This window comes from Chitinophaga lutea (genome assembly GCF_003813775.1).
Lineage (GTDB): Bacteria > Bacteroidota > Bacteroidia > Chitinophagales > Chitinophagaceae > Chitinophaga > Chitinophaga lutea.
In genome coordinates this window covers 865,072-922,742 of the sequence record NZ_RPDH01000001.1, presented here as the reverse complement: position 1 = coordinate 922,742, position 57,671 = coordinate 865,072, and the positions used below count along the sequence as shown (strand labels likewise).

The following is a 57,671-nucleotide window of genomic DNA, read 5'->3' as shown; positions in this document are numbered from 1 at the left end:
CTGGGAAGCGCAGTTCGGCGACTTCATGAACGGCGCGCAAACGCTGATCGACCAGTTCATCACGTCCGCCGAAACCAAGTGGCAGAAACAAAGCGGCCTCGTGATGCTGCTGCCGCACGGTTACGAAGGGCAGGGGCCGGAGCATTCCAGCGCCCGCCTCGAGCGTTTCCTGCAGCAATGCGCGGAATACAACATCATGGTGACCAACTGCACCACCGCATCCAGCTTCTTCCACGCGCTGCGCCGCCAGCTGGCACAGCCGTTCCGCAAGCCGATGATCAACTTCTCGCCCAAAGCCAACCTGCGCCACGTACGCAGTTACAGCCCGGTAACGGAGTTCACGCAGGGCGGGTTCAAGGAAGTGCTCGATGATCCGTTCATCACCGATCCTTCCCGCGTGAAGAAAGTGCTGCTCTGCAGCGGCAAGATGTATTTCGACCTGAGCGAAAAACAAATGAAAGAAGACCGGAAAGACGTGGCCATCGTGCGGCTGGAGCAACTCTACCCGCTGCCCATCGCCCAACTGGAAGGCATTCAGCAGCAATACAAAGGCGCCACCTGGTTCTGGGTTCAGGAAGAACCGCTGAACATGGGCGCCGCCAGCTTCCTGCAAATGAACCTGAAGCAGTTCAACTACGGCGTGATCAGCCGTAACCCCAGTGCGGCCACTGCTACAGGCTATGCCAAAGTGCATGCGCAGGAGCAGCAGGAAATAATCGATACCGCTTTTAATATCTAATTTTTTACTTTATCTCTGGAGGGTATAACACATGATAATCGAAATTAAAGTTCCTACGGTAGGAGAATCAATCAGCGAAGTAACCATTGCGAAATGGCTGAAAAAAGACGGCGATTTTGTGCAGCAGGATGAAGTATTGTGCGAAATGGAATCAGAGAAAGCCACTTTTGAGCTGAATGCTGAAAAGCCCGGCGTATTAAAAATAATGGCGGAAGAAGGCGCCACCCTGAAAATCGGGGATGTGGCCTGCACCATCGATACAGACGCGCAGGGCGCAGCCCCGGCATCCGCAGCGGCTCCGGCCAGCGCGCCCGAAGCAAAAGCGGAAGCGGCGCCCGCAGCAGCCCCGGCCGCAGCACCCGCCGCTCCTGCCGTGAACAAAGGCACGATAGATATCAAGGTACCCACCATCGGAGAATCCATCAGCGAGGTTACCCTCGTGAAATGGCTTAAACAGACCGGCGAATACGTAGAGCGCGATGAGATCCTCTGCGAAATGGAATCGGAAAAAGCCACTTTCGAACTGAACGCGGAAGAAGCCGGCGTGCTCAAAACCATCGCCAAAGAAGGGGATACCCTCCACATCGGCGACGTAGCCTGCCAGATCGATACCGCCGCCGCACGCCCCGCCGGGAAAGCGCAACCCGCTCCCCAGCAGCCGCAGGCCGCCCCGCAGCCGCAACAGCAGGCGCAGCAGGCCCCGGTTACATCCATCCCGAACGACATCAAGGCAACGCCGGTAGCGGCCGCCGTGATCGCCGATAAAAAAGTAGACCCGGCCTCCATCAAAGGTACCGGCGCACAGGGCAAAATCATGAAAGACGATGTGTTCGCCGCCCTGCAGAACCCGGGCGTGGCCATCGGTCATGAACTGTTCTCCCGCGTAGACCGCCGCGAGAAAATGAGCAACCTCCGCAAAGTGGTATCCCGCAGGCTCGTGGAAGCGAAAAACACCACGGCCATGCTCACCACCTTCAACGAGGTAGACATGACCAACATCATGGCCATCCGCAGCAAATACAAAGAAACCTTCAAAACAGCGCACGGCGTGAACCTCGGTTTCATGAGCTTCTTCGCCAAAGCCTGCTGCTTCGCCCTGCAGGAATTCCCGGCCGTGAACGCCTACATCGACGGGGAAGAACTGGTGTACCACGACTATTGCGACATCTCCATCGCCGTATCGGCCCCCAAAGGCCTCGTAGTGCCGGTTATCCGCAACGCGGAAAGCCTCGGCATGGCGGACATCGAGAAAAAAGTAGTGGAACTGGCCACCAAAGCAAGGGACAATAAACTGTCGATGGAGGAAATGACCGGCGGTACCTTCACCATCACCAACGGTGGCGTGTTCGGCTCGCTCATGAGCACCCCGATCATCAACATCCCGCAGTCCGCCATCCTCGGCATGCACAAAATCCAGGAGCGCCCCATGGCCGTGAACGGCCAGGTGGTGATACGCCCCATGATGTACGTGGCCCTCAGCTACGACCACCGCATCATCGACGGCCGCGAATCCGTGAGCTTCCTGGTGCGTGTGAAAGACATGCTGGAAAACCCCGAACAGCTGCTGTTCGGTAAAGATCCCGTGAAGGCGCTGCTGAAAGTTTAAAGTATCTGTAACGTATATCGTATATCAACCGTCTCAGGATCATCCGGGGACGGTTTTTTTGTACCGGGAATATTTTTCCCCGGCACGTAAGGGTGAAGCGGGGGATGGGTGTTATAGGGTAAATTGAGTCATACCAGCAACGATCGTCAGTTTTGGGTAACAGGGAACAGCAGAAGTTTGAACAGGCCTTCAGGGAACTTTTCGTGCAGCATTACGAAAGGCTGCATCGTTATGCCCATACCCTGCTGCGGGATGAAGACGTTGCGAACGACATGGTGCAGGCCGTGTTTACCCGCCTCTGGGAGAAAAAAGACCCGGTTGTGCACGACAGCGGTATCAAAAGCTATCTTTACAGGAGCATCCACAATCTCAGCCTGAACGAACTGCGCCGGGAAAAGAGCAAAAGCAGGTATGCGCTGTACCGCGCCGGCAACGCGGACAACCGGCACCTGCCGGCCGATGCGCTGCAGGAACGGGAACTGGGCGCGCGGATAGAAGCGGCCATCGCAGGGCTGCCGGAACAATGCCGGGCGGTGTTCCTGAAGAGCCGGCGGGAAGGGAAAAAATACGCGGAGATAGCGGAGGAGATGAATATTTCGGTGAAAACGGTGGAAGCCCAGATGAGCAAAGCGCTGCGGGTGCTGCGGGAGAAACTGCAGGACTACCTTGTTTTCCTGGTGATCACCTGGCTGATTTGAAACTGTCATTTTGAGCGATAAAGAATACATACCGGTTGATGAAACATTGCTGATCAGGTACCTGGCGGGCGAAGCCGGTCCGGGTGAAGCCATGGCCATAGACGATTGGCTGGATGCCGACGCGGCCAACCGGGAAACCTTCCGGCAACTGCAGCAGGCCTGGGAACAGGGCGCTCCCGCCTACCGTGCGCCGGACGCCCGGGCGGAATGGGAACGTTTTGCCGCGAAACATCAGCGCCCGGTGCGGCGCATGCCCGTCAAATGGTGGATGGCCGCCGCCGCTGCAGTACTCTGCATCGCGCTGGCGTACCTGCTCTGGGCGCCGCACGGCAGCAACCAGGCGCAACTGCTGTCTCACCAGGCAATATTGCGCGATACCCTGCCCGACCGTTCGGTAGTGGTGATGCCCCCCGGCAGCGAACTGTTGTTCGATAAACGTTTCCGCGTACGCACCGCGCAACTCAAAGGAGAAGGTTATTTCGACGTGCGGCCCGATGAAAACAACCCCTTTGTGCTGCAGGTGGAAGAACTGCACATCCGCGTGCTGGGCACCGCATTCAACATCCGTACGGCGCCGGACGACATCCTGGTGCAGGTGAACAACGGCGCGGTGGCGGTGCAACATGGCACAGAGGAAACGGTCGTGAAGGCCGGCCGGCAGCTCCGCTACGACCGGATACGTCATACCATTACCGTGACGGAGGTAACGGCGCCGGATAAAAATGTGTTCGCGTATGCCACGCAGCAACTGCATTTTCAGGGCGCGCCGCTGCGCGATGTGGTGCGTGAAGTGGCTAAAACATATAATGTCAATATCGTGCTTTCAAATGAAAAGACCGGCGACTGCCGGCTGAGCACGGATTTCAACGGGCAGCCGCTGGCGTATGTGCTGGACGTGATCACTGCTTCCCTGGGGCTCCAATACACCATCAACGGGAACGATATAAATATCAGCGGGAATGAGTGCCGGTAAACGACTGATGATCATCCTGCCCCTTTTGTTGCTGACTGCCGGTTTGCGGGCGCAGCACAATACCCTCGTCAAAAAAATAAAAGTCCCCGCTACTTCGCTTTCAATGGAAGAGATCAGCCACCTGGTGTACAGGCAGGCCGGGTATCAGTTTTCGTTCAATGCGGCCACGCTGGGCGCTGCGTTACCGGTGCCGTTCACAAAAAAGGAATATGCGCTGGGAGAGTTGCTGGAACTGATCAGACAGCATACCGGCGCGGGGTATACGGTGTACAAAGAACATATCATTTTCAGGAAAGCGGCTGTGGTGAAGGGGGATAAAACGGTTGAAGGTGTTCGGCCGGGCGTATCGTTAAAGGACAAAACGGCCGCGAAAGGGGGACAGCCTGCGCCGGAAAAAGAGAAGATAGCTGCAAAAAGGGAAGAATCAGCCATTTCGGATAAGAAGGCGCAATTGAAAGACAAAACAGTTGCTGATAAAAATGCACGGCCTGCGCCCATCAGAGGCGTACAAACAAGGTCTCCATTAAAAGATAAAACAGCTGCGAATAAGGACGAACAACCTGTTGTAAACAAAGGAGAAGAGCAACTGAAAGACAAAACAGCCGCCAACAAGGATGGAGCGCCTATTGCAGGCAAAGATGCACGGCAGCCAAAAGATAAAACAGCTGTCAATAAAGATGCACGTCTTGCTTCAGGCAAAGGGGCTCAACCCGGTGCGTCACTGAAAAACAATACAGTCGCAAATAAAAACGCACAGCCGGCGTCAGCCGCAAAAGATAAAGGTGCAGGCAACACCACAATACCATCATCTTCGCTGAAAGACAGAACAGTAGCCAACAAAGGAGTACAACCTGCTCCGGATAAAAATACACCTGCCACACCAACAACTGAAGATAAGGCCGGCAATCCTTCCGGTTCCGGAAAGGCCGGCCTGTCGCTGCAAAGCATTCCCGTTATCGGGCGAAGCGAGCCCTTCCTGCAACCCGGGTTGATCGTTGACGGCATCGCCCGTTTCATCGCCCCGGGAAATACGCCGGAAGCGTACAACGACGATTCCCGCTGGCTTCTGCAGACCGGTGTGCAGGCTGACGACGCGGTGTATTTTCAGCCGACCGTGATGGCGGGCCTGCAATATGTTTACCTGGTGGCGGGATGGGGCACCAATTTCCACAGCAGCGGATTCCGCTACGGGCTCGGTGGTATGCTGCCGTTGCGGAGCGGCTGGCGGATCAACGCGCAGGCGACTACGGGAAAGCTGACCAGTCCGGGTGTGGCGATCGACTCCATCCGCACCTTCGAAGCCAGAAGCAGCCTGCACCGCCTGAGCCTGCAGCTGGAGCAACGGCTGGGCCGCCGTTGGAAGGTGTCCGCCGGGCCCGTGTTCAACTATCTCGCCACTACTTATTATGTGAACGGTAAAGCCGCCAGTTTCAGCGAGCACGGTACGGCCGCACAGGGCCTCAACGATAAAACCCTGTACACCGTCAAACCGCTCTATACCATCTCCAATTCATACGAACGCACCGCCGCATCGAACGTTAAAACATGGGTCGGGTTGCAGGTCAGTATTTTTTACCGGATAAATTTTTGACGCGCATAAGGGTCGGCGGCAGGTTGTGTGTTGTATATCACAACCATGTAACCTAACTATGTATGTCAACATCCGGAGAAATCTGAAACAATGGTTCTATCATACCCCCCTTGTGTGGAAAATGATCGAGACCATGCAGGGACTTGCTTATGCGGCCGACTATTATTACTACTACAAACTGCCCGGCCACCGCGGCCGGTTGAGCCTGCGCGAGATCAATATCGAGTTTGCCAGCCAGTGTAACCTGCGCTGCAAATTCTGTTCCCTCGATCATTTCAAACCGAAAGAAACCATCAGCAAAGAAACGCTCGAACGTTTCCTGGATCAGCTGATCCGCGACGACCGTTTCCGCAAGACCGAAGTGATCAACCTGCACAACGGCGGGGAAATCCTGCTGCATCCCAAACGGGTGGAGATGCTGGAAGTGATCAAAAAATATAAAACGGAAGCCGCCAGGTTGGGAAAACGTTTCCCCCAGGTGCGCATGCTCACCAATGCCATGCTGCTGCGGGAAAGCCTTTCGCAACAGATCATTCATCTCGACGTGATCGATGTAGTGGGCGTGAGTTTCGACGGCGGCACGCCGGAGCTGTTCGAGGAAATGCGCACCAATGCCGTGTGGAGCAAGTTCCATGAAAACGTGCGGGCCTTTCATCAGATCGTCAAAACAACCGGGAGCAAAACGAAGATCTACGCCATTTCGTGCATTCCGCACGACAAGCCTCTCCACATCCGCTGGATGCACCCGGAGTTCCGCGAGCTGTACCGGCTGCTCGACTGGTACGAACTGCGCCGCCTGCACAACTGGGCCGGCGAGGTGGATGTGAGTGCGCGGGAAAAGAAACACAAGATAGGCTGCAGCATGCTGATGAAACAGCTGGTGCTGCTTCCCAACGGCGATATCACCGTTTGCTGCAGCGACCTGAATTCAAAAGGCGTGATCGGCAACATCTGGCAGAAAGATGTGGTCGACATCTACCAGGGCCGCGAAAGAACGCAGTACCTCGAATTGCTGCTGAAGGGCCGCAAACAGGAACTGGCGCTGTGCGCGGGATGTGAAACGTTTTGAGGGATGTTTGATTTGACCGGTGCCGCACTCCGGAAGCGGGGCTTTTCCCGCTGGACGGAAAACGTTGTTCATGGCCGGATAGCACCAGACATCCGGCCCGATGGGATAATGATGCAGTTGCGGCAAGGAACCACGGTTTTGTAAATGGAAACCTGGATTCGATCCGGATGTGGTGGCAGAAACAATTTGGCGTGATAAACGCAGCGCCATGCTGCGGCTATGTTTTCAAGCGAGCGGGTTCCCCTATTTAATTGCTGCAAACCGTTGTTCCCAGCCGCCTTGCTTCACCATAATGTCGTATCCCGTCGCTGTTTTATCGAACCGCAGATCACCGGGGACTTCCGTTAATACAAAATGGGTGGGATCGTTGAAATACAGTTGCATGGGATTGCTGCCGTTCACTGAAAGATACAGGCGTTCGTTTTGCTGTGTAACGGTCAGCACATCTTTGCCCGCACCATACTTTCCTGTAAAACGGGGAAGGCTGTCGGCCGGCTGCTGCGCCAGTTTTTTGACAGTGGGTTGCAGGATGAGATCCGTCCATCCATAAGTCGAAGCGATGCTGCGGGAGATTTCCTGGATGAGGCCGTTGGCATTACCGTTCACCATGATCACAAAACCGTTGCCCCCTTCGAGGCTGCCGATGTAGACGCAGCTGAAACCTTCATTGCTCCCGTTGTGGCTGAAATATTTCTTTTTGACAATAAATGCGCCCAGTGCGGATTCCGTGTTCAGGAACGGTGTGAGCCTTGTTTTCGTCATGGCCGGCGAAAGCACTTTTGACGATTTGCCTTCGTAGGAGAGCTGTGTTTCGATGATGTATTTCGCCAGGTCGGTGGGGTTGGTCCACAGGCCGGCCGCCGCCATTTCCGGATACACGTGATATTTACCTTTCACCGGTTTGCCGTTTTCGTAGTAGGCGGTGGCGAGGAGCGGCTTTTTATTGGCAGGCGCGGGCTGCGTGTAGGAGCTGCCGTTCATGCCCATCGGGTCGAGCACTTCTTTTTGCAGGTAACTGTCGTACGGCACGCCTGTAACGCCCGTGAGGATGAGTTGGGTGACGGTGGTGCCGCCGCCGGAATATTGCATTCTTCTGCCGGGCGCAAAGGCCGGTTTTACTTCTTTGGTATTGGCGGGGCGTTTGCCGCTGAGGATTTGCTCCACGGTGGGCAGCGTATCCGTTACTTCATATCCCGGGAACCCGTGGACGGTGAGCCCCGCCGTGTGACTCAGCAGGTGCGCCAGCGTGATTTTTCCCGAGTCGGCCGACGGGTGCCAGGTTTTGAGGTATTGATTGATATCCGCGTCGAGTTGCAGTTTGCCCTGTTCCACCAGTTTCAGGATGGCCACGCCATTGATCGATTTACTGATGGAAGCCGCCTGGAAAAGCGTTTGCGGTGTGACGGGCCGCTTTTCTTCCACGTCCGCAAAACCATAGCCGCGGGCCCAGTCGATTTTGTAATTGCGGATCACGGCGATGCTGACGCCCTGTACCGTATGGTCTTTCATCCGTTGCAGGATGTTACCGCGGGTAGGCGCCACGCTATCGAAAGTGACCCAGGCGGAAAGGCCGTTTTCCACCTGGCGTATTTTTTCTTCCGTATCCTGTGCCTGGGCCAGGAAGGGTAGCAGCAGCAGGCATATAGTTTTGAATGGGGACATGCTAAAAAGGGTTATGATATTAAGTTACGGAGAAATCCCGGAAGGGCGTAACGGAAGTGTGGGAACGATGCAGGGATGGGGCGGAATTTTCGGTCATGACAAGATGATGTGGGCCTTATCAGTCTGTCCGGTGTCGGGGAGAAGGGAAAAGGCATGCCGCAAATTGAACGGCCGTATCCGCCCCATCCCTGCATCGTTCCGACACCTGCCGGGAAGGGAAAATAGAATGGCACCATACGAATGCAGGGGCTGGATTGCCTGAAAGAATGACCGGCCCGGTGATGCACTGCCTCCCGGAAGATGCCTATCTTTGCGCCCATGACGCGCTGGGAAAACTACATCAACACGGCTGAAAAGATCATTAAAGGGTACAACGGCGCTTTGCCGCTGCACCATTCCCTGAAGGCTTTTTTCAAAGCGAACCCCCACATGGGCAGCCGCGACCGGAAAAGGATACAGCAGCTGGTGTACCAGTATTTCCGGCTGGGCCGCTGGCAGGCCGCACTGCCCCTGAAAGAGCGCATCCTGCTGGGCGTTTTCCTCTGTGAGCACGCGCCGGATGATCTGTTACAGTTTTTTCGGCCTGATTGGAATGAGCGGGCCACCGCATCGCTGGAAGAAAAGCTGTCGTTGGCAGGTTTCACCTGGGATGCGCGGGAAGCCTTCCCTTTTGCCGCGCATCTCTCCGAAGGTATCGACGCCGGAACGTTCACCCGTTCCCATTTACAGCAGCCGCACCTGTTTATCAGAACGAGGCCCGGAAAGAAGCAGGGCGTTGTGCGGTTGCTGGAGGCGGCGGGCATTCCCTTTGAAGCGGTGGGCGAATCCGCGCTCGCGCTGCCGAACGGCACCAAAACCGAAATTATTCTTCCCGAAAAAAGCTGGTATGAAATCCAGGATTTGTCTTCGCAGGAAACCGGGCTGCGTTTTCAGCCTGAAGCCGGGGAGCACTGGTGGGACTGCTGCGCCGCTTCCGGCGGTAAGTCCATCCTCCTGCACGACCTCCAACCCAAAATACATCTGCTTGCCAGTGATGTGCGCGCCAGTATTCTCGAGAACCTCAAAAAGCGTTTTGCCGAAGCGGGACTGAAAAACTATTCCTCCAAAGTGCTCGACCTCACTTCCCCGTCGCTGCGCTCCGAAATGCCGCGCACCCGTTTTTCGGGCATTATCCTCGATGCTCCCTGCAGCGGCTCCGGCACCTGGGGCCGTACCCCCGAAAGCATCAGTTTCTTCAAAGCTGGCCAGATCGCCGAATACGCCGCCCTGCAAAAGAAGATCGCCCGGAACGTCACCCCGTTCCTGGAGCCCGGCGGCAGGCTGGTGTATATCACCTGTTCCGTATTCCGCGAGGAGAACGAAGACGCCGTGGCGTTCCTGCAGCGCGAGTGCGGTGTGGAAGTGGAAGAGAGCGGTGTGATCGGCGGGTATGAGCGTGGCGCGGACACGATGTTCGTGGCGGTGGGGAGGAAGAAATGAAAGTCTCCATGCTGATTACTATCAAGGTATGCCCTGTACCGGTTTGTACCCATATGCTCTGAAGCCATAAGAACATCATTTAATCGGGAAGGCTTTCGCCCTTTAGCCGCCTTACTTTTTCTAACATCCTACCCAACCTTTCCAACCACCCACCCGGTCTATACCAGCAGCCGCAGGAAGATCCCGCCTGCCAATGATTCGATCTCAAAAATCCGAAGCATGAACCACTGTTTTCTGCTAATGACGCACTTTTCCGCGAAGAGCGCGTACGACCAGGTATTGGAATTAATGAACGAAAAACATTTCTTCGTCATTCACTTCGACCGTAAAACGAACATACCGCCCAACGATCCCTTCCTGCTGCAACTGCAAAGCCTGCCGTGTGTAAGGCTGGTAAGAGACCGGTTGAACGTACAGTGGGGCTCATACGCCACGGTAGAAGCCACCCTCCGCCTTATCCGCGAAGCGTTCCATTTCAGCAACATCTCATATTTTCACCTTATCAGCGGACAGTGCCGGCATGTAAAATCCATCGGCTATATCCATGCCTACTTCAGCACCCACGCAGGAGAAGAATTCATTCAATCTGTCGATATGGACACGATACCTGATTTCTTATCGCGGTTTGCCATTTTCCATTGGCACGACTATTACAATTTGCGTTCCACGAGGCTGAAAGACGTTACCCTGCGGCGGCTGAGCAAGATATCGCGCGTCGTACAAAAAACGATGGCGCTTGTTGGCCTGCGCCGGCGCACCCCGGAGTGGTTTCCCAACCGATACGTTGGCTCCGCATGGTGGAGCCTGACGGCAGAATGCTGCCGTTACATGCTGGCCTTCATCAAAGAAAATCCCGCGTTTGTGCAGCGCTTCAAATACACCCAGCTCGCAGACGAGATGTTTTTCCAGACGCTGATCATGCAGAGCCGTTTCCGGGAAAGGGTGGCGGGCCGCAACCTCCGGTTCATCTCGTTTAAGACCCGCCATGCGGAGGAACTGACGATGGCGCATGCGCTGGAGGTCTCCGGCCGGGATATCCTCTTTGCGCGGAAAATTACGCGGGGAAGTGAGGCGCTGATGGCGTTTGTCAGGGAGCGGGCGGTGGAGGTGGTGGGGTAAATTAAATGGCAGGAAGTTCGGAACGTAAAGTAGGATTTCCTCTTTTCAAAAAAAAGGCGAATAAATATTTGGAATACAATCAAAATATTATGTTTGAATTCCAATTATGTCTGCATGTCTCTATCGTAACGGCGGTAAGTGACTTCCGGACGGAGATATCGCTTTAACCCGAATTCCCGATACCATGAAACGAATATTGTTATGCCTGATATTGCTGAGCCCCGCATTTTTTTTTGGCGTGCAGGATCAGATCAGGAGCGCAGTGTCTGCAAAGTACTGGTACAATAAATGGTTGTACGAAACCCCTGAAGGTTGGAGTTACCAAATAAGTAAGCAATGGGGACGCGCACTAGCATACCAAATGGGCGCTGACAAGCCATCCTCCAATGCACGTTCTTCGGGATCGCGCGGAGGTGAAAGTAAAGACGATGGCCCCGGAATGAGGTTGCTGAACAAGATGACCAATGCGCTGATCCATGCGACTCCTGTACTTGGGTCCGGTGTGAGGGCGATCAATGCAATTCGTTCAGGGGATAAGAAGGGTGCCGCATTAAATGCTACCTTTGCTGTTGTAGAGAGGATTGGTGTTGTGGGGGGGCTTCGGACTTTGGGGGGGTTCCAATGCTGGAAAAGTGGCTTCGAGAGGTGCAAGTGGAGGTTCGGTATCTTTGCACAATGAATTGACGATAATAGGGAAATCCCATTCAGCCAAAGGAGGGTTTGCAGCTATGATGCAAGCGAGCGAGGCAACAAGATACGCACAATATTGGCAAAGCTACGCTCCAAAAAATATCGCACCAGGTATTAATAGAATGGACTGGTTGAGAGTGAGTGGGCGTACTGGACAAGCGGAAAATTCGAAGGTAATATATGATAATTTTGGACGTCAAATATATAGAGTTGACTTTTCAACGCATATGAGGCCTGCAAATCACAGTAATCCTCATCTCCACCAATACGATTATTCGTCGGAGTTTAAAGACGGAAAGGAAACTGTTACTAATTTTTTCAAAGATGGCAGAAATTAAAAATATCGAGAAAATTAAGGATGATCACGCGACATGGAGGCCTTCTAATCTTGCGTTTATTAAATCACTTGTTTGGTCGCCTGGAAGATTAGAAATTGTTTTTTATTCTCAACTGCCGGGGGATGCTGATGTGTGGCCAGATTTTAATAAGCCGTTTTTCGAAATTTCAATGGAGTTTATCAAAGTGAAAAATGTTAAGCTTTTAATCTCGGGTTCCGAGTTACATCAATTGACCGGCTTCGATATTATCGATGTTTCCGGTAACTATTTGGAAGAATTAAATTTCGAAGTAGAAGACTATGAGAACGGGACTATCTCATTTAGTTGTGAAGATATTACTATAAAGGCGGTATCAGCGCCTACTATACTAAACATTTGATTTATGGTTCAAGTTTTTAGAGGTTCAAACGAAGTTAATAGAGCAACAATGTAATATGTGTTATCGTGAATGTGCAAGATGATTGATTAAAAGTCGTGCCGTATAGGTATTACTTCATTGGCTTTTGGGAACTGTTTACTGCTGGCAGATGCGTCGCTTTTCATCAACGTCTCAATCAAAGCCTGCTGTTTCTCCAGTTTCTTATTCAACTCAATAATATACAGCGTCAGCTCCTCAATTTTTTTCATCTGTTGCTGCTGCATCTCCGCAACATCCACACCCTGTTGCATCACTTCCCCCGCCGCCGGGATCCCCGGTAAACGTTTGTTGGCTGTGATGTAGCGTTCCACTGACCGGAGGGAAGCCAGCTGGTAGGTGGAGTCAAACACATAGTCGGGCCAGTTGCTATAGTTTTTAACAATCACCCTTGTAAATATGGCGGAGCCGTTGACGGCGAGGGAATGCCCTTTTGTATCGGTGGTGCCGATGCCTACTTTCCCCGCACTGTTCCATATGCCGCCGCCGGGCATGAACACATTCCCGGCGAAACTGTTTTCGTAGGGGACTGCGGTGACGGCCGTAGCGCCGGAGGCGACCGATTCATCCACCACCGTCCAGCCGCTGAAGTTGGCGGGTGTTTCATCTACGCCGTTGCCGGAAAACACCCTGATCGAAAAACGCTGGTAGTAGCCGCGGTCGTCCAGCACGATCACCACATTGCCGCCTTCGTTTGCCAGGAAAATGGGCGGTGTATAAGCACCGAATGAGGGAGCCTTGTATGCGTAAAACCCATCGAACCAGGTATGGTAGGTGAGCATGATGCCGATGGGCTTGGCGGTGGAATAATTGAAACCCTCGATGATGATGGTGGGCTGCTGGTTGCCGTTCACCACCGGCAGATTGGTTTTGATCTTGACCGTGTTAACCGGCGTGACGTTGCTGTAGTGATTGTACACTTCGTTGTAGAATTGCTGGGCGGTTGCATCGGAGATCAGAAAACAGATGGCAACAGGCATAACAAAACATATTTCATGGGTATAACGGGTTTTATGCGGTAAATGTAAAATAAAAAGACCGGCTGTTCCAAGCCGGTCTCCCTGATTTTTTATTCCCTTACCGCCGGATAATCCCCCCGGCCAGCACGTCGTCACCGTCATAAAACACGGCCGACTGGCCAGGCGCGATGCCTTTCACCTGTTCGTAGAAATGTACTTTCACGGTACCGTCGGGGCTGTTGTACACGTTGGCGAGGGCGCCTTTGTCTTTGTACCTGATTTTTACGGTCGATTCGAGGCCTTCGGGCAGGTGGTCGTACTTCACGTAGTTGAGGCCGCCCACGTTCATTTCGCTGCGGTTCAGTTCATGTTCGTCGCCCAGCACCACGGTGTTGGTTTCCGGGATGATCTCGGTGACAAAAATGGGCCTGCCCAGGGCGATTTCCAGCCCTTTCCGCTGCCCGATGGTATAGAAGGGGTAACCCTTGTGTTTGCCTACGATCGTACCGTCCGCCAGCACGAAATTGCCGCCATTCACCCTTTCTTCCAGCCCGTCCACCTTCCTTTTCAGGAAACCGCGGTAGTCGTTGTCCGGCACGAAGCAGATTTCATAGCTTTCCGCCTTTTTGGCCAGTTCCGGGTACCCGAAATCCATCGCCATCTGGCGGATCTCGGTTTTACGGTAAGTGCCCAGGGGCAGGAGGGTGCGTTTCACCACATCCTGGTCAAGGCCCCAGAGCACGTAACTCTGGTCTTTCGTTTCGTCCAGCCCCTTGCTGATCACGCCCCGGCCGTTTTCCATGCGCAGGCGCGCGTAGTGGCCGGTGGCGATGAACTCGCAGTCCATGGCGTCGGCCCGTTTCATCAGCGCGCGCCATTTGATATGCGTATTGCAGAGCACGCACGGGTTGGGTGTGCGGCCGGCTATATATTCGTCCACGAAATTGTTGATCACGAAGTCCCCGAACTCGTCCCGTATGTCCAGGATAAAATGCGGAAAGCCATGGTGCACGGCAGCCGCCCGGGCATCGTTGAAAGAGTCCAGGTTACAGCAGCCGGTCTCCTTCTTGGAAGGGCCCGCGCTCGCGTAATCCCAGGTCTTCATGGTGATGCCCACCACTTCATATCCCTGCTCATGCAGCATCAGGGCGGTGACAGTACTGTCAATCCCTCCGCTCATCGCTACCAGCACTTTGCCATGCTTGCTCATTTGTCATTGAATTAAGGATGCAAAATTACTGAAATCCCGGCAAAAGGGGGTATTTCTCCTATAGATAACAGCAATAGCGTCATAGATACGCTTCTTCCCTAAAAACGATTTACATCGATTGATTCCCGTAAATGTTTAGTAAATTGTCAAAAATTTGGAATGCTAATTATATATTTATCCGTGATTAGCTATGTTATTTAATAAATTATCTATGCATGCTTCCTAGATTGAATAAGCCACACGTTATGAACAACCCCGCATGGGGCATTACACCTGACTACTTTAATTATCCGGAAAAAATTCTTCAGTTCGGTACGGGCGTGCTGCTGCGCGGCCTCGTAGATTACCTGGTTGATAAAGCCAATAAAGAAGGCGTTTTCAAAGGCAGGATAGTAGTCGTGAAGTCGACCGACGGCGATGCCGGCGCATTCGGCACGCAGGACGGTCTTTTTACCACCCACATCAAGGGCGTGGCGCAAGGCCAGCCGGTTGATCAGTACCTGGTAAACGCTTCTATTAGCCGTGTTTTGCAATCGAATGCAGAGTGGGAGGCCATATTGGCCGCCGCCACGCAACCGTCGCTGAACGTCATTATTTCCAACACCACTGAAGTGGGCATCCAGTACGTGGAAGAAAACATCGCCGCGGGGGTGCCGGCTTCCTACCCGGGCAAACTGCTGGCCATCCTGTACGAGCGTTTCCGCAAGGGGATGGACGGGTTTGTGATCATCCCCACGGAACTGGTGGTGGACAACGGCAAACTGCTGAAGGAAATCGTATTGCAGCTGGCTGCATACAACAAACTGCCGGAAGATTTTGTACAGTGGATCGCATCGGCCAACCGTTTCTGCAGTTCGCTGGTAGACCGCATCGTGCCGGGCAGGCCCAAAAATATCAGCGAATGCTGGGAACAGGCGGGGTATGAAGACGAGCTCTGGATAGACGCGGAACCGTTCCTGCTCTGGGCCATCGAAGGCGATGCCGCGGTGGCGCAGCAGCTGTCGTTCCACCAGTCGGACGACCGCATGCTCATCGCGCCCAGCATCACCCCTTACCGCGAGCAGAAATTGCGCATCCTCAACGGCAGCCATACAGCGGCCGTGTGCGTGGGGTATCTCTCCGGCCTCAACACCGTATACGAATGCATGCAGGACGCGTACATGCGCCGCTTTTTCGAGACGGTGGTGATGGAAGAGATCCTGCCCACCCTCAGCAGTCTCGGCCCGCAAACGGCCGTGTTCGCGCGGGATGTGCTCGACCGTTTCGCCAATCCTTACATCGAACATAAACTCATCAGCATCACCTTCCAGCAAAGCTCCAAGATGAACGCCCGCAACGTGCAGACGCTGCTGCGTTACCGCGAGGTGAAAGGCATCCTGCCGGAGATGATGCCGCTCGGCTTCGCCGCCACCCTGCTGTTCCTCAAACCGGTCAGGGAAAACAACGGCAAGTACCAGGGCCTGCGCGGGAAGGATACGTACTACGATATCACCGACGATAACATCGCCGTATTTGCAGAACACTGGAAATCGGTGGAGAAGAACGGCTACCCGGAAGTGTCTGCCATGGTGCGCGCGATCTGTAAAGACGCCCGCCTCTGGGAAACGGACCTGAACAACATCCCGGGTTTTGCGGACACGGTGGCCGACCACCTGCTGGGCATGCTGCAGAACGGCGTGCAGCCCTACATCACACAACACTCTAAGGTTTTATAAGATAAGCAGTGTCATGAAAACTTTTCTATCTGAGGATTTCCTGCTCCAAACGGAGACAGCCAAACGGTTATATTTTGATTTCGCGAAAGACATGCCGGTGATTGATTACCACAACCACCTGCCGCCCGACGAAATAGCCGCCAATAAACAATTTTCGACCATCACGGAAGCCTGGCTGAAAGGCGACCACTATAAATGGCGCGCCATGCGGGCCAACGGGGTGAACGAAGATCTGATCACCGGCGGCGCCGATGATTTCACCAAGTTCAAAATGTGGGCGGAAACCGTGCCCTACACCATGCGCAACCCGCTCTACCACTGGACGCACATGGAGCTGAAGAAACCCTTCGGCATTACGGAAACGCTGAACGGCAACAACGCGGCAAAAATATACGAAGCCTGTAACGCGCAGCTGCCGAAACTCAGCACGCAAACCCTGCTGCAACAGTTTAACGTGGATACGCTTTGCACCACCGACGACCCGGCCGACCCGCTGGACCATCACATCGCCATCCGCAAACAGGGCTTCAAAGTGAAGGTACTGCCTACTTTCAGGCCTGATAAAGCCATGGCGGTGGAAGACCCTGCCGCCTTCAACGCCTACATGCAAAAGCTGGGCGCTGCCGCGGGTATCGAGATCAAAAACTACCAAACCCTGCTGGACGCGTTAAAAAAGCGGCACGACTACTTCCATGAGAACGGCGGCCGTTTGTCCGATCACGGGCTGAACTATTTCGTTTATGCGGACTTTACGGAAACTGCGCTGGAAGAGGCTTTCAGAGATGTAGCGGCAGGCAAAAAAGTGACCGACGAAATCGCCACGATGTTCAAAGCGGCCACCCTGCACCACATCTGCACCTGGAACCACGAAAAAGGCTGGGTACAGCAGTTCCATGCAGGCGCCATCCGCAACAACAACTCCCGCCTCCTCAAACGGCTGGGAGCCGATGCAGGGGTGGATTCCATCGGCGACTGGCCCATGGCCGAAGCGATGAGCCGCTTCTTCGACCGCCTCGATCAGAACAACCAGCTCGCCAAAACCGTCGTGTACAACCTGAACCCCGCCCATAATGAAGTGTACGCCACCATGGTGGGTAACTTCCAGGACGGCAGCGTGGCCGGCAAAATGCAGTTCGGCTCCGGCTGGTGGTTCCTCGATCAGAAAGACGGTATGGAGAAACAGATGAACGCGCTCAGCAACATGGGCCTGCTCAGCAGGTTCGTGGGCATGCTCACGGATTCCCGCAGCTTTCTCTCTTTCCCGAGGCATGAGTATTTCAGGAGAATATTGTGTAATTTGATCGGCAACGATGTGGAGAACGGTGAACTGCCCGGAGATATTCCCTGGTTAGGAAAGATGGTACAGGATATATGTTATAACAACGCCAAAGCCTATTTTAATTTTTGATGCAACCGGTTTCAGTTATTACGTTTGGAGAAATTTTATTAAGGCTGAGCCCCGAATGGGCCCAGCAGCGCGCCGCTCTTTTCGTAGGCGGCGCGGAAGCGAATGTGGCCGCAGCCCTGGCTACCTGGGGCGACAAAGTGGCCTACATCAGCAAAACGCCGGACAACGGCCTGTCGAGGCAGGTACTGTCGCAACTGGAGGCAGTGGGTGTGCAAACCGACCGCATGCTCTGGGGCGGCGACCGCATCGGCGCTTATTATCTCGCGCAGGGCTCGGACCTGAAACATGCCGAAGTGGTGTACGACCGCAAGTATTCCAGCTTCTCCGAGATCAAACCCGGTACCGTGGATTGGGACGCATTGCTGGGCGACGCCACCTGGTTTCACTGGAGCGCCATTTCACCGGCGCTGAACAAAGACGCCGTGGCGATTTGCAAGGAAGTGCTGGAAGCGGCCACCCGCAAAGGTATGACCATTTCCACCGATCTCAACTACCGGAGCAAACTCTGGCAATACGGGCAATCGCCGCTGGAGGTGATGCCGGAACTGACGAAGTACTGCCACGTGATCATGGGCAACATCTGGGCCGCCAACATGATGCTGGGCATTCCCCTCAACCAGGAAGCCATCCGGGCGGATACGAAAGAACAATACCTAGAGGCGGCAAAAAGTGCTGCCATGGCCATTGTACAGCAATTTCCGAAGTGCGACCGCGTTGCCTTCACCTTCCGTTTTTCTTCCGCGCCCACGCATAACCTGTATTATGCCGTGTACTGGAAAGACGGGGAACTGTATGTGTCCAGGCAATTTGAAACGAATGAAGTGGTAGACAGGGTAGGGAGCGGCGACAGCTTCATGGCCGGTCTCATACACGCTAACCTGAACGGTTACACGAACCAGCAGACCATTTCATTTGCCGCAGCGGCAGCGTATTCCAAGCTGTTCCGCACCGGCGATTTTAACCTGACCGCAAAGGAATCGATCACGCAACTGATGTAGAATATGACACCACAACCTGAAACTGTATTAAGCGCATTTGAATCTACCAAGGTGGTACCTGTATTTTACCACGACGATCCGGAAGTATGTGCGGCCGTGATGAAAGCCTGTTATGAAGGCGGCATCCGTGTGTTTGAATTTACCAACCGCGGCGAAAACGCCCGGCAGAATTTCGCCCACCTCCGCGATCTGAAAGCCGCTTCCATGCCCGATATGTACCTGGGCATCGGCACCATCAAAAACGCGGCGGACGCAAAAACGTTCACCGATATGGGCGCCGATTTTATCGTGAGCCCCATCATCGATGAAGCGACGGCGACCTACTGCCGGTCGCAGAACATCTTCTGGGTGCCCGGCTGCATGACGCCTTCCGAAATTGCGGTGGCGGAAAAGAGCGGCGCGCTGCTCGTGAAACTGTTTCCCGGCAGCACCCTCGGTCCCGGTTTCGTAAAAGCCATCAAACCCCTGTTCCCCGGTCTCCGGTTCATGCCCACCGGTGGTGTGGAGCCCGAGCAGGCGAACCTGCAGGCCTGGTTCGATGCCGGGGTGGTATGCGTGGGGCTGGGCTCCAATCTTCTGCCCAAAGCGGCCATCGATAAAAAAGACTGGGCGGGACTGGCCGGAAAAGTAACGCAAACGTTTGCATATATAAAGGCATTGAAGTAATTTGTTGCCAACATGTATTTATCCTAAACAATCAACGAAATGAATTCCACCGTAGTAGGCCGGTACCGCTGGCGCATAGTTGCTTTATTGTTTTTTGCCACCACGATCAATTACATCGACCGGCAGGTGATCGGGCTGTTGAAGCCTATCCTGGAGAAAGAGTTTAGCTGGACCGAAACACAATACGGCGAAATCGTGATGATATTCTCCGCCTGCTACGCACTGGGCCTGCTCGTGTTTGGCCGGTTTGTGGACAAGGTGGGCACCAAATTAGGGTATACTGTTTCCATCGTGGTGTGGAGCATCGCGGCCATGGCGCATGCGCTGGCTAAATCCACTTTTGGTTTCGGCGCTGCACGTGCGTTGCTCGGGTTGGGTGAGGCGGGTAACTTCCCCGTGGCGGTTAAATCCGTGGCGGAATGGTTCCCGAAAAAAGAAAGGGCGTTTGCCACCGGCCTCTTTAACTCCGGCGCCAATATCGGCGCGGTAGCCGCTCCGGCCGTAGTGCCCTGGCTGGCCTCAGCGTACGGCTGGCAGGAGGCTTTCATCTGGACCGGTGTGATCGGTTTTGTATGGCTGATTTTCTGGCTGGTGATGTATGAATTGCCCGCCCGTCATAAAAAAGTAGGAAAAGCCGAACTGGCGCACATTCAAAGCGACGGCGAAGAGGATCCCGGGGCGGATCAGAAAAAGGTATCCTGGATCAAACTCTTCGGCATCCGCCAGACCTGGGCTTTCGTATTCGGCAAGCTGCTCACGGATCCCATCTGGTGGTTCTTTCTGTTCTGGCTGCCGTCTTATTTCTCCACTACGTTTAATCTGAACATGAAAAGCCTCGGCCTCCCGCTGATCATCGTATACACTGCCACCACCATCGGCAGTATCGGCGGCGGTTACCTGCCGGGCTGGCTCATCAGCAAAGGATGGCCGGTGTTCAAGGCGCGTAAAACGTCCATGTTCATTTTTGCCATCCTCGTCATCCCGATCATGACCGCGCGTTATGCGGAAAATATGTGGGTGGCCGTTGCACTGATCAGTCTGGCCGCCGCCGCGCACCAGGCCTGGTCTGCCAACATCTTCACCACGGCATCCGACATGTTCCCGAAATACACCCTCAGCTCCGTAGTGGGCATCGGCGGTATGGCGGGCTCCATCGGCGGCATGCTGTTCCCGCTGGTAGTGGGCGCGCTGCTCGACCACTACAAAGCGCTGGGCAATATCAATGCAGGATACAACATCCTGTTCCTCATCTGCGGGTCGATGTACCTGCTGGCCTGGGTAACCATGCACTTCTTTGCGCCGCGCATGGAAAAGGTGGAAGTGAAAGCATAATCCCGATTTTATCAACCGGAAATAGAAAAAGGTCTCCCGTTTGCGGAGGCCTTTTTTCATGAGGAAATGTTTATGACGCAGGTGTGGAAAACCGCTGTAATGCGACTTTGCGGAGGGCTTTTTATGCATAAAATGCAGGGTGTTTATCACGCAGGTATGAAAAACCGCAGTAATGCGACTTTGCGGAGGGCTTTTATGCATAAAATGCAGGGTGTTTATCACGTGGGTATAAAAGACCACTGTGATGCGACTTTGCGGAGGGCTTTTTTATGCATAAAATGCAGGGTGTTTATCACACCGATATAAAAGACCCTGTATACAATGGTAGTGGCGGGCAACGACAAATCATCATGGTGTTAGGTGTATGCAACGGGATGCAAGCAGCGGGCCTGATGTGGACGATGGATATCGTGTGGTGTTGGATTTATGAGATGGATGTAAACGATGGAGCTGGTGAACACGACGGATAATGCATGGTATTGGATTTACAAGATGGATGGAAATGATGGCTAGTTGCGCACAAAAAAACGGTGCAGGACATCCCCACACCGTTTTTCGCATATTGATCGGTAGTACGTTATTACAGACTAACGCCGCGCTTCCAGGGAATGAAATCGTCCTGGTGCAGCAGCTCGGCCTTGGTGAAAATCTCACCGCTGGCCACTTTCACCACGAAGTCGAGAATATCTTCGCCCATTTCCGCGATGCTTTTCTGGCCGCTGATGATGCTGCCGGTATCGACGTCGATAATATCCGGCATGCGCTGGGCGAGGCGGGTGTTGGTAGACAGTTTGACAACAGGGGCGATCGGGTTGCCGGTAGGCGTGCCGAGGCCGGTTGTGAACAACACCACGGAGGCGCCGGAACCCACTTCAGCGGAGGTGGACTCCACGTCGTTGCCCGGTGTGCACAGCAGGTTCAGGCCCGGTTTCGTAGCATATTCGGTATAATCCAGCACGTCTTTCACCGGGGAGGTACCGCCTTTTTTGGCGGCGCCGGCGGATTTGATGGCGTCCGTGATCAGCCCGTCCTTGATATTGCCGGGCGAGGGGTTCATGTAAAACCCGGAACCGACAGATTGGGCCTGGCTTTCATAGGCACGCATGATGCTGATGAATTTATCGGCCGTGTCGTCGTTTTCGCAACGGTTGATCAGTTCCTGTTCCACACCGCAGAGTTCGGGAAACTCAGACAGGATGGTGGTGCCGCCCAATGCCACCAGCAGGTCCGATGTGTGACCGATGGCTGGGTTGGCGGAAATACCTGAAAACCCGTCTGAGCCGCCGCATTCCAGTCCCACTACGATTTTGGAGAGGGGAGCCGGCTTGCGTTCCAGTTTATTGGCTTCCACCAGCGCCAGGAAAGTATCCCTGATGGCGGTAGAGAGCATATTGAATTCGGAACCGCTGGTTTGCTGTTCGTACACCAGTACCGGTTTGTTGAAGTCGGGGTTCAGTTTCTTGAGCGCCTCCTGGAGGATGGACACCTGCGCGTGCTGGCAGCCCAGACTCAAAACGGTGGCGCCGGCCACGTTGGGGTGATGGATATACCCGGCCAGCAGGGCGCAGAGGGCGTCGGAATCCTGGCGGGTACCGCCGCAGCCGCCTTCGTGGATGAGGAACTTGATACCGTCGATATTCTGGAAAACGGCATTTTTCCTGGGCTCGGCGCTTGCTTCCGGTGCCTTGTATGTTTTGATGGCATCGAGATTGCCGCTTTTGTAGAGGTTCACCAGGTCGTTCACCTGTTCGTTGTAGACCTCTGCGGGCGCGAACCCGAGGCCTTTTTCAAAGGCTGTTTTGATCACTCCCACATTCCTGTTTTCGCAGAACACCATGGGAATCACCAGCCAGTAGTTGCGGGTGCCCACCTGTCCGTCTGCCCGGTGAAACCCCCGGAAGGTCTGATTGGCCCAGCGGCTTACATCAGGCGCTTGCCACTGGAAGTTCGCGTCTTTCTCATGGAAGGCGTTGGCGTCGTGCTGCAGGTTTTTAACGGTAATGGTTTCCCCCTCCTGGATGGGTTGCACGGCCTTGCCTACGAGCACGCCGTACATCAGTACGGGATCGCCCGGCTGAAGGGGTGCCAGGGGAAATTTATGTTTGGCGGGAACGTTCTGCTTCAATTGAATTTTTGAACCATTGAACTCTATTTGCTGCCCAGCCGGTAGGTCTTGTAAAGCCACCAGCACATTGTCTTTCGGGTGAATCTGAAGATACGTGTTCATGATATGCTAAAATAGCGCATTTGGGAACGTGCTGTTAATACTAAAATCTGAATTTTTGATTGGATCTTAACCAACTGCAAAGTTAACGAAAGCCTGTAGTATTTTAGTGCTGAAGCCCCCGGCGTTACTGATATTTGACGGTTTTATAGCAATTTAATGCAAACGTTTGCATTTCTCGGGATTTTATATTACCTTTCCATGGATATTCTCAAACTTTGATATACCTTTTATCGTAACGGAATTTTTTAAATCTACCAGATGAGCACGTCTATAGAAACCAGATATGCCAGCAGCCCGGCCGAAGCCAAAGCCTGGGATACTGCGCAGGCCAGGGAAGCGCTTTTGATCACGCCGCTTTTTGAAGCCGGCAATGTACGGCTGGTGTACAGCCACTACGACCGTTTTATCACCGGCGGCGTAATGCCCGTTGATCAGCCGGTAAAGCTTGAAACCGTAGACCCGCTGAAAGCGGAGTATTTCCTTGAGCGCCGCGAGCTGGGCATCATCAATACCGGCGGCGACGGCACCGTGACGGTAGACGGTGAGGTATACGAGGTGGGCTTCAAGGAAGCGCTCTATGTCGGGAAAGGCAAGCGGGAAGTGGTATTTGCGAGCAACAACAGTGCCGCACCCGCCCGGTTCTACCTGAATTCCACCCCCGCGCATACCAACTACCCCACCCGCCGCATCACGCGCGCAGAAGCGGATGTGGTGACGCTGGGAGCACAGGAAACCTCCAACCACCGCACCATCAACAAACTGCTCGTGAACTCCGTACTGCCTACCTGCCAGCTGCAGATGGGGATGACGGAACTGAAACCGGGCAATACCTGGAACACCATGCCGGCCCACACGCACGACCGCCGCATGGAAGTGTACTTCTACTTCGAAGTGCCGCAGGGCCAGTCGGTTTGCCACTTCTGGGGCCAGCCCCAGGAAACCCGTCACATCTGGATGCAGAACAACGAAGCGGTGATTTCGCCGCCCTGGTCCATCCACTCCGGCGCAGGCACCAGCAATTATACCTTCATCTGGGGCATGGCCGGTGAAAACCTCGACTATGGCGATATGGACCATTGTGCAATCCCTGATTTACGGTAACGGATATACGACTTTTCAATGAAACGATTTATCATACACTGTATCTGCGCCGGCATATTGTCGGGCGCGGCGCTGACCGCCGCCGCCCAGCAGGTGGCGCTCCACAACCCGGCCTCCGTTGCCGGCGGCCTTGTGGAAGTGGACTATGCGGCCTTGGCGGCGCAATGGCAGCCGCTGGCCAAAGGCAACTTCAAAGTGATCAACACGGCCACCGGGAAAGAAGTGGCTTACCAGGTGTTGACGGAAGGGACCGGCGCGCCGGTGAAAATCCTGCTCGACGTAACCCTGCCCGCAGGCGCCAAAATCACCGTGAAGTTCGTGGAAGGCAAACCTGCGCCGGTTGCGGCCAAAACCTTCGGGCGGTATGTGCCGGAACGGAAAGAGGACTTCGCCTGGGAAAACAACAGGGTGGCCTTCCGGATGTACGGCAAAGCGCTCGAGGCTACGCCGAAGGAAATGGCCTATGGGGTGGACTTCTGGAATAAACGCACCGAGGACCTGGTGATCAACAAATGGTACAAACGCAGCAATTACCATAAAGACGAAGGCGAGGGGCTCGACTATTACCACGTGGGCCTGACGCTTGGTGCAGGCGGCATTGCGCCGTACCTGGAAGACAGTATCTGGTTTTCACGCAACTACACCGGCCACCGCATGCTCGACAGCGGGCCGTTGCGCACCACCTTCGAACTGAGCTACGATGCCTGGCAGGTGGGGCGCAGGTCCGTGACCGTCACCAAACGCGTATCGCTCGACGCCAATGCCCAGTTGAGCAAAATGGACATCCGCTACAGCGAGAACCTGCCCGTGGCGATCGGCATCAGCAAAAGGAAAGAGCCCGGGGCCATGCTGCTGGAAGAAACCAGCGGCGTAATGGGATACTGGGAACCACAGCACGGAGCCGACGGCACCACCGGTATCGGCTGCATCGTACTGGCGCCGGTGAAAGAAATGAAGGTCGAAAAAGGCCATCTGCTGGCGGTTTCCGCTACGGACGGCAACAATGCCATCACCTATTACACCGGTGGCGCGTGGGATAAAGCAGGGAAAATAAGGAACGCCGGGGAGTGGTTCCGCTACCTCCAGGAGCAGGCTATCCGCCTCCGTCAGCCGGTTTCCGTTAAAATTATCGAGAAAAGTAAAAAATAATCTGAGGTTATGAGTGTTTTAAACTTATTCAGCCTGAAAGGCAAAACGGCACTGGTGACCGGTTGCAAACGCGGCATAGGAAAGGCCATGGCAGTGGCTTTAGCGGAAGCGGGCGCCGATATTATCGGGGTGTCCGCATCGCTGGAGCTGTCGGGCAGCGAGGTGGAAAAAGAGGTAAACGCCACCGGCCGGAAGTTTACGGCCTACCAATGCGATTTTGGGAAGCGCGAAGCATTGTATAATTTTATCGGAACGGTACAAAAGGATTTTCCGGTAATCGATATCCTCGTGAACAATGCAGGCACCATTATGCGTAAGCCGGCTGCAGAGCATCCGGATGAGTATTGGGACGAAGTGATTGCCATCAATCAGACCGCGCAGTTCATCCTCACCCGCGAGATCGGGAAGAAGATGACGGAGCGCGGCAGCGGCAAGGTGATATTCACCGCTTCGTTGCTCACTTTCCAGGGCGGCATCAATGTTCCGGGATATGCAGCGAGCAAAGGCGCCGTAGGGCAGCTCACCAAGGCTTTCGCCAACGAATGGGCTTCCAGAGGCGTTAATGTGAACGCCATCGCACCGGGTTACATTTCCACGGATAACACAGCGGCCTTGCGGGCAGACGAAAAACGCAGCCAAAGCATCCTGGAACGTATCCCAGCCTCCCGCTGGGGAGAGCCGGAAGATTTTATGGGACCGGTCGTATTTCTGGCTTCTGCCGCATCCAACTATATGCACGGCACCGTAATGACGGTAGACGGCGGCTGGATGGGCAGGTAACATCCCCTAAACATCAAATCATATGTCGTCCCTTCGTTCTGAAAAAACAATTGTAGACATTGCTGAAGAGCTGGAACTTTCCGTGTCCACCGTATCGCGGGCACTGAACGATCATCCCAACATCAGCGCCAAAACCAAAGAGCGCGTTAAAAAGATGGCGCGGAAGCTGGGCTACCGCCCCAACGCGATGGCAGCCGGCTTGCGGAACAACAAAAGCAAGACCATCGGCCTCATCGTACCGCGCATCTCCATGTTCTTCCCGGCAACCATCAGCACGATCATCCAGAACAAACTGCAGGAGTTCGGCTATAACCTGATCATCTGCCAGAGCAACGACTCACTGGAACAGGAAATCGAACTGGCCAATACGCTGTATTCGGCCAGGGTAGACGGCCTGGCTGTATCCGCCACCCTCTACACCACCGATTTCTCCCACTTCGACATCTTCAAACAACAGAATACGCCGATCGTGTTTTTCGACCGTACGCCGAAAGACTACAACGTGAAAGTGATCAAAGGCGACGATTTCCTCGGCGGCTACAAAGCCACGGAACACCTGGTGGAAAAGGGCTGCAAAGACATTGTGCACATCTCGGGCCCGCTCACGTGTAATCTGTATACGGAGCGGCTCGCGGGCTACAAGGAGGCGCTGCAGCGCCACAAACTGCCTTACAAAAAACACCGCGTGTTTTTCCATGAGCTCACGCGCGAAAACGCCTGGCAGACGGCCGAGAAGATATTCGCGCAAAAACCTTACCCCGACGGGATTTTTGCCACCAACGACACCACGGCCATCACCATCCTGGAATATTGCCGGAAACACGGTATCAAAGTACCGGAGGAATGCAAGATAGTCGGGTATTCCAACGACCCGCGCACCGAGATCATCACGCCTTCCATCACCTCGGTAGACCAGTTCCCGGCTACCATGGGCGAACGGATTGTAGCGGCGCTGATGGACCTGATCCAGGCCCGCCACCCTGCCGCGTACCGTCATTCGCAGGAGATCGTGCCGATTCAGCTGGTGGAAAGGGAATCGAGCGGCGGCACGGGCTGGGAAATCCCCGACCCGGTAAGCAATGGCAAAACCGCCGTAGCCACGGGAGCCACGGCCAAAGCCGTCAAGAAGAAAAAATAAGTCGTGCCGGCAGGAAAGCCTGCCGGCCTCAAGTAAAATTCACACGGAATGAAAAGCAAGATTGTTCTTTTATTACTGGTTTGCTGGGGCGCCGCCGCCCAGGCGCAAACGAAACTCTCCACCAAAAAGATGAAGGCGCTGGTGGACGAAAGCCTCCGGTTTTCGGCGCGGCAGTATAAACACATGATGAAGTCGCTGCCCGACTCACTGTTCCCCCGCTCCACCAACAAAGACGGCAGCCTGATGACCGCGAAATTCAACTGGTGGACGGCCGGCTTCTACCCCGGCTCCTGCTGGTACCTCTACGAATACACGAAAGACGACGCCTTTAAAAAAGAAGCCGAAAAACGCCAGGTGTACCTGCTGCCCGACCAGTACCGCACCAACACCCACGACCTCGGTTTCCTCATGTACTGCAGCTTCGGCAACGGCCTGCGTATCACCGGCAATGCGGCATATAAGGATATCCTGATGACCAGCTCACGCTCGCTCATCACCCGTTATAAACCCACCATCGAGGCCATCCGCTCCTGGGATCATCCCGGCTGGAAGTGCCCAGTGATCATCGATAACATGATGAACCTCGAGATGCTGGCCTGGGCCACCCGCAACAGCGGCGAGCCTATCTTCCTCAACATCGCCGTGAACCACGCCAATACCACCATCAAAAATCATTTCCGCGACGATTACAGCTCGTACCACGTGATCGACTACGATACCACAACGGGCAAGGTGTTCGCCAAAAAGACCCACCAGGGCCACTCCGACGCCTCCGCCTGGAGCCGCGGACAGGCATGGGGCCTCTACGGCTACACGATGATGTACCGCGAAACCAAAGACCCGAAGTACCTCGACCAGGCCAAACACATTGCGGATTACATGCTCAATCATCCCCGCATGCCGAAAGACCTGATCCCGTACTACGACTACGATGCACCGGAAATCCCGAACGCCATCCGCGACGCATCCGCCGGCGCCGTGATGAGCTCCGCGCTGCTCGAGCTGAGCAAATACGTGGACAAACAGGACGGCAAACGCTACTGGAATGCAGGCGCAGATGCGCTGGCAAGTCTTGCCGGCCCCGCCTACCGCGCCAAAGAAGGGGAGAACAACAACTTTATCCTCATGCACAGCACCGGGTCCATGCCCGGCAAATCCGAAATAGACGTGCCGTTGTCTTACGCCGACTACTATTTCCTCGAAGCCCTGCTCCGTTACAAGAATTGGGCGCCCAGGTGATTTTAATACAATTTTAATACGCTATTGACAAGGAATGCGGCCGTTTGGCGCATTCCTTGTCTTTTATTAGCCCTGCCTCCCGCCTTTTTTTGTTATTTTGCCACCGTATCAAAAGAACGGACGGGCGGATGATTCATTTACCAAACCTTATTGCAGACCTCGCTTTGCTGCTCGGTGCAGCGGCCATCACCACATTGATCTTCAAAAAACTGAAGCAGCCGCTGGTGCTCGGTTATCTTATTGCCGGTTTTCTTGTAGGCCCTTATTTCGATTTATTCCCGACCGTCCGGGAGGAGGGCAACATCCGCGTCTGGTCCGAAATAGGGGTGATCTTTTTATTGTTCAGCCTCGGCCTTGAATTCAGCTTTAAAAAACTGATGAAGGTCGGCGGGGCGGCTTCCATCACCGCGCTCGTGGAGGTGGCTGTCATGCTCGGGTTGGGTTATGCCACCGGGCAGTTGCTGGGCTGGGGCATGATGGACAGTATTTTCCTCGGGGGCGTGCTGTCGGTTTCCTCCACGACCATTATTATCCGTGCGTTCGAAGAGCTGGGCGTGAAGGGGCATAAATTCGCCGGGCTCGTATTCGGTATCCTCGTGGTGGAAGACCTGATCGCGATCGTGCTGCTCGTATTGTTGTCCACCCTGGCCGTGAGCCAGCAGTTTGCCGGAACGGAAATGCTGATTTCCGTGGTGAAGCTGGTATTCTTCCTGATCCTCTGGTTCGTGGGCGGCATCTTTTTCATCCCCACATTATTAAAGAAAACAAAATCGCTGATGAGCGAAGAGACCATGCTGGTAACGGCTATCGCCCTTTGCCTCGGCATGGTGGTGCTGGCTACGCAGGTGGGATTTTCACCCGCGCTCGGCGCGTTCATCATGGGCTCCATTCTCGCAGAAACCACGCAGGCGGAAAAAATAGAGCACCTCGTCAAATCCGTGAAAGACCTTTTCGGCGCCATCTTCTTCGTTTCGGTGGGTATGCTGATAGATCCTAAAATGCTGCAGCTGTACCTGGGGCCCGTGCTGTTGCTGACGGTGATCACGCTGGTGGGCAAAACGCTGAGCACCACGCTGGGCGCCGTGATCTCGGGGCAGCCGTTGAAAACCTCCGTGCAGGCCGGTATGAGCCTGGCGCAGATCGGGGAGTTTTCGTTCATCATTGCCACGCTCGGGCTCACGCTCAAGGTAACGAGCGACTTTCTCTATCCCATCGCCGTGGCCGTTTCGGCGATCACGACCTTCACCACGCCTTACCTCATCAAAATGGCCGAGCCGTTTTACGGCTGGCTCGATAAAAGAATCCCGGCAGGCTGGAAATCCACACTGGCGCGGTACAGCACCGGTGCGCAGACGATTTCGCAGGCCAGCGACTGGCAGGTGGTACTGAAAGGATATGTGATCAACACCGCCGTAAGCGCGGTGATCATCATTGCCATCGGGCTGCTGTCGTCGCTCTACGTGCTCCCGAAAGTGGAAGAACTGGCCGGGGCGAGGTGGAGCAGGATCATTACGGCCATCGGTACATTCCTTGTGATGATGCCTTTTCTTTGGGCGCTCGCGGTGCGGCGGGTGGAATCCGCCGCGTTTTCGAACCTGTATGCGCAGAACAAATACAAAGGCCCGTTGTGGCTGCTTCGTATAGCCAGGATAGTGCTGGCCGTATTCCTGATCGGTATGATGCTCGACCGGATTTATTCCTTTACGGTGGCGTTTTCCGTGACGGTGGTGTTCCTGACCGTACTGATCATTTTCTCCCGCCGTTTGCAGGTGTTCTACGACCGGCTGGAAGCCCGTTTCTTCACCAACTTCAATGCCCGTGAAACCGCGCAGGCTGCCGCCGAAAAGCGCCGCAATCCGGTGCTGGCGCCCTGGGATGCGCACCTGGCCTCATTTAATGTGCGCCCCGACTGGGAGGGCGTAGGCCAGACGCTCGAAGAGCTTGGCCTGCGTGAAAAATACGGCGTTAATATAGCCGTGATCGAGAGAGGGGAGCGGCTGCTGCCCATTCCCCCGAAGTCCGAGCGGCTGTATCCCGGCGACCGGCTGCAGGTGATCGGGACCGACGATCAGATCGCCCTGTTCCGCCAATACATCGAACAGCATCTGCCCGACATCCGCCCCGTGAAAACAGAAGTGGAACTGCGCCGTTATGAAGTGCTGCCCGGCTCGCAGGTGTACGGTAAAACCATCCGCCAGTCCGGCATCCGTGAGCAGGCGCACAGCCTGGTAGTGGGCATCGAGCGCGGAACGGAGCGTATCCTCAATCCCATCTCCGATATGCTGCTCGAAGAGGGCGACGTGGTATGGGTGGTAGGCAGTCCAAAACGTACCGCAGCGTTGTTCCGCGTGAAAGGAGAAGCGCAGAAACCAGCCGTGTAGTATTTTATATCAGCCATTTATGGGGCGCCGATAACTTCGTACCTTTGTAACAGTAAACAGGAAAGGTATGAAAGTGATCTATCGCAAACTCGGACGCGAAAAAGCGTACGGAATGTCTGATTACGGTTGTAATACCATTGTGATTGACAGCCGCCTGCAGGGCCGTAAACATCTGGAAGTCAGTCTTCACGAATCACTGCACATCTACTTCCCCGAAAAGAGCGAAACTTTCGTTAAAAACACGGCCAGGAAGCTGGCCAATGTGTTATGGAAAATGAGTTACCGCAGGGTGGATAACTCATTGGGAATCTAGTGTATATGTGCCCGTTGGGGACTACCGGCCATGCCGGTACGGTATTGTCATGAGCCGTTCACTGCAGAAAAACGGCCCCTTAATCCCGATTTTTCAGCGTAATTTCCGAACCTGTTACACAAAATTTATCGATCAACCTCGCGCCGAAGACCGGCCATTAAAAGAATAAAAAGCAGTTTAGCAGTATCATGAAAGATATGAAAGGCCAGGGAATGAAGCGCTTATCTCTGAAAGATGTAGCCAGGATGGCAGGAGTGGCCCCCTCCACCGTTTCCTTCGTACTCAATGGGAAAGCCCGCCAGATGCGCATCAGCGATGAACTGGCGGAAAAGGTGCAGGCCGTCGTTAAAAAGACGGGCTACCAGCCGCATTCCGTGGCCGTCAACCTGCGCACCGGGCAGTCCAAAACACTGGGACTGATGGTGGAAAGCATCTCCGGCAGTTTTTTCGCCGCGCTGGCCAGGGTGATAGAATCCGAAGCCGACCGGTTCGGTTATAATATTGTGTATTGCAGTACCGAAAACAACGCACAAAAAGGCAGCGACCTCATCCGCATGCTGAACCGCCAGCAGGTAGACGGTTTCCTGATCACGCCCGCCGCCGGTATGGAAAAAGACATCGAGCAGCTGCTGGCGCACAAACGGCCGGTGGTCCTGATGGACAGTTATTTCCCCGGCATACAGGTGCCCTATGTACTGATCGACAACTACGGCGGGGTGCGGCAGGGCATGAAACACCTGCTGGGAAAAGGTTATAAAAAGATCGGTTTTATTACGGTGGATATGGACCTCGTACAAATCCAGCAGCGCTTGCAGGGTTATAAGGACGCGTTGAAAGAGGAAGGCATTGCCGTACGCAACAAGCAGGTGCTGAAGATTTCGTATAACAGTCCGCGTGAGGAAGCCGTACGCCTCATCCAGGAGTTTATCCATGCCAACAAAGGGCTGGACGCCATTTTCTTCGCCACCAACTATCTCGGTATCCTCGGTCTGGAAAGCATCGCCGGATTGGGCTTGCGCATGCCTGAAGACATGGCCATGATCTGTTTCGACGACCATGATATTTTCCGGCTGTACCCGCCCGGTATTACCGTGGTGCAGCAGCCGGTGGAGGAGATCGCCAAAACTGCCATTAACCTGCTGATGCAGCAGCTCGATAAAAGTCCCCGCTCCACCCGTAAAAGCCAGGTGCAGGTGCCCGGTAAATTCATTAAACGCGGCTCCGCGTGAGCCATTGCTAAACGTTTAGTTTTTCTTCCCATTCTATTGGACAACCAGCATTACTTTTGCGCTGCACAGGCAACTCATTAAGTGTAAATTCTACGCCGTACTTTTTGTAATTACTACCGGAGGTCGCGGAGGCGATAAATTCTGTTGTTGCCCGAAACGCTTTACTGCATTGCGTTCGCATCGAACTAAAAAAACCGTTCAAATAATTTTTCGTGAAAAAATTTTGAAAGCCATAAATTAATTCTACATTTATGGTACGTATTACTTCTCCGGTGATGCCGGTACAGATCCGAATGGGTCTTTTTTTTGGAAGCTATGCTAAATCGATTTTGCATTTGGCTGTTTTTGAAGGGGAGAAGGGGACATGGAAATTCCAGGTTATTTGACCTAACTGTATTCTGTAATGCTCTGCCAGAGCCCCTGCAGAAGGAATTTTTTTATAAGTGAACTTTGAAAAACCAGTCCGTAATCTAAATCGCGATGCCGGTACTGAATAGGAGTGAACAGAGAAAGTGGTGCGGGTCCGCTAACCCACCACGTGTAATATATATACGCTAACAAAACCGTAGGTAACTGAGAAAATCCATTGGGATTGTTGTGACGATTCCACAACTGGCAATCAATTTTTAATCATTCAACAAAAAATTTATCGTAACAATGAAAGGATAGCAACACGGCAGATCATTTAGTGCCGAATGAGCTCCAGCTTTCAAACCTATTGCTAAATCGATTTTGCTTGCATGGCCAGCTATGCATGCAGGGAGTGTTTTGTGCCTCCTGACGGCTTCCCCCGGAAGCTGAAAGGCTGTGTTTTGCCCTGACTTTTCCCCTTCATGCACAACTGCGGCTGTGTACAGGGATTGTTTTGCCAACTCCCCGCGGCGCCTCCGGAAGCCGGCAGAAATCGCCATGCCATAACGTTTTGAGCTGCTGCGTTACCAACTTATTCCAAATTATTAACCAAATCAATTCCAATTGCAATGAAGAAAAGATCCACGTTTTTCATGCACGTGAGCTGGCTCGGCGCTTTGCTGCTGCTGTCGGCCTCCCTGGCCTATTCCCAATCCAGAACCGTCAAAGGCACGGTGAAGGATGCCAAAGACCAGTCTCCCCTCCCCGGTGTAACCGTCAGGGTGGTGGGCACCAGTACCGGTACACAAACCGGTGGTGATGGTTCCTACAGTCTGAACATTACATCAGGCACACAACTGGAGTTTTCGTACATCGGCTACGAAACGCTCACGCTGCCCCTCGGCAGCGGCAACACCGTGAACGCATCGCTCTCGCTTTCTTCCAAAACGTTGGAAGACGTAGTGGTGGTGGGTTACGGTACATTGAAGAAAAAAGAAGTGACCTCCGCGGTGACCACCATCAAGGCGGAAAACTTCAATCCCGGCGTGGCGCGTTCCCCCATGGATCTCGTGCAGGGTAAAGTGCCGGGCCTCAGCATCACCCGTGTGAACGGCAACAACCCGAACGCAGGCGCTTCCGTACAGATGCGCGGTATTACCAGCCTTAGCGGCACCATCGGCCCGCTGATCGTAATCGATGGCGTGCCGGGCGGCAACCTCGATCTGTTGCAGCAGGAGGACATCGCCTCCATCGACGTACTGCGCGATGGTTCTGCCGCAGCGATCTATGGTACGCGTGCGAACGGCGGCGTTATTCTCGTAACCACCAAAAAAGGGAAATCCGGCGAGCCGCAATTCAACTTCGGTTCTTTTCTCCAGCGTGATGAAGTGGCTAAAAAACCTCGCTTCCTCAATGCGGAAGAATTCAAGGCCAACGCTCCCGCCGGTAACGACCGCGGCAGCAGTACGGACATTTACGACATGCTCATCAACAAAAAGAACCTGTCGCAATACTACACGCTCTCCGCTACCGGGGGCACCGAAAAATCAAACTACCGCGCCGCCGGTTATTACAACGACGGTGAGGGCATCGCCAAACGCAATTCCCGCAAACAGTACGGCGGCCGCCTGAACGTGAACCAGACCGGTTTACAGGGTAAAATGACCCTGCAGGCAAACCTGGCTGCCAACTTCAACAAAGCGGACCTGCTGGGCGGCAGCAACGGCGATTTCGAACAGGCGGTACAAAGAAACCCGACGGCACCGGTTAAGAACCCGGACGGCACCTTCCTAGAAACCACCGCTTTCAACAACTTCAACCCAGTGGCCCGCCTCGAACAGGAATTGTCCGAGCGCGATCAGCAAACCATTCAGGCAGACGGTAAGGTGACCGTGGAAGTATACAAAGGCCTGCGCGTATCGGCATTCGGCGCCATCGTACGCAATAACTGGAACGACCGCCAGTACAGGCTGCGCGCTTCCCGCTCTTCACAGGTAGACTACCAGGGCGGCGGATATGCTTCCAAAGCCAACCGCGTGGAATTCGACAAAACATTCGAATCCGTTATCGATTATAACAACACTTTCGGCGAGCACAGCATTACGGCTCTGGCCGGCTACAGCTACCAGTACAGCACTATTGAAACCTACAATGCCAATAACGCGGGCTTTCTGACGGATGCTTTCCAGGACTGGAACCTCGGTAACGGTTTGTACCGTACCCTCGGCCGCTCCGGCATGGGCAGCAATAAAGTGGACAATACCCTCGTGGCATTTTTCGGCAGGGTGAACTACACCTTCCGTCAGAAATATTTTGCACAGGCGATTCTCCGCCACGAAGGTTCTTCCCGCTTCGGTGCCAACCACAAATGGGCGGACTTCCCGGCATTCTCCGTGGGCTGGACGCTGAGCGAAGAAGACTTCCTGAAAGGCAACCGCACCATCAACCAGCTGAAACTCCGCGCCGGTTACGGTGTTACCGGTAACCAGGGTTTTGCCAACTACCAGTCGCTGATCCTGCTCGGCACCGGCGGCGCTTACCTGCAAAACGGTTCCTGGTTCGAAACATACGGCCCTTCCCGCAACCCCAACCCGGATTTGCGCTGGGAAAAGAAAAAAGAATGGAACATCGGGGTGGACTTCAGCCTGCTGAACAACCGCCTGAGCGGTTCATTCGATGTGTACCAGCGTAAAACGGAAGACCTGCTGAGCAACTACGATACGCAATTGCCGCCGTTCGTGACCAGCCAGATCTTCACCAACGTGGGCACCATCTCCAACAAGGGTTTTGAAATCGTGCTGAGCGGTACGCCGGTGCAGACGAAGAATTTCACCTACAACGTGGACGTTACCTTCAACCGCCAGCAGAACGAGATGACGAGCATCCATAACGACCAGTACCGCCTGGAGAAACTGGAGTTCGGCAGCCTGCCTTCACCCGGTGCGCTCGGTAATGCCATCCGCGTAGTGGAAGGCGGCGCCCTCGGCAACTTCTTCGGTAAACGTTTTGCCGGTTTCGACCAGAACGGCAAATGGCTGTTCTACAAAAAAGACGGCTCCAAGGTGGTGGCCGGTCAGATCACGCAGGACGACCTCGGTGTAATCGGCAACGGTGTGCCTAAAATGATGTTCTCCTGGAATAACGTGTTCCGTTACAAAAACTGGGACCTCAGCCTGTTCTTCCGCGGCAAGCTCGGATACGACATCCTGAACCTGCAGGAACTCTATTTTGGTAACAAGGCCTGGTTCCCGAACAACGTGCTGTTAAGCGCCATCACTAAACACAAGGGCCTCAACGACGTGCCCCAGTATTCCGACTACTACCTCGAAAAAGGTGATTTCATGAAACTGGACAACATCGCCCTCGGCTATAGCTTCAAACTGAAGTCCGATTACATCCGCAGCATCCGCATTTACGCGGCCGGCCGCAACGTGGCCACGTTTACCAAGTACAGCGGGCTTGATCCCGAACTGGAAGATAACGGCCTCACCACGGGTATCGACGCCCGCGGCTTCTATCCCAGAACAAGGTCTTACACCATTGGTTTGAACATCGGATTTTAGAATTTTTTAAAACTGAAGAACATGCAAAAGAAATATATCCTGCCGGGCCTGGTTTCCCTGATGTTGGGAGCAGGCGCCTGCACGAACCTGGAAGAAAAGGTATACAGCGAAATTCCCGCTGAAAACTTCTACAAAAACCGGACGGAGGTAATGGCGGCCGTACTGCGCCCGTTCACCCACGCCAATGCCTGGGCTGCGCCCACAGGGCAGGTGGGTTACTGGCGGGTGAACGAACTGTCTGCCGACCAGCTGGCCTGGCCCCAGAAAGGCCGCCACGGTTTTGACGGCGGCGACTGGATCCGTCTTCACAACCACGCCTGGATCGCCAACGACAACAACGCCTGGAACCCCTGGCGCCTGATGTTCTGGGGGATGGGTTTTTGTAACAACACCATCAAAGACCTGTCTGCCATCGACTTCAAGACGATTGGGATGACGGACGAGGATAAAGCCGCCATCATCGCGGAAACCAAGGTGCTGCGCGCCTGGCATTACCTGAAACTGATGGACCTGTATGGGAACATTCCCATCGTGACCGAGGTGGGTGTGCCCATCAGTCCCGAGAACGCCCCGCGCAAAGACGTATGGGCCTTTATCGAAAAAGAGCTGAAGGAAAACGTGGACCTGCTGCCCAAACTCGCCCCCTCGCTGGTGGGCCGTGTAACCCGGGCCGCCGGTTATGCAATGCTGGCAGAACTGTACCTGAATGCCGAAAAATGGGCCGGTACGCCGCGCTGGGACGATTGTGTGGCCGCCTGTAACAAGATTCTCGACGGTTCCTGCGGTTCCCTGTCCGGTGGGGCGCCTGCACTGGAAACAGACCTGCTCAAGCCGTTCGACAACATGAACCACCTCTCCCCGGAGAACCTTTTCCAGATCACCTACGACTACACGGTGGGCAACTTCCGTTTCGGCTGGAACGGGGATCTATGGCATTATGAGCAAAAAAAGCTGTATAATGCAAACTTTAACGGAAATAACGGTATCGTGGTGATTCCCACGGCTTTTGATGCATTTTCAGCTAAAGACCTCCGGAGAAAGAACTGGCTGCTGATCGATACCGCCAAAATTGATGTGGCTTTCCGCACCAACTTCAACGACAGTATCGTGAAAGGGACAGAGGAATACGCCGGCAAACCGCTGGTGTTCGTGAAAGAGATACGCCGCAATACCGAAGGCGAAACCGGCCCTGGTGGCATGACGAGGGGAGAAGAGAACAGCGGCGCACGCTTTAACAAGTACCGCCCCGGAGTGCAAACCTCCAATGTTTACTGGAACAACGATTTTGTGCTGTACCGCCTGGCGGAGATCTATTATAACAAGGCCGAGGCCCTCATGCGCAAGAACGGCGGGGTGGCAACAGCCGAGGTAGTGGACCTGGTGAACACGGTACGCAAAAGGGCCTTCTCTGCAACAGATTGGCCCACAGAGGCTTATACAGTTGCAAAATTAACTTTGGACGAATTCTTGGCAGAACGCGGCCGCGAGTTTATTTTTGAGGGGAAAAGAAGAACAGACATGATCAGGTTCGGGAAGTTCACAACCGCCTCCTGGTGGGATCACCCGGCTTCAGGACAGGCGAAATGGGAGCTTTTCCCCATCCCATACAATCAGATGATCCTGAACAAGAACCTGAAGCAGAATCCCGGTTACGAATAACTGTTCTTTTTATAAACAAGTGCTTATCATACAAACAATAAAGAGTAGCATCTAACGGCTGGCCCAATCCTGGGCCGGCCCCTTTTTTCCTAACAAAATCGATTTTGCAATAAAATATCACGTCAAGGCAATGAAAAAGATCGGATGGATGCTCTTCCTGGCCACCTATGCAATAGCTCCGGCCCTCCAAGCGCAAACAGTTTCAAAAATCACGGACCCGGTAGAATGGGTGAACCCCCTGATGGGTACAGACTCGAAAGGGAGTTTGTCTAACGGCAACACCTATCCCGCCATCGCCACACCATGGGGCATGAACTTCTGGATGCCCCAGACCAACACGATGGGGAACGGATGGGCCTACCAGTACAGCGCCGACAAAATCCGCGGCTTCAAACAGACCCACCAGCCCTCTCCCTGGATCAACGATTACGGCCAGTTTTCCATCATGCCCGTTACCGGCAAGCTGAAGTTTACGCAGGACGAGCGGGCCAGCTGGTATTCCCACAAAGCGGAAACCGCCAAACCGTATTATTACAGCGTGTACCTGGCAGACGCCGATGTAACCACCGAAATTACCCCTACTGAAAGAGCGGCGCAGTTCCGTTTCACCTTCCCCCGTACAGACAGTGCGTTTGTAGTGGTGGATGCTTTCGACAAAGGTTCCTATATCAAAGTCATTCCCAAAGAAAACAAGATCATCGGCTACACCACCCGCAACAGCGGCGGCGTGCCGGAGAACTTCAAAAATTATTTCGTGCTGGTGTTCGACAAACCTTTTAATGTCGCGCACACCTGGAACGGCAGCCGCCTCGCCGGCGATACCCTCGAACTGAAAGCGGGCCATGTTGGCGCGGTAGTCGGGTTTAAGACCGGCAAAGGCGAAAAGGTGCACGTAAAAGTGGCCTCTTCGTTCATCAGTTTCGAACAGGCCGCGCTCAACCTCGAACGCGAGATCGGAAAAGATCACTTCGCCGCTACGCAGCAGAAAGCCAAAGCCGCCTGGAACAAAGAACTGGGCCGCATATTGGTGGAAGGCGGCACGGCAGACCAGGTACGCACGTTTTATTCCTGCCTGTACCGGGTGCTGCTTTTCCCCCGCAAATTCTATGAGTACGATGCGCAAAACCGCATCGTGCATTACAGCCCGTACAACGGCCAGGTGCTGCCCGGTTATATGTTTACAGATAACGGTTTCTGGGACACCTTCAGGGCGGTATTTCCTTTCTTCACCCTCATGTATCCGGAGCTGGACAGCCATATCATGGAAGGTTTGGCCAATACGTATAAAGAAAGCGGCTGGCTGCCGGAGTGGGCCAGTCCGGGTCACCGCGACTGCATGATCGGCTCCAACTCCGCCGCCATCATTGCAGACGCTTACCTGAAAGGTATCCGCGGGTTCGACATCAACACCCTCTACGAAGCCATCCTCAAAAACTCCGAAAACGAAGGCCCGCTCTCGTCTGTAGGCCGCAAAGGGGTGAAATACTACAACGAGCTGGGATATGTGCCGTATGATGTAAACGTGAACGAAAACGCCGCCCGCACGCTCGAGTATGCATACGACGACTTTACGATTTACAAACTGGCCGTTGCGCTCAAACGCCCGCAGGCGGAAATAGACCGTTTCGCCAAACGCAGCCAGTACTTCCGCAACATCTTCGACCCGGAAACTAAACTGATGCGGGGTAAAAACAAAGACGGCAAATTCCAGGCGCCTTTCAATCCTTTCAAATGGGGCGATGCTTTCACGGAAGGGAACAGCTGGCACTACACCTGGTCTGTATTCCACGACGTGCAGGGCCTGGCGGGCCTGATGGGCGGGCGCGAACAATTTGCGCGCATGCTCGATTCCGTATTCGTGATGGCGCCGGTGTACGACGAAAGTTACTACGGCAGCGTGATCCACGAAATCCGGGAGATGCAGATCAGCAACATGGGCCAGTATGCGCACGGCAACCAGCCCATTCAGCATATGATTTACCTGTACAACTACGCCGGCCAGCCCTGGAAAGCCCAGTACTGGCTGCGCCAGGTGATGGATAAACTGTACCACGCTGGCCCCGACGGTTATTGCGGTGATGAAGATAACGGGCAAACGTCCGCCTGGTATGTATTTACGGCGATGGGCTTTTATCCCGTATGCCCCGGTACCGACCAGTATGTGCTGGGTGCGCCGTTATTCCCGAAAACCACCGTCACCCTCGAAAACGGGAAACGTTTTGTGATTGAAGCGCCGGGCAACAGTGCTACCAACCTTTATACGCAAAGCGTACTGCTGAACGGGAAGCCACATACGAAGAACTGGATCAGCCACGAAGCCATCCAGCAGGGTGGTGTGATGCGGGTTAACATGGGCGCGCAGCCGGAGAAAACAAGGGGCACAAAAGAGGAGGCGTTTCCGTATTCGTATTCAACAGCTAACAAATAATCAAGATCCTGGAATAGTAGCAACTTTGCTATTTCATTGTTCACTGTAGACATTACATCCCGATTCTTCGGGATGTTTTTTTTATGTTCACTTCACCGCTTTGCGGTCCATATAAAATACCAGCTTTCCGCCGTTCATGATATCGCTGTGGCTGATAAATCTTTGCTGCAGCGGTTTTCCGTTCAGCTCCACTTTTTTCACATATACATTTTCCACGCCCTGGTTCACAGCTTCCACTGTAAAGGTGTTGCCGTTTTCAAGCTGCAGGGTGGCCGTCCGGATGGCGGGGCTGCCCAGCGCGTAGGCCGTTGAACCGGGTGCTACGGGGTAAAAGCCCAGTGTGCTGAAGAGGTACCAGGCGCTCATCTGCCCGCAGTCGTCGTTGCCGCCAAGCCCGTCGGAGGTGGGTTTGTACATTTTCTGCAAAATCATCCGCACCCGTTCCTGTGTTTTCCAGGGCGCATCCGTCCAGTTGTAGAGGTAGGCCACGTGGTGGGCCGGTTCGTTGCCGTGCACGTAGTTGCCGATGATGCCGTCGCGGGTGATGTCTTCCGTTTCTGCAAAAAAAGCATCCGGGAGGTGCATGGTAAACAGTGAATCGAGGTGGCGGGTGAACTGTTTTTTGCCGCCCATCATCGCGATCATTTCCGCGGGATACTGCGGTACGTAGAGGCTGTAGTTCCAGGCGTTGCCTTCGATGAAACCCTGGCCGTGGGTGCTGAGCACGTCGAATTCCTTGCGGAACGTGCCATTGGCGAGCCTGGGCCGCATGAAGCCGGTAGCGGCGTCGAACACATTGCGGTAATTCAGCGAGCGTTTGATGAACTCGTTGTAGAGGTCCGTTCTGCCGAGTTTTTGCGCGGCTTGTGCAATCGCCCAGTCGTCGTACGCATACTCCAGCGTTTTGGACACGGCGTAGCTGTTTTTATCTTCCGGCACATAACCCTGTTCCATGTAATATTCCAGGCCGTCGTATTTTTTGTAGCGGGCCGTGGCGGCGCATGCTTCCAGCGCCTGCATGGCGTCGTACCCCTGGATGTTGCCTTTCACGATGGCGTCTGCGATCACGGAAACGCTGTGGTAGCCGATCATGCACCAGTTTTCGTTGGCGTGATGGCTCCATACGGGCAGCATCTTGTGTACGCTCTGGTTGTAGTGTTCCAGCATGGAGCGCACCATATCCGCATTGCGTTTGGGCTGCAGCACGTTGAACAGCGGGTGCAGGGCGCGGTAGGTGTCCCACAGCGAAAACGTGGTATAGTTGGTGAAGCCGGCGGCCTGGTGGGTCAGCTGGTCGAGGCCGCGGTAGCTGCCGTCCACATCCATGTAGGTGGTAGGGCTCAGGTAGGTGTGGTACAGCGCGGTGTAGAAGTTGACAAGGTCGTCGTTCGACAGCGCTTTCACCTGCACTTTGGACAGTTCCTTGTTCCATGCTTCCTGCCCCTGTTTTTTCACGGCGTCGAAGTCCCAGCCCGGTGCTTCGGCGGCGAGGTTCTTCAGCGCGCCGGCCGTGCTCACGGGGGAGAGCGCGAATTTCACCTGCAGTTTTTCGCCTGCTCTGGTGTCGAAGTCGAACCAGGCTCTGATGCGGCGGCCCGCCATTTCAGGGAAGTTGACGGCCTGGTCGAATTTGCGGTAGAACCCTTTGTACACGCTGGTGTCGTAGTTCTGGTGGCCGTATTTTTTAATGGGTTTCGAAAACGTCATCGCAAAATACAGGGTGCGGGTGCGCGCCCAGCCGCTGGTCTGGCGGTAGCCGGTGATGAGCGTATCGTTTTCCACACGTACGAACGTCCACACGTTTTTGCTGCCGTAATTGTAGATACCGGCCATCAGGTCGAGGATGACATGCGCCTCGCTTTGCTGCGGGAACGTATACTGGTGGAACCCTACACGGTTGGTGGCGGTGAGCTCTGCGAGGATGTTATGATCGTCGAGCTTCACTTTGTAATAGGCGGCCTCGGCGGTTTCGTTTTCGTGCGAGAACCGGGAGCGGTAGCCGTTTTCCGGTTTGTCTGCCGTGCCGGGGTTCAGCTGTAACGGGCCGGTGGTGGGCATCAGCAGGAAGTCGCCAAGGTCGGAGTGGCCGGTGCCGCTGAAGTGGGTGTGACTGAAACCGACGATGGTTTTGTCGGTGTACTGGTAACCCGCACAGTATTTATATACGTCCGGGTTGTACTTCCCATTCATTTCGTAGGGAATGGTGTCTGTGTCCGGGCTCAGTTGCACCATGCCGAAAGGCACGGTGGCGCCGGGATAGGTGTGCCCCATCTTTTGTGTACCGATGATGGGCCTGACATATTGCACCGGCTGTTGCGCCCGCAGCAATGGCGGCAGGATCAACAGGGGAATAAGGAAACATCTTCTCATGCTTAGGGTGATTGATTTTGTTAGGCTAAAGATAAATCGTTTTAGCGTTCATAGTTAGTGGAAATCACCATTGTGCAAAAGCTGTGAGAAGCTTTGTGGGCAGGCGTGAGGAGGGATGAAGGGTGATGGGTTGCGGGGGCTTCCGGTGGCATCACATTTCAGGCGTGGGAGATGAGGAAAATCACATTGTGCAGATGCTGTTTTACATTTCACCTATGGGTATGCTGGGCATGAAAGGTGTGGTGAATCGCATCATGCGCGGGTTGTCCCACATCCTGCCAATTGGCATATGAGGCATAACCGTGTGCGGTAGATTACCCCATACACGGATTGTCTGACATTTCGCCAATTGGCATACAGGGTATCAAAGGTGTAGTAAATCAAATCATGTGGGGGATCTCGCATTTCACCAATTGGGACATGAGGCATGAAAGGCGAGAAATCATACCATACACGGGTTGTCTCACATTCGGCCAATTGACATACAATACAAGGGTGTGGTGCAATCACCTCATGCAGGGGTTGTTTCATTTTACCAATGAGCACACAAAAAGCATGGAAAAGAACACGGCGGAGCCTGCGAAGCGTTAAGACGGTCCCGCCGTCTCAAATGTCCACATCAATCATGCGGAGGCGTGAACAGCAGCGCGGTGCACAGGCAGTTGCGGCGTTGTTTCGAACAGAGAATGCCATGATTCACACAACTGCGGCAGCCTTCCCAGAAAGCGGGATCCTGCGGCAGCGCCGCATAGGTCACCGGTTCGAATCCCAGCCGGTTGTTGAGTTTCATGACTGCCGCGCTGGTGGTGATGCTGCATATTTTCGCGGCGGGGTACAACAGCCGGGAGAGCCGGACAATTTTTTCCTTGATCAGGGCGGCAATTCCTTTTTCACGGAAAGCGGGCGATACGATGAGGCCGCTGTTGGACACGAAGGCGCCGTGTTCCCAGGTTTGCAGATAAGAGAAGCCGGCCCACAGGCCGTTTTTGCACACGGCTATAACCGCTTTGCCCTGCAGGATTTTGTCCCGGATGAGGGAAGGCGGTCGTTTTGAAATACCTGTTCCGCGGGCTTTTGCGGACGATTCCATTTCGGCGGAAATCACATCCGCATACTGTACGTCGCCGGCATGTGCGGTGCGGATGATGATGTCTCCGGCGATGTCCGGGACGGTGTCTTCGGTGTTGATTGAAGCGGTTTCCATTATTGTCTGTTGATATGCAGGTGGTGTTGCATGTACTGGTTATATAAATTGGCCGGTATCAGCGAGTAAAGTTTGAGCTGGCTGCTGTTGTCCGGCAGTTTTTCGCGGGAAAGACCTGGTACGATGATATCGAGCACCGCCTTCCGGACGAGCGGGTTGCCCCTTTCGTATAATTTCCCGGCCAGGCCGAGGCTCTTCGCCAGCAGGGGATAATTTTTGTTCCGGAGCTGCTGTAACAGGAACTGGTTCAGGCACTGCAGCGTTTCGTAGATGTGAAAAACGGCCGGGAACTGGTGCAGCGCTTTGCGGAGCTGGGGAAGCGTGTCCTCGATCAGGGCGGGCACTTCATATTGATTGATCATTGGAATATTTTTATAACGATTTGAATAAGAATGGAAAGGGTCACCGCGGCGACCATCGCGTAATACATGGTGTGTTTTTCGGGAGCCGGTTGCGGGTGGTGTTTCATGTGTTGCTGTTTGGCGGGAATATGCCAAAAGCCGTTCCATGCCTGTTCAGAAAATGGCAAGAATGCGCTGATGCTTGCTGGTAGAGGGTTTTGTTGCTGCGGTGAGGGTGCAGCGGGCGATTTTTACCCTTCCGTTTTTGCATGGTTCCGTGCAGAAACTGAAAAATCCTTACCTTCCGATACACCCTACAGGGTTTAAAAATCCATCTTAAGTATAGATCCCGAAAAAAATATGGAAGCAGATCTCGAATACATCAGGCAATTGTACCTGCAGAAGTTGACGGGTACGCTCTCCGAAAAGGAGGACAAAGAGCTGGAGGCTGCCATGCAAGACCCCCGCATCCGGAAGATGTGTAAGGAACTGGACGAACTGTACCGGTCTCCGGAAATGCTCGAGCTACTACGCGTCCGCCCCACCAGCAAGCGCTGGAACGAGCTGGCGGAAAAAGTAATGGAAAAAACGGGAGAGCCCATGCGCTATATGCGGGCATTCAGGTGGCTGGCAGCCGCCTGCGTGGCCGCCCTTGTCGGGTTTGCCGGCTACCTGTTCATGATGCCTTCCCGGCAGCAGGGCGGGGAGATGGCAGCCGTCAAGAACACCGAAACCCCGAAGATCAAAATGTACGACATCCTCCTCCGGCTTTCCAACGGGGAACGGATGGCGCTGCAGCCCGACAAGTCAATGCTGGTGGGCGATGTACAGCTCGAAACGGAAGGCAACGCCCTCCGGTTCCAGCAACGCAGCGGAGGCGTGGGCCAGTGGAGCACGCTGGAGGTCCCGGCCAAAAAAGATTACAAGGTCGTTCTGTCAGACGGTACGGAGGTATGGCTGAATTCCGCATCCACCTTACGGTTCCCCTTCGCGTTCAACGGCAATGTGCGGGAAGTGGAAATACAGGGCGAGGCTTACTTTAACGTAGCCCGCAATGCCGAAAAGCCCTTCATCGTACGGACCCCCGGCGGCGAAATCAGGGTACTGGGCACGGCCTTCAACGTGAACACCTATGAGCCCGGCCGGATTACCGCCTCCCTGGTCCGCGGCAGCATCAAAGCCGTGGGCGCCGCATCCGAAAAGATACTGCAGCCCGGCCAGGCCGCAGCCTGGGGCAAAGATACAGACATGAAGGTGGCCCGCTTCGAACAGGCCGAAGTGCTGGCCTGGATGCAGGGCGAGTACTATTACAACGGCGCCAGCCTTGCGGAGCTCTCCAAGGCTATCCACCGGATGTACGACCTGGAAGTGCTGATCGATAACCCCTCGTTAACAAAACTCCGGTTTGCCGGTAAGCTTGACAAAAATAAACCCATCGAAGACTTCCTCGAAGTATTGCGAATCACCAAAGACGTCAAACACCGGCTGGAAGGCAATACACTGCATTTATTTTAGAAAAGCATTGAACAACTAATATTAATGCATTATGAATAACAGCAATCTAACTAACCGTCTCCAGTATATTTTCCTGGCAGACAACCTGACCTGGGAAGAATTTGCTTACCGGGCGGGGGAAAACGGCAATAACCTGCGCGACGAACTGCTCGAATTGCTCGACGGCGCCAGCGAACTGCTCACCCACATTGGTTATCATATTGAAATCGTGAAGAACAACGAGCGTATCCGCTAATATTTTGTGCACCCCCAATCCCCCAACGCTGACACATCCCGCGGGCAGCTGGCCCTTGTTTAGCCTGCAAGTTTGTTAACCGAAGATTAACAACTTCAGTTTTTCCGGGCTGTCCTTTTTTCACTAACTTGGGTGAAAAGATACTTTCCACATTTCGGGTTATTTCACTATATGTATTTACAAGGTAAATGCGTATCTTGGAGCTTATCCATTCGTTTTACAATATAGTAAAAGTCATGCGTGAAGAATGCACACCCAACAATCCGAGTCACTCACCTGAGGTATTCAAGCACCTGTTTTTCAAATACAGGGAAGCGCTCGTTTTAGAAGCGCATTCCGTTCTGCACGATATCTCGGAAGCGGAGGATGTGGTACAGGAAACTTTCATTGTGATCTGGCAGAAAAATCACCTGGCGAATGTGCCGCCGGCCAATTATCGCAGCTATTTATTTTCCGCCGTCCGGAATAATTGCCTCAGCCAGCAGCGCAAGCTGCAAACCGCAGAAAAGAAAAAGGCGCATTTCCTGGAATCGGCTCCCATGTACGATACCTCCAACCAGGGAGACGCCTGGGAAGTCCGGCTCCGCATCAATCAGGCCGTTCAGGATTTGCCCGAACAACGGCGCTGGGCGTTTATTAAGGCGCACCTCGACAGAAAGTCTTACCGCGAAGTGAGCCAGGAAATGGGACTAAAAATGGAAACCGTCCGCAGCCACGTAAAAATTGCATTGCGTAATCTCCGGATGATGTTGGCCAATTTGAAATAATCGTTCCGGGTTATTATGGGAGCTTAGACAAGAGGATAATCCTATCAGGTATAGGATTTTATTTATTTCAGTGAACCGGTATCCCCAAAAAAGACATCCTTCAGCAGCAACCAAATTCGTGATACGCCGCGTTCGACAGGCAATTGTATATTTATATCCCGATAAAACAGACCCGGATGGGTGAGAGAATTAATTTAGAAAGGATATCAGGCCAAAGAGTCGCATCGCTGAGGAGATGCCTGTTTTTCATTTTGTTACTGGTTAACATACATGTTTGCAGTTATGCACAGCCCGCTGCCGGCGAACCTACACTCACCCTTTCCGGCAATTACACCATAGAAGAGATTTTCGGCGCCGTCCAGACCCAGATGGGTTTGACCGTTACGTATGAATATTCCGTGCTCAACCGGCTGCAGCGCATGCGCGTCAGTTTCAGGAACGCCCAGCTGAAGGAAGTCATGGAGCGGGTTTTGCGCGACCTGCCCGTGGGCTGGGTGCTGGTGAAAGGGCAGGTGCTGTTATATGAAAACAAGGACCTAGCCGCGGAAAAGGAACCCGAAGTGATCAACATCAACGGATCCATTACCGACCCGGACGGCAATCCCATCCCCTCCGCCAGCGTGGTGGTGAAAGGCAGTTTCAAAGGCGCGAAAACCAATGCCGAAGGGCGGTTCCGGATTGAGGGAGCGCCCGTCAAAGGCACGCTCGAAATATCGTCGATGGGGTATTTGTCGAGGCAGTTCCGGCTGGAGGGAGAAAAGTTCCTCACGTTCGTGCTGATGCCCGCCATCACGCAGATCGAGCCGGTTACCGTTGTATCAACGGGGTACCAGGACTTGCCGAAAGAACGTTCCACCGGTTCGTTCGTACTGATAGACAGCGCCCTGCTGCACCGCAGAGTGGGTATGAACATCCTCGACCGGCTCGAAGGCGTAACGAGCGGCCTGCTGAGTTATAAACCCGCCAACCTGAGCACCATCTCGAAAATGCCGACGGGCGTTCCGCTCGGGATATCGCTGAGAGGGCTCAGCACTTTGTCGCCCAATAAAGTCAACATCAACCCGCTGGTGATCCTGGATAATTTTTCCTACGAAGGCGATATCCGGAATATCAACCCGAACGACATCGAATCGGTGACCGTACTGAAAGACGCCGCATCGGCCGGCATCTGGGGCGCCCGCAGCGGTAACGGCGTGATCGTGCTCACCACCAAAAAGGGCAAATACAACCAGAAAATGAGCGTCAGCTTTAATTCCAACATGACGGTAGTGAGCAAACCCGATCTGTACAAAGACCGGAACTACATGAGCGCCGCGGATTACATCGACGCCGAAACGGAGTTGTTTAACCGGGGATACTTTAACGCCGACCTCAACAACAGGACCAGCCGCCCGCCCGTGTCTCCCGCGGTGGAGATCCTGGCCCGGCAGCGTGCCGGCGCCATCACGGACGATGAAGCCGAAAGCCAGCTGAACGCATTAAAAGGCAACGACCTGCGGCGCGACATGCTGAAGTATATGTACCAGCCCGGCATCAACCAGCAGTACCAGATGAACCTGCGGGGCGGCACCAGCAACCTGGCTTACTTTTTATCAGTGGGTTACGACAACAAGCGCGATAACCTCGTCCGCAACGGCGCTAACCGGCTGACGGTTACTTCTTCCAATACCTACCGGCCCATGAAGAAGCTGGAGGTGACGGCTTATCTGAACTATAGCCAGAATACGATATTTCAGCATAATGAGCTGGGGCATGGCGACCTGCTGATCAGCAGCTCGAAATACCGGCTGGCCTATCCCTATGCGCGGCTGGTGAACGAAAGCGGGAGTGCGGCAACACTGACGAAGGACTACCGTGCCGGTTATGTGGATAGCATGATGGGGCTGGGTTTCCTGGACTGGAAGTACCGGCCGATGGATGAGGTCAATAATACGAGGAAGTACACTACGATAAAGGATTTGGTGTTAAGGGCAGGGGTGAAGTACGAGATTGCTTCTTTTTTGAACGCGGAAGTGCAGTTTCAGCATGAGAACCAGGATATCATGTCCAAACTTTACAGGAATGGCGCGGCTTATGCCGCCCGTAACCTGGTAAACAGATTTTCGGTGTACGATCCGCAGACCCAGCAGATCACGTATAATTTTCCGAGGGGCGGGTTATTGAACCTCGGCAATTATGACTGGAAAATCAACAGCCTGAGAGCAAATTTGAGTTACAAGCAGCGGATCCGGATGCATTCCCTGTCTGCGGTGGCGGGTGCGGAAATCAGGGAATTATCGGCTTCAGGAACAGAACAAGGCGCCGTCGGTTATTCTGATGAGTTTGGTACCTCCGCATCGAACCTTAATCTGAACACCCCGTATCCCACCAACCCGGTGGGTCAATCAACGCTGAACAATGCGTTTTCAATGAATGGTAGCGTGCTGGGGTTATTAAACCGCTTTGTTTCCTATTATACCGTGGTGGGTTATTCATATAAGAACAGATATGATTTTACCGCGAGTGCGCGGAAGGATGGTGCGAATTTGTTTGGAGTTAAGACCAATCAAAGACTCGTACCATTATGGTCAGTAGGTGGTGGTTGGCATATCGATAAAGAGCCGTTTTTCCAAGTACCCTGGGTTCAGGTATTAAAGTTGCGTACCTCTTACGGGTTTAACGGGAATGTGTATAACGGTTCTGCATACCTGACCGGAACAAGATTTATTGATCCGCTAACCGGTGCACCATCCATCATTAACATTGTTCCGGCAAATGAGGAGTTGAGATGGGAAAAGATCAGAATCAGTAATGTTGGATTCGATTTTTCCGTGTTAAATTCCAGGTTATCCGGAACTGTTGAATATTTCAGGAAAGAAGGCCTTGATCTTGTTGAGGAGGTGACTTCGTTGATTCCGCAAACCGGCGTAGGAGCAGTCAATATCAATGCGGCAGGTACCTTGACAAAAGGTATGGATGTAACGCTTTCAGGCAAGATTATTGAAAATGACCTTAGTTGGAATGTGACCATGTTGGGTAGTTACATCAAAGATAGAGTAGAGCGGCTTTCGTATAAACCAATCTCCTCGACAGTTATCTCCCGCGATCCGTTGGGCATTTTGTATGTCGTTGGTAAACCGACAAGAGGACTGTTTAGTTACCGATGGGCTGGCCTGGATCCTAAGAGCGGAGAACCACAAGGTTACTATCAGGGGAATGTTAGTAAGGATTATACAGCTATCAGATCAAATTTTCATCCAGACAGCCTGGTTTTTCACGGTACTTCAGTACCCACAGTTTTTGGGGCAATAAGGAATGACCTATCATATAAAGGTTTCAGTTTGTCAGTGAACATCATATATAAGCTGGGCTATTATTTCAGACGGCCGGCAATGAACATGAGCTATCAGGAAATTTTAAGCACAGGGATGAACGCTGATTATGCAAAACGCTGGAAAACACCGGGGGACGAGGCAAGAACTGATGTGCCGTCGCTAGCATATTTAGCAAATACAGATAGGAGCTGGGTTTATCAATTCTCTGAAAATATGGTTGAGCGGGGCGACCATTTCAGGCTGCAGGATATACGAATGGGATATTTAATTGCGTTACCGCGGAATACTGGGGTAAAGAAATTAGAGGTTTATTGCTATTTGAATAATCTTGGGATTCTTTGGCGCGCCAATAAATATAAACTGGATCCTGATGTTTATGACCGAATGCCGAGGAATTATGTGCCAGATCCGTTCTCACTCTCAGTTGGTGTGCAAGCGGAGTTTTAATGTGTTTTTTATGAAGGAATTACTGATTATATCATTGTTGATTTTCTCGCTCTTCAGCTGCAAGAAGCAGAATGATTGGCTGAATGCGAAGCGACAAACCTCCGATGTTGTGCCTGAATCGTTGGCTGATTTTCAGTCACTTCTTGACAATGCAGGATTGATGAATGCCAGCTATCCGACATTAGGAGTGTTAGGATGCGACAACTTTTATTATCCTGATGAAAACATACCTTCATTAAACACGATAACCAGAAACGCCTATTTCTGGAATAGGGACATATTTGGTAGCGCTATTTCTGTTGACTATTCTAACGCTTATAGTGCGATCAATTTAGCGAATATTGTACTTGAGGGTTTACAGGCAATCAACTCCCCAGCCGATTTGGGTACAATCAATAATATAAGAGGACAAGCTTTGTTTCACAGGGCAATGATGTTTTTTGAATTGGCCAATGTTTTTTGTAAGCCTTACAATGCGCAAACCGCGGCTGTGGATCTCGGAATAGCAGTGCGACTAAAATCAGATATTTATCATATAGAACAGCGATCAACTGTCCAGAGAACCTACAGCCAGATAGTAAGTGATCTGGAAACTGCCAGCGCGTTATTGCCGGTTAACCCATTATATCGTACCCGGCCGAGTAAGCCGGCGGTTTTTGCCCTACTTTCAAGAACTTATTTGTTGATGGGAGATTATGGCAATGCGCTGAGGTTCGCGGACTCAACGCTCACGTATTTCGGTGACATGCTTGACTTTAACAGCGGAGAAGTTTCACTTGCGAAGCCATATCGTTTCCCTTCATTTTCCGAAAAGAACCGGGAAGTGATTTTTTATGCTACAGGTGTCGGAAATGTTGCTTCTACACCCAATGAAGCATTTAATGCAGCTTTTATCGACAGTCAGTTATATAGGAGCTATGAAAAAGATGATTTGAGATTGCAGTACTTTTTTGATCAGATTGAGCCGGGGAAGGCAAAATATAGAGGTTCGTACGCGGGCACGGACAGAACTTTTTCGGGAATTGCAAGTAATGAAATTTACCTTATTCGGGCCGAATGCAATGCCCGCTTAGGGAACCTGGGAGCAGCGCTTCGCGATTTAAACAAATTATTAGCAAATCGATATAAAAGGGGGACATACATTGAATTTTTGTCGACAGAACAAGAAACGGTGTTGAAGAAAATTCTACAGGAAAGACGGAAGGAATTTCCATTTACTGGTCAAATTCGTTGGCAGGATTTAAGGAGGCTAAATATGGAACCAAGATTCGCAGTGCTTTTGCAAAGAAATTCCTTTGGGGAGATAGTTCAATTGAATCCGAATGACCCGAAGTATGTTTATCCATTGCCAAAGCCAGAAATCGAACAAGGTGGATTGATCCAAAATGAGAGATAATGATGGTAAAAAAGGGAAGGGATTTTGTTCTTGTTCAGATACATATTATTGATAAATTGTTACAATAGTCGCGTCCTGAGATGGAATGACGTAACCTGGCAACAGGCCTTCTTCCGCCTGCACTGTGCATACATATCCGATATAGCCGGCATTGCAGTTTACTGATGGTTGGGAGGAGGCAATTTCGAATCCGGTATCGTGATGTGATGTGCCGGCAACAATGTAATAAAGTTGAAATGCCTTTTTTGAAGTCCCATAAGCACCCACAAATCCGCATACCAGCGTCAGGGCCAGGATGGCCAGTTTGATTTTCTTCATAGTTAATAGATTTAAATGTGATAGTTGAGTGTACATAGGCTGCCCCTTAGGCGACAGCCTTTTTTTTGTGTGTAGATGAGTGATAGCCTATGAAAGTTTTAGTTGTTGTTGTGCAGGATACCTGTTCAGTGCAATCGCGGCGATATTGATGCCGATAAAAAACAGATTGAATACCAAGTGCTGCGTCCAGCTGAGCTGCTCTATCACCCCGCCGCAGGAGCAGGGAACGGTGTCGAAGTATTGCGCTTTTATCAATACGATGTACACCGTAAAAGTCACCAGCAGCACCAGGGATGCCCAAAGGCCGGTGAGCAGGGTTCTTTTGAAAATCAGGCAGGCCGCAACGGCGAATTCTGTCAGTAATAGTCCCGGTACGAGCCATTTTGTAAAACTGTCGTCGAACGGCTGTGCATTCATCTGGAAAATGAACAGCTTGTAATTGGCCAGTTTGCTGCCGGCTGCATAGGTGAAAAGGACGAATAGCAGCATGGTAATAGTCTCTGATGTCCACTTACGGGCCATGGTTAGCGCTTTTATATGGTTACAAGTAAGGAGCGTAATTGTGTCTGCACTGTGCGAAATATAGATGACGGGATGTGTTCTCGGCGACCCGGTTTTTCATGACGGTCGTGTCATTTCAAATTTCTCATGCAAATGCTGTGTTCATTGTGCTTTATCATAATGGTAGCGGCATAAATTTAAATCACTCCATTTTATTTTTTGTAGCCGATTTGACAGGCTGGCTATCAAATCCGTCACTGCATCCTGATGGTGTTTCTCCTGAAATCGGAGGGCGACTGCCGGAAATGAGCGGAAAATACACGGCTGAAGCTGGTAGACGATTCATAGCCCACTTCCCAGGCTATTTCATGCACGGGCAGCTGCGTGGTCTGCAGCAGGTTGCGGGCCCTGTCGAGGCGCACTTCCCGGATGTAATCGGACAAATGGTGATGAAATACCTTTTTATATCCCCGCCTCAACAGGGTGGGCTGTATGGAAAAGCGGCTGGCCAGCATCTCCACCGACAGCTTTTTGTGTACATTTTCGCAGACGTATTCCTTGATCTGTTTAAAGGTGTCGTATTCCCGGTGATAAGCCGAAGCCTGCTGGTTCTTATACCGGACGCCGATCTCGTCGAGGGTTTTGAACAGCAGGTCGAGTATGATCACCTGCCGTTTAAGCTGCCATACTTCCCCGTTGTAGGTCTTGTCATACAACCCGTTCAGCAGTTGCAGGCAGGCTTCCGGGATCCTGTCCGGCAGGTGGCCGATGTGGGTTTCGTCTACCAGCGAGCGCAGCCGGGCCGTCAACTGAAGGAACAGGATGCGGCAGTGGCCGGGCGCAGTTTCCAGGGCGTGTTGCCCCGGTTTGAACGACCATAGGCTGTAGCTGTTTTCAAATAACGAGGCGGTATGGTGCGGTTTGGTTTTCAGCAGGGCCTCGCCTTTCAGCACGTACACCAGCAGGGGCGTAGTTTCCGGTACAACCATTTCCAGCTGGTTTTCCTGGGCCGACTGTACATCATACAACCAGCCGCGGGCATAGTGTGCATAAAAGTACTGCGCGAGCAGGTGTGCGTGGCCGGCGCCGGCTGCGGCGGCGGTGGTCTCGTTCATTAAATGCGGATGTCTGGCGGAAGGCGGCAGGGTAGAGAACTGAAAGTTCTTTCCCTGCAGGATACTCCAGGTGCTCTTTGTGGGCATGGCAAGAAAAAGTTTCAGGTAGTGAACTATCAGTAAGCTAGTCGGCAGAAAAAAGCAGGCATAAAGACGTCAGAACATCTGTCTACTGAAACAATATCGCAGTGGAAAATGTTGCATCGGCCATTAAAATGGGGGCAGGCCAGACTGCCCGGAAAGGCCCTCAGGCCACTTTTTGTTTGAGCTGGCTCCGGATCTTTTCCCGGTGCATGGTGCCCCATTCCCGTAGGGCATCCACTACATTGCCCAGCGTATTGCTGTAATCGGTAAGCTCGTATTCCACGGCTACGGGCGTGGTGTTATACACCCGGCGCACCACGAAGCCGTTCAGTTCCATTTCTTTCAGTTCGTGCGACAGTACCTTGGCGGCAATCCCCTTCACGGTTTTCTGCAGTTCGTTGAACCGCTTGTTGCCGGAGCTGAGCGCTACGATGATGGGCAGCTTCCATTTGCCGTTCAACACATAGAGCGCATCCTGCACGGCACTTAATGCGGTACAGGCTTCCCATTCTGCCGAAATTGTCTGTAACTTTAGCATATTCCGAAATTTAACTTACCTGGACGTAAGCACTTACCTTCAGGTAACTACTAACAATTTGTAAGCAAATGTACATAAGTTTGCATTCCGTAAAAATAAAAAGCATATTATGAAAAAGATCACCTGCTTAGTATTGCTGGTAGCCGCATCGCTCAGCACTTTCGCGCAGTCTTCCTGGAAATCGGACAAGGCGCACTCCCAGTTGAAGTTTGATATTCAGCACCTTGGCGTGTCCACCGTTTCCGGCGCTTTTTCCGATTTTGATGCGACCGTAACGGCGGCAAAACCCGATTTCAGCGATGCTACCATTGAGCTGACAGCGCAGGCCACCTCTATCAACACCGGTATCGACAAAAGGGACGAGCACCTCAGAAGCGCCGACTTTTTCGACGTGGCCAACATCCCCACCATTACTTTCAAAAGCACTTCGCTGAAAAAAGTAAGCAACGGCAAATACAAAGTGACCGGTGATCTGACCCTGCATGGTGTAACCAAACCCGTTACACTGGATCTCTGGTACCGCGGCACCATCGAAAACCCGATGAGCAAAAAGCCCACAGCGGGTTTCCGTGTTACCGGCAACATCAAACGTTCCGATTTCGGTGTAGGCGCCAAATTCCCGGCTCCCATGCTGAGCGAACAAGTGGCGATCATTGCCGACGGCGAGTTCGTAAAACAGTAGTTCCCCCGACGATTTTTACCCGGCCGGCCTCCAAAAGGCCGGCTTTTTTTATGCGCCCGGTTCTGGTAAAACCCGCCACCATGGCCCAGGGGACAATTTATTTTCCTAAAAGTCTACAAAGTTGGTAGGATAATAGGAATATTCTCCTTATCTTTACAGTACAATACCCGTTTTAAAGATCAAAACCATCATTAAAAGAATCGTATGCGCACCACCAACCGTTATGCAGATTTTCCGCCGCTGTACCCTGAAATCAGGAGCACCAAACCCCTGAACGACAGAACCCGTATCAAACCGGCGGTTGCAGGCAACACCCTGCCGCTGTTTCACCTGCACAAGGACGATTTCATCACGCCATTCACTTTCCTCAGCCGGGAAAACAATTACCTGGTGGGCAGCGAGCTGCTGAACCAGCCGCTGGTACTGGCGTTCTTTTCGATCCACTGGAACGGGTACGGTGAAAAGTACCTGCAGCAATTGCAGGAGCTGTATGCAGACATCCAGGTGATGGGCGGGCAACTGCTGGTAGTATCGGCAGACGGGCGCAAGGAGCTGGACCATCTCGTGAAAAAACTCAACCTCACTTTCCCGCTGGCCATCGACAAAGGTCACCAGATCGCACGCAGCGCGGGTTTATATCTTGAATCCGACCCGCTGTGGGACCGGGTGAGCGGCATCGAAGAAAACGCGCCGCTGCCGGCCGTGTATGTGATCGGCCAGTCGCAGCGCATCAGCTATCACTTCCTCGATCATTATTTACAGCAATCCATCAACAGCCGCGACCTGCTGAGCCAGGTGTACACCACCGGGCAGGGGCAAGCCCTGAGCCGCGCGATCGCGTAAGGCGCCGCTTTCAGCCTGGGATATTTCCAGCTGTAGGGCCGGCATCGTCAGTGTTGTTTCGCTTTTCGCCCGTGAAGTGCTACCTGGGGGCGTCGTCCTGAACTGCGTTTAGGAGTATTGTTCCGCTTTCCGCCCGGGAAATTCCCGCCTGCGGGCATCCGCCCGGAACTGCGGTTTGCGCGGGTTCAGAGATATTGTTTCATCTCATCTTCGATATTCTTCCGGAGGTCCATCAACCGGTGGGCGTATTTTTCCATATTGATCTCATCTTCCGTTTCAGGCACCCATTTGGGAATGGGCACCGTCTGGCCTTTTTCATCGATGGCGGCGAACACCATGATGCAATGGGTGGTTTTTATCTTTTCCTGCTGGCGGGGATTGCCGGCGTATACATGAATGGAAATGTGCATGCTGGTGTTGCCGGTATAGATGATGGAGGCCGAGATCTCCACCAGGTCGCCGATGGCGATGGGTTTGTAGAACCGGATGCCACCCACGTACACCGTTACACAATACTGGCCGCTCCAGTTGGCGGCGCAGGTAAAACCCGCCTGGTCGATCCATTTCATCACGGAGCCCCCGTGCACTTTTCCCCCGAAATTAACGTCAGACGGCTCGGCCAGAAAACGGAGCGTTACGGTGTGTTGTGGTCTGCTCATACAATGATATTTTTAATGTTAACGGGCGGAATACACGGTGCCTTTCTGTTTACGCCAGTTCCAGGGCGCCACGGGCGAAGCGTCCGCCCACAGTCCCTGCTTCCCGGCGCGGGCCTTTTTTTCCGCTTCCGCCAGCACCTCGCTTTTGCTGAACTTCTTATAATGCCAGGCATAGCCTGCCGTTACGAGCGTTTCATTGAGAAAACGCCGGTCGGCCAGGTACACGTCCGCCACGATGCGGCCGTACGGGTCGCGGCTCCGCTGCACGGCGGTGACGGTTTTGCCGAAGCAGAGGCCGGCGGTGTACTGCCGGGCTTTTTCGCCGAAGGGCTGGCCTTTCTCGGGGCAGTCGATCCCGAACAAACGCACGCGTACGGGCTTGCCATTCACCAGCATTTCAATGGTGTCGCCGTCTTTTACGGCGGTCACTTTACCGGCATACGACTGGGCAAACAGGGAGATCGAAAAAAACAGGAGAGATACCGTCAGAATAAATCGCATCCGCAAGTATAAATTAATACTTGTGAAATTCCATGCATTTGCTATTTTGTCGCAAACGTTTGCAGGCCCTTCGCCGTGTTAACGGTAAAACATTCCACCCATGATATCCACCGCAGGAAAACTGACGAAAGCAGCCGCGCTGGCTGTACTGCTTCCCCTGGCCGCCTTTGCGCAGCAACACTCCAAAGCGGAGATGCGCCGGCTGATCGACGACAACATGCGCTTCGCCGTATGGCAGTACGCCGTGCTGAAAGACAGTACACCCGCCAACCGGATGCCCCGCACCTTCCAGCACGGCAAATCCGTGACGTCCAATACGGAATGGTGGTGCAGCGGGTTTTATCCCGGCACGCTCTGGTACCTGTACGAATACACGAAAGACGCCCAGGTGAAAGCCGAAGCGGAAAGGCGCCTCACCATCCTCGAAAAGGAAAAACGCTACACCGGCAACCACGACATCGGTTTCATGATCTACTGCTCCTTCGGGAATGCCTACCGCATCACGGGCGACAAAAAATATAAAGACGTGATCGACACGGCCGCCGTATACCAGGTAACCCGTTACCGCCCTTCCATCCACGCCATCCAGTCGTGGAACAAAAGCAGCCGCCTCAAC

At 53.4% G+C, this 57,671-nt stretch carries 48 protein-coding genes (2 of these 48 only partly in view); 34 read left to right on the top strand and 14 right to left on the bottom strand.

The genetic code is table 11. The features are described 5' to 3' along the window. From EGT74_RS03610 to EGT74_RS03585, 6 genes are all read left to right on the top strand, one after another. Positions 1-739: the final stretch of a 2-oxoglutarate dehydrogenase E1 component gene (locus EGT74_RS03610; RefSeq protein ID WP_123845166.1), read on the top strand. 2,006 nt of this gene lie to the left of the window's left edge; only the last 739 of its 2,745 coding nucleotides appear in the window; its start codon lies off the left edge, out of view; the stop codon is at positions 737-739. 31 nt (positions 740-770) lie between these two features. Beyond that, positions 771-2,345, top strand: a complete 1,575-nt coding sequence (gene odhB, locus EGT74_RS03605; RefSeq protein ID WP_123845165.1) for a 2-oxoglutarate dehydrogenase complex dihydrolipoyllysine-residue succinyltransferase — start codon at positions 771-773, stop codon at positions 2,343-2,345. Between the two features lie 152 nt (positions 2,346-2,497). Then, positions 2,498-3,043, top strand: a complete 546-nt coding sequence (locus tag EGT74_RS03600; RefSeq protein WP_158617985.1) for an RNA polymerase sigma-70 factor — start codon at positions 2,498-2,500, stop codon at positions 3,041-3,043. 10 nt (positions 3,044-3,053) lie between these two features. Beyond that, complete coding sequence (locus EGT74_RS03595) at positions 3,054-4,016, top strand: FecR domain-containing protein (RefSeq protein WP_123845163.1); 963 nt, start codon at positions 3,054-3,056, stop codon at positions 4,014-4,016. Then, entirely contained in the window at positions 4,003-5,607 is a 1,605-nt protein-coding gene (locus EGT74_RS03590; protein WP_123845162.1) for a hypothetical protein, read from the top strand. The genes EGT74_RS03595 and EGT74_RS03590 overlap by 14 nt, the downstream gene beginning before the upstream one ends. Positions 5,608-5,665: 58 nt before the next feature. Next, positions 5,666-6,676: a radical SAM/SPASM domain-containing protein gene (locus EGT74_RS03585; protein ID WP_123845161.1), complete on the top strand. Its 1,011-nt coding sequence runs from the start codon at positions 5,666-5,668 to the stop codon at positions 6,674-6,676. 243 nt (positions 6,677-6,919) lie between these two features. Here EGT74_RS03585 and EGT74_RS03580 read toward each other — a convergent pair whose 3' ends face one another. Continuing rightward, a complete protein-coding gene (locus tag EGT74_RS03580) occupies positions 6,920-8,338 on the bottom strand; it encodes a serine hydrolase domain-containing protein (protein WP_123845160.1) in 1,419 nt (472 codons plus the stop codon). Between the two features lie 318 nt (positions 8,339-8,656). On the opposite strand from EGT74_RS03580, the gene EGT74_RS03575 reads away from it, so the two are divergent. From EGT74_RS03575 to EGT74_RS03560, 4 genes are all read left to right on the top strand, one after another. Then, positions 8,657-9,817: an RsmB/NOP family class I SAM-dependent RNA methyltransferase gene (locus EGT74_RS03575; protein WP_158617984.1), complete on the top strand. Its 1,161-nt coding sequence runs from the start codon at positions 8,657-8,659 to the stop codon at positions 9,815-9,817. Between the two features lie 219 nt (positions 9,818-10,036). After that, the gene (locus tag EGT74_RS03570; protein ID WP_123845158.1) at positions 10,037-10,936 is read left to right on the top strand and encodes a beta-1,6-N-acetylglucosaminyltransferase; all 900 of its coding nucleotides are present in this window, start codon (positions 10,037-10,039) and stop codon (positions 10,934-10,936) included. Positions 10,937-11,120: 184 nt separating this feature from the next. After that, positions 11,121-11,615 carry a hypothetical protein gene (locus EGT74_RS03565; RefSeq protein WP_123845157.1) on the top strand — a complete coding sequence of 165 codons (495 nt, stop codon included), beginning with the start codon at positions 11,121-11,123 and terminating at the stop codon, positions 11,613-11,615. 335 nt (positions 11,616-11,950) lie between these two features. Then, the gene (locus tag EGT74_RS03560; RefSeq protein WP_123845156.1) at positions 11,951-12,343 is read left to right on the top strand and encodes a hypothetical protein; all 393 of its coding nucleotides are present in this window, start codon (positions 11,951-11,953) and stop codon (positions 12,341-12,343) included. A gap of 86 nt (positions 12,344-12,429) precedes the next feature. Here the strand turns inward: EGT74_RS03560 and EGT74_RS03555 are convergent, their stop codons facing one another. Together EGT74_RS03555 and mnmA are read right to left on the bottom strand one after the other, a co-directional pair. Next, positions 12,430-13,359 carry a hypothetical protein gene (locus tag EGT74_RS03555; RefSeq protein ID WP_123845155.1) on the bottom strand — a complete coding sequence of 310 codons (930 nt, stop codon included), beginning with the start codon at positions 13,357-13,359 and terminating at the stop codon, positions 12,430-12,432. A 97-nt stretch (positions 13,360-13,456) separates the two neighbouring features. Beyond that, positions 13,457-14,548, bottom strand: a complete 1,092-nt coding sequence (gene mnmA / locus EGT74_RS03550; RefSeq protein ID WP_123845154.1) for a tRNA 2-thiouridine(34) synthase MnmA — start codon at positions 14,546-14,548, stop codon at positions 13,457-13,459. A 245-nt stretch (positions 14,549-14,793) separates the two neighbouring features. On the opposite strand from mnmA, the gene EGT74_RS03545 reads away from it, so the two are divergent. From EGT74_RS03545 to EGT74_RS03525, 5 genes are read left to right on the top strand one after another with little or no spacing between them, the layout of a single operon-like run. Continuing rightward, positions 14,794-16,263: a tagaturonate reductase gene (locus EGT74_RS03545; protein ID WP_246008111.1), complete on the top strand. Its 1,470-nt coding sequence runs from the start codon at positions 14,794-14,796 to the stop codon at positions 16,261-16,263. A gap of 13 nt (positions 16,264-16,276) precedes the next feature. Then, the gene (gene uxaC / locus EGT74_RS03540) at positions 16,277-17,671 is read left to right on the top strand and encodes a glucuronate isomerase (protein ID WP_123845152.1); all 1,395 of its coding nucleotides are present in this window, start codon (positions 16,277-16,279) and stop codon (positions 17,669-17,671) included. Continuing rightward, a complete protein-coding gene (locus EGT74_RS03535) occupies positions 17,671-18,669 on the top strand; it encodes a sugar kinase (RefSeq protein WP_123845151.1) in 999 nt (332 codons plus the stop codon). Before uxaC ends, EGT74_RS03535 begins: the two co-directional genes overlap by 1 nt. A 3-nt stretch (positions 18,670-18,672) precedes the next feature. Then, the gene (gene eda, locus EGT74_RS03530) at positions 18,673-19,335 is read left to right on the top strand and encodes a bifunctional 4-hydroxy-2-oxoglutarate aldolase/2-dehydro-3-deoxy-phosphogluconate aldolase (protein ID WP_123845150.1); all 663 of its coding nucleotides are present in this window, start codon (positions 18,673-18,675) and stop codon (positions 19,333-19,335) included. 39 nt (positions 19,336-19,374) lie between these two features. After that, entirely contained in the window at positions 19,375-20,667 is a 1,293-nt protein-coding gene (locus EGT74_RS03525) for an MFS transporter (protein ID WP_123845149.1), read from the top strand. A gap of 580 nt (positions 20,668-21,247) precedes the next feature. Here EGT74_RS03525 and EGT74_RS03520 read toward each other — a convergent pair. Next, the gene (locus EGT74_RS03520) at positions 21,248-22,894 is read right to left on the bottom strand and encodes a UxaA family hydrolase (protein WP_123845148.1); all 1,647 of its coding nucleotides are present in this window, start codon (positions 22,892-22,894) and stop codon (positions 21,248-21,250) included. Positions 22,895-23,152: 258 nt separating this feature from the next. On the opposite strand from EGT74_RS03520, the gene kduI reads away from it, so the two are divergent. From kduI to EGT74_RS03465, 11 genes are all read left to right on the top strand, one after another. Further along, a complete protein-coding gene (kduI, locus tag EGT74_RS03515; RefSeq protein WP_123845147.1) occupies positions 23,153-23,995 on the top strand; it encodes a 5-dehydro-4-deoxy-D-glucuronate isomerase in 843 nt (280 codons plus the stop codon). An 18-nt stretch (positions 23,996-24,013) separates the two neighbouring features. Next, positions 24,014-25,144 carry a DUF4861 family protein gene (locus EGT74_RS03510; RefSeq protein WP_123845146.1) on the top strand — a complete coding sequence of 377 codons (1,131 nt, stop codon included), beginning with the start codon at positions 24,014-24,016 and terminating at the stop codon, positions 25,142-25,144. A 9-nt stretch (positions 25,145-25,153) separates the two neighbouring features. After that, positions 25,154-25,924 carry an SDR family NAD(P)-dependent oxidoreductase gene (locus EGT74_RS03505; protein WP_123845145.1) on the top strand — a complete coding sequence of 257 codons (771 nt, stop codon included), beginning with the start codon at positions 25,154-25,156 and terminating at the stop codon, positions 25,922-25,924. A 22-nt stretch (positions 25,925-25,946) separates the two neighbouring features. Next, positions 25,947-27,062: a LacI family DNA-binding transcriptional regulator gene (locus EGT74_RS03500; RefSeq protein ID WP_123845144.1), complete on the top strand. Its 1,116-nt coding sequence runs from the start codon at positions 25,947-25,949 to the stop codon at positions 27,060-27,062. A 48-nt stretch (positions 27,063-27,110) separates the two neighbouring features. Beyond that, a complete protein-coding gene (locus EGT74_RS03495) occupies positions 27,111-28,301 on the top strand; it encodes a glycoside hydrolase family protein (RefSeq protein WP_123845143.1) in 1,191 nt (396 codons plus the stop codon). 128 nt (positions 28,302-28,429) lie between these two features. Beyond that, positions 28,430-30,682 (top strand): cation:proton antiporter, encoded by a 2,253-nt coding sequence (locus EGT74_RS03490; protein ID WP_123845142.1) that lies wholly within the window; start codon positions 28,430-28,432, stop codon positions 30,680-30,682. A gap of 67 nt (positions 30,683-30,749) precedes the next feature. Continuing rightward, entirely contained in the window at positions 30,750-30,995 is a 246-nt protein-coding gene (locus tag EGT74_RS03485; RefSeq protein WP_123845141.1) for a hypothetical protein, read from the top strand. A 212-nt stretch (positions 30,996-31,207) separates the two neighbouring features. Beyond that, positions 31,208-32,224, top strand: a complete 1,017-nt coding sequence (locus EGT74_RS03480; protein WP_123845140.1) for a LacI family DNA-binding transcriptional regulator — start codon at positions 31,208-31,210, stop codon at positions 32,222-32,224. A 980-nt stretch (positions 32,225-33,204) separates the two neighbouring features. Then, on the top strand, positions 33,205-36,138 hold the full coding sequence (locus EGT74_RS03475) for a SusC/RagA family TonB-linked outer membrane protein (protein WP_123845139.1): 2,934 nt from the start codon (positions 33,205-33,207) through the stop codon (positions 36,136-36,138). Positions 36,139-36,159: 21 nt separating this feature from the next. Then, complete coding sequence (locus EGT74_RS03470; RefSeq protein ID WP_123845138.1) at positions 36,160-37,797, top strand: RagB/SusD family nutrient uptake outer membrane protein; 1,638 nt, start codon at positions 36,160-36,162, stop codon at positions 37,795-37,797. A gap of 130 nt (positions 37,798-37,927) precedes the next feature. After that, positions 37,928-40,225 (top strand): GH92 family glycosyl hydrolase, encoded by a 2,298-nt coding sequence (locus EGT74_RS03465; protein ID WP_123845137.1) that lies wholly within the window; start codon positions 37,928-37,930, stop codon positions 40,223-40,225. A gap of 87 nt (positions 40,226-40,312) precedes the next feature. On the opposite strand, the gene EGT74_RS03460 is transcribed toward EGT74_RS03465, so the two are convergent. The 3 genes from EGT74_RS03460 to EGT74_RS03450 all read right to left on the bottom strand — a co-directional run bounded on the left by EGT74_RS03460 (position 40,313) and on the right by EGT74_RS03450 (position 44,161). Further along, positions 40,313-42,595, bottom strand: a complete 2,283-nt coding sequence (locus tag EGT74_RS03460; RefSeq protein ID WP_123845136.1) for a GH92 family glycosyl hydrolase — start codon at positions 42,593-42,595, stop codon at positions 40,313-40,315. Between the two features lie 619 nt (positions 42,596-43,214). Continuing rightward, complete coding sequence (locus EGT74_RS03455; protein WP_246008110.1) at positions 43,215-43,799, bottom strand: N-acetyltransferase; 585 nt, start codon at positions 43,797-43,799, stop codon at positions 43,215-43,217. Continuing rightward, positions 43,799-44,161 (bottom strand): DUF7674 family protein, encoded by a 363-nt coding sequence (locus EGT74_RS03450; RefSeq protein ID WP_123845135.1) that lies wholly within the window; start codon positions 44,159-44,161, stop codon positions 43,799-43,801. The genes EGT74_RS03455 and EGT74_RS03450 overlap by 1 nt, the downstream gene beginning before the upstream one ends. Positions 44,162-44,500: 339 nt before the next feature. On the opposite strand from EGT74_RS03450, the gene EGT74_RS03445 reads away from it, so the two are divergent. From EGT74_RS03445 to EGT74_RS03435, 3 genes are all read left to right on the top strand, one after another. Then, on the top strand, positions 44,501-45,655 hold the full coding sequence (locus EGT74_RS03445; RefSeq protein WP_123845134.1) for a FecR family protein: 1,155 nt from the start codon (positions 44,501-44,503) through the stop codon (positions 45,653-45,655). 31 nt (positions 45,656-45,686) lie between these two features. Then, positions 45,687-45,890: a hypothetical protein gene (locus EGT74_RS03440; protein ID WP_123845133.1), complete on the top strand. Its 204-nt coding sequence runs from the start codon at positions 45,687-45,689 to the stop codon at positions 45,888-45,890. 236 nt (positions 45,891-46,126) lie between these two features. Next, a complete protein-coding gene (locus EGT74_RS03435) occupies positions 46,127-46,657 on the top strand; it encodes a sigma-70 family RNA polymerase sigma factor (RefSeq protein WP_158617983.1) in 531 nt (176 codons plus the stop codon). Positions 46,658-46,985: 328 nt separating this feature from the next. On the opposite strand, the gene EGT74_RS27250 is transcribed toward EGT74_RS03435, so the two are convergent. After that, a complete protein-coding gene (locus EGT74_RS27250; protein WP_262697091.1) occupies positions 46,986-47,117 on the bottom strand; it encodes a hypothetical protein in 132 nt (43 codons plus the stop codon). Positions 47,118-47,217: 100 nt separating this feature from the next. Here EGT74_RS27250 and EGT74_RS03430 point away from each other — a divergent pair, with 100 nt between their 5' ends. Further along, positions 47,218-50,418 (top strand): SusC/RagA family TonB-linked outer membrane protein, encoded by a 3,201-nt coding sequence (locus EGT74_RS03430; protein WP_158617982.1) that lies wholly within the window; start codon positions 47,218-47,220, stop codon positions 50,416-50,418. A 10-nt stretch (positions 50,419-50,428) separates the two neighbouring features. Continuing rightward, positions 50,429-51,814: a RagB/SusD family nutrient uptake outer membrane protein gene (locus EGT74_RS03425; RefSeq protein ID WP_158617981.1), complete on the top strand. Its 1,386-nt coding sequence runs from the start codon at positions 50,429-50,431 to the stop codon at positions 51,812-51,814. A gap of 45 nt (positions 51,815-51,859) precedes the next feature. On the opposite strand, the gene EGT74_RS03420 is transcribed toward EGT74_RS03425, so the two are convergent. The 4 genes from EGT74_RS03420 to EGT74_RS03405 all read right to left on the bottom strand — a co-directional run bounded on the left by EGT74_RS03420 (position 51,860) and on the right by EGT74_RS03405 (position 54,370). Then, positions 51,860-52,132, bottom strand: a complete 273-nt coding sequence (locus EGT74_RS03420; protein ID WP_123845129.1) for a hypothetical protein — start codon at positions 52,130-52,132, stop codon at positions 51,860-51,862. A gap of 87 nt (positions 52,133-52,219) precedes the next feature. Then, positions 52,220-52,654, bottom strand: a complete 435-nt coding sequence (locus EGT74_RS03415; protein ID WP_123845128.1) for a MauE/DoxX family redox-associated membrane protein — start codon at positions 52,652-52,654, stop codon at positions 52,220-52,222. Between the two features lie 233 nt (positions 52,655-52,887). Continuing rightward, positions 52,888-53,835 carry an AraC family transcriptional regulator gene (locus tag EGT74_RS03410; RefSeq protein WP_123845127.1) on the bottom strand — a complete coding sequence of 316 codons (948 nt, stop codon included), beginning with the start codon at positions 53,833-53,835 and terminating at the stop codon, positions 52,888-52,890. Positions 53,836-53,995: 160 nt separating this feature from the next. Beyond that, a complete protein-coding gene (locus tag EGT74_RS03405; RefSeq protein ID WP_123845126.1) occupies positions 53,996-54,370 on the bottom strand; it encodes a winged helix-turn-helix transcriptional regulator in 375 nt (124 codons plus the stop codon). 109 nt (positions 54,371-54,479) lie between these two features. On the opposite strand from EGT74_RS03405, the gene EGT74_RS03400 reads away from it, so the two are divergent. Both EGT74_RS03400 and EGT74_RS03395 read left to right on the top strand, forming a co-directional pair. Further along, a complete protein-coding gene (locus tag EGT74_RS03400; protein ID WP_123845125.1) occupies positions 54,480-55,052 on the top strand; it encodes a YceI family protein in 573 nt (190 codons plus the stop codon). Between the two features lie 204 nt (positions 55,053-55,256). After that, a complete protein-coding gene (locus EGT74_RS03395) occupies positions 55,257-55,895 on the top strand; it encodes a redoxin domain-containing protein (RefSeq protein ID WP_123845124.1) in 639 nt (212 codons plus the stop codon). A gap of 185 nt (positions 55,896-56,080) precedes the next feature. Here the strand turns inward: EGT74_RS03395 and EGT74_RS03390 are convergent, their stop codons facing one another. Together EGT74_RS03390 and EGT74_RS03385 are read right to left on the bottom strand one after the other, a co-directional pair. Continuing rightward, entirely contained in the window at positions 56,081-56,554 is a 474-nt protein-coding gene (locus tag EGT74_RS03390) for an acyl-CoA thioesterase (RefSeq protein ID WP_123845123.1), read from the bottom strand. Positions 56,555-56,572: 18 nt separating this feature from the next. Then, complete coding sequence (locus EGT74_RS03385) at positions 56,573-57,055, bottom strand: thermonuclease family protein (RefSeq protein ID WP_123845122.1); 483 nt, start codon at positions 57,053-57,055, stop codon at positions 56,573-56,575. A gap of 100 nt (positions 57,056-57,155) precedes the next feature. Here EGT74_RS03385 and EGT74_RS03380 point away from each other — a divergent pair, with 100 nt between their 5' ends. After that, positions 57,156-57,671, top strand: the 5' end (the start) of a protein-coding gene (locus EGT74_RS03380) for a glycoside hydrolase family 88 protein (protein ID WP_246008109.1). 681 nt of this gene lie beyond the right edge of the window; only the first 516 of its 1,197 coding nucleotides appear in the window; its start codon is at positions 57,156-57,158; the stop codon falls past the right edge of the window.

What these genes read in the sequence shown, in the direction of transcription:
- odhB (WP_123845165.1), top strand. Translation starts at nt 771, where the DNA reads ATGATAATCGAAATTAAAGTTCCTACGGTAGGAGAATCAATCAGCGAA.
- EGT74_RS03590 (WP_123845162.1), top strand. Translation starts at nt 4,003, where the DNA reads ATGAGTGCCGGTAAACGACTGATGATCATCCTGCCCCTTTTGTTGCTG.
- EGT74_RS03585 (WP_123845161.1), top strand. Translation starts at nt 5,666, where the DNA reads ATGTATGTCAACATCCGGAGAAATCTGAAACAATGGTTCTATCATACC.
- EGT74_RS03580 (WP_123845160.1), bottom strand. Translation starts at nt 8,338, where the DNA reads ATGTCCCCATTCAAAACTATATGCCTGCTGCTGCTACCCTTCCTGGCC.
- EGT74_RS03575 (WP_158617984.1), top strand. Translation starts at nt 8,657, where the DNA reads ATGACGCGCTGGGAAAACTACATCAACACGGCTGAAAAGATCATTAAA.
- EGT74_RS03570 (WP_123845158.1), top strand. Translation starts at nt 10,037, where the DNA reads ATGAACCACTGTTTTCTGCTAATGACGCACTTTTCCGCGAAGAGCGCG.
- EGT74_RS03565 (WP_123845157.1), top strand. Translation starts at nt 11,121, where the DNA reads ATGAAACGAATATTGTTATGCCTGATATTGCTGAGCCCCGCATTTTTT.
- EGT74_RS03560 (WP_123845156.1), top strand. Translation starts at nt 11,951, where the DNA reads ATGGCAGAAATTAAAAATATCGAGAAAATTAAGGATGATCACGCGACA.
- EGT74_RS03555 (WP_123845155.1), bottom strand. Translation starts at nt 13,359, where the DNA reads ATGCCTGTTGCCATCTGTTTTCTGATCTCCGATGCAACCGCCCAGCAA.
- mnmA (WP_123845154.1), bottom strand. Translation starts at nt 14,548, where the DNA reads ATGAGCAAGCATGGCAAAGTGCTGGTAGCGATGAGCGGAGGGATTGAC.
- EGT74_RS03545 (WP_246008111.1), top strand. Translation starts at nt 14,794, where the DNA reads ATGAACAACCCCGCATGGGGCATTACACCTGACTACTTTAATTATCCG.
- uxaC (WP_123845152.1), top strand. Translation starts at nt 16,277, where the DNA reads ATGAAAACTTTTCTATCTGAGGATTTCCTGCTCCAAACGGAGACAGCC.
- EGT74_RS03535 (WP_123845151.1), top strand. Translation starts at nt 17,671, where the DNA reads ATGCAACCGGTTTCAGTTATTACGTTTGGAGAAATTTTATTAAGGCTG.
- eda (WP_123845150.1), top strand. Translation starts at nt 18,673, where the DNA reads ATGACACCACAACCTGAAACTGTATTAAGCGCATTTGAATCTACCAAG.
- EGT74_RS03525 (WP_123845149.1), top strand. Translation starts at nt 19,375, where the DNA reads ATGAATTCCACCGTAGTAGGCCGGTACCGCTGGCGCATAGTTGCTTTA.
- EGT74_RS03520 (WP_123845148.1), bottom strand. Translation starts at nt 22,894, where the DNA reads ATGAACACGTATCTTCAGATTCACCCGAAAGACAATGTGCTGGTGGCT.
- kduI (WP_123845147.1), top strand. Translation starts at nt 23,153, where the DNA reads ATGAGCACGTCTATAGAAACCAGATATGCCAGCAGCCCGGCCGAAGCC.
- EGT74_RS03510 (WP_123845146.1), top strand. Translation starts at nt 24,014, where the DNA reads ATGAAACGATTTATCATACACTGTATCTGCGCCGGCATATTGTCGGGC.
- EGT74_RS03505 (WP_123845145.1), top strand. Translation starts at nt 25,154, where the DNA reads ATGAGTGTTTTAAACTTATTCAGCCTGAAAGGCAAAACGGCACTGGTG.
- EGT74_RS03500 (WP_123845144.1), top strand. Translation starts at nt 25,947, where the DNA reads ATGTCGTCCCTTCGTTCTGAAAAAACAATTGTAGACATTGCTGAAGAG.
- EGT74_RS03495 (WP_123845143.1), top strand. Translation starts at nt 27,111, where the DNA reads ATGAAAAGCAAGATTGTTCTTTTATTACTGGTTTGCTGGGGCGCCGCC.
- EGT74_RS03490 (WP_123845142.1), top strand. Translation starts at nt 28,430, where the DNA reads ATGATTCATTTACCAAACCTTATTGCAGACCTCGCTTTGCTGCTCGGT.
- EGT74_RS03485 (WP_123845141.1), top strand. Translation starts at nt 30,750, where the DNA reads ATGAAAGTGATCTATCGCAAACTCGGACGCGAAAAAGCGTACGGAATG.
- EGT74_RS03480 (WP_123845140.1), top strand. Translation starts at nt 31,208, where the DNA reads ATGAAGCGCTTATCTCTGAAAGATGTAGCCAGGATGGCAGGAGTGGCC.
- EGT74_RS03475 (WP_123845139.1), top strand. Translation starts at nt 33,205, where the DNA reads ATGAAGAAAAGATCCACGTTTTTCATGCACGTGAGCTGGCTCGGCGCT.
- EGT74_RS03470 (WP_123845138.1), top strand. Translation starts at nt 36,160, where the DNA reads ATGCAAAAGAAATATATCCTGCCGGGCCTGGTTTCCCTGATGTTGGGA.
- EGT74_RS03465 (WP_123845137.1), top strand. Translation starts at nt 37,928, where the DNA reads ATGAAAAAGATCGGATGGATGCTCTTCCTGGCCACCTATGCAATAGCT.
- EGT74_RS03460 (WP_123845136.1), bottom strand. Translation starts at nt 42,595, where the DNA reads ATGAGAAGATGTTTCCTTATTCCCCTGTTGATCCTGCCGCCATTGCTG.
- EGT74_RS03455 (WP_246008110.1), bottom strand. Translation starts at nt 43,799, where the DNA reads ATGGAAACCGCTTCAATCAACACCGAAGACACCGTCCCGGACATCGCC.
- EGT74_RS03450 (WP_123845135.1), bottom strand. Translation starts at nt 44,161, where the DNA reads ATGATCAATCAATATGAAGTGCCCGCCCTGATCGAGGACACGCTTCCC.
- EGT74_RS03445 (WP_123845134.1), top strand. Translation starts at nt 44,501, where the DNA reads ATGGAAGCAGATCTCGAATACATCAGGCAATTGTACCTGCAGAAGTTG.
- EGT74_RS03440 (WP_123845133.1), top strand. Translation starts at nt 45,687, where the DNA reads ATGAATAACAGCAATCTAACTAACCGTCTCCAGTATATTTTCCTGGCA.
- EGT74_RS03435 (WP_158617983.1), top strand. Translation starts at nt 46,127, where the DNA reads ATGCGTGAAGAATGCACACCCAACAATCCGAGTCACTCACCTGAGGTA.
- EGT74_RS27250 (WP_262697091.1), bottom strand. Translation starts at nt 47,117, where the DNA reads ATGACTTCCTTCAGCTGGGCGTTCCTGAAACTGACGCGCATGCGCTGC.
- EGT74_RS03425 (WP_158617981.1), top strand. Translation starts at nt 50,429, where the DNA reads ATGAAGGAATTACTGATTATATCATTGTTGATTTTCTCGCTCTTCAGC.
- EGT74_RS03420 (WP_123845129.1), bottom strand. Translation starts at nt 52,132, where the DNA reads ATGAAGAAAATCAAACTGGCCATCCTGGCCCTGACGCTGGTATGCGGA.
- EGT74_RS03415 (WP_123845128.1), bottom strand. Translation starts at nt 52,654, where the DNA reads ATGGCCCGTAAGTGGACATCAGAGACTATTACCATGCTGCTATTCGTC.
- EGT74_RS03410 (WP_123845127.1), bottom strand. Translation starts at nt 53,835, where the DNA reads ATGCCCACAAAGAGCACCTGGAGTATCCTGCAGGGAAAGAACTTTCAG.
- EGT74_RS03405 (WP_123845126.1), bottom strand. Translation starts at nt 54,370, where the DNA reads ATGCTAAAGTTACAGACAATTTCGGCAGAATGGGAAGCCTGTACCGCA.
- EGT74_RS03400 (WP_123845125.1), top strand. Translation starts at nt 54,480, where the DNA reads ATGAAAAAGATCACCTGCTTAGTATTGCTGGTAGCCGCATCGCTCAGC.
- EGT74_RS03395 (WP_123845124.1), top strand. Translation starts at nt 55,257, where the DNA reads ATGCGCACCACCAACCGTTATGCAGATTTTCCGCCGCTGTACCCTGAA.
- EGT74_RS03390 (WP_123845123.1), bottom strand. Translation starts at nt 56,554, where the DNA reads ATGAGCAGACCACAACACACCGTAACGCTCCGTTTTCTGGCCGAGCCG.
- EGT74_RS03385 (WP_123845122.1), bottom strand. Translation starts at nt 57,055, where the DNA reads ATGCGATTTATTCTGACGGTATCTCTCCTGTTTTTTTCGATCTCCCTG.